This is a genomic window from Rubrivivax benzoatilyticus JA2 = ATCC BAA-35, from assembly GCF_000190375.1.
GTDB classification, from domain to species: domain Bacteria; phylum Pseudomonadota; class Gammaproteobacteria; order Burkholderiales; family Burkholderiaceae_C; genus Rubrivivax; species Rubrivivax benzoatilyticus.
Genome location: NZ_AEWG01000042.1, coordinates 1 through 44,363 on the forward strand (window position 1 = coordinate 1; position 44,363 = coordinate 44,363).

At 71.3% G+C, this 44,363-nt stretch carries 40 protein-coding genes; 34 read left to right on the forward strand and 6 right to left on the reverse strand.

The window, feature by feature from the left end:
• From RBXJA2T_RS04300 to RBXJA2T_RS04340, 9 genes are all read left to right on the forward strand, one after another.
• On the forward strand, nt 1–996 hold a 996-nt coding region (locus tag RBXJA2T_RS04300), incomplete at its 5' end, for a response regulator (RefSeq protein ID WP_009856097.1).
• A 124-nt stretch (nt 997–1,120) separates the two neighbouring features.
• Complete coding sequence (gene nifE, locus RBXJA2T_RS04305; protein WP_009856098.1) at nt 1,121–2,527, forward strand: nitrogenase iron-molybdenum cofactor biosynthesis protein NifE; 1,407 nt, start codon at nt 1,121–1,123, stop codon at nt 2,525–2,527.
• 13 nt (nt 2,528–2,540) lie between these two features.
• A complete protein-coding gene (nifN, locus tag RBXJA2T_RS04310; protein ID WP_009856099.1) occupies nt 2,541–3,983 on the forward strand; it encodes a nitrogenase iron-molybdenum cofactor biosynthesis protein NifN in 1,443 nt (480 codons plus the stop codon).
• Nucleotides 3,980–4,393: a nitrogen fixation protein NifX gene (gene nifX / locus RBXJA2T_RS04315; protein WP_009856100.1), complete on the forward strand. Its 414-nt coding sequence runs from the start codon at nt 3,980–3,982 to the stop codon at nt 4,391–4,393. The genes nifN and nifX overlap by 4 nt, the downstream gene beginning before the upstream one ends.
• Nucleotides 4,390–4,869, forward strand: coding sequence for a NifX-associated nitrogen fixation protein (locus tag RBXJA2T_RS04320; RefSeq protein WP_009856101.1), 480 nt, complete (start codon nt 4,390–4,392; stop codon nt 4,867–4,869). Before nifX ends, RBXJA2T_RS04320 begins: the two co-directional genes overlap by 4 nt.
• Nucleotide 4,870: 1 nt before the next feature.
• Complete coding sequence (locus RBXJA2T_RS04325; protein ID WP_009856102.1) at nt 4,871–5,071, forward strand: CCE_0567 family metalloprotein; 201 nt, start codon at nt 4,871–4,873, stop codon at nt 5,069–5,071.
• Between the two features lie 11 nt (nt 5,072–5,082).
• Nucleotides 5,083–5,388, forward strand: a complete 306-nt coding sequence (fdxB, locus tag RBXJA2T_RS04330) for a ferredoxin III, nif-specific (RefSeq protein WP_009856103.1) — start codon at nt 5,083–5,085, stop codon at nt 5,386–5,388.
• Complete coding sequence (locus RBXJA2T_RS04335) at nt 5,358–5,792, forward strand: nitrogen fixation protein NifQ (protein WP_237704853.1); 435 nt, start codon at nt 5,358–5,360, stop codon at nt 5,790–5,792. Before fdxB ends, RBXJA2T_RS04335 begins: the two co-directional genes overlap by 31 nt.
• Before the next feature lie 13 nt (nt 5,793–5,805).
• Entirely contained in the window at nt 5,806–6,159 is a 354-nt protein-coding gene (locus tag RBXJA2T_RS04340) for a hypothetical protein (protein ID WP_009856105.1), read from the forward strand.
• 19 nt (nt 6,160–6,178) lie between these two features.
• On the opposite strand, the gene RBXJA2T_RS04345 is transcribed toward RBXJA2T_RS04340, so the two are convergent.
• Entirely contained in the window at nt 6,179–6,667 is a 489-nt protein-coding gene (locus RBXJA2T_RS04345) for a hypothetical protein (RefSeq protein WP_009856106.1), read from the reverse strand.
• 238 nt (nt 6,668–6,905) lie between these two features.
• Between RBXJA2T_RS04345 and RBXJA2T_RS04350 the strand changes: the two genes are divergently transcribed.
• The 17 genes from RBXJA2T_RS04350 (at nt 6,906) to RBXJA2T_RS04430 (ending at nt 23,662) form a co-directional block, all read left to right on the forward strand.
• Nucleotides 6,906–8,123, forward strand: a complete 1,218-nt coding sequence (locus tag RBXJA2T_RS04350; RefSeq protein WP_009856107.1) for an IscS subfamily cysteine desulfurase — start codon at nt 6,906–6,908, stop codon at nt 8,121–8,123.
• A gap of 25 nt (nt 8,124–8,148) precedes the next feature.
• Nucleotides 8,149–8,604, forward strand: coding sequence for a Fe-S cluster assembly scaffold IscU (gene iscU, locus RBXJA2T_RS04355; protein ID WP_009856108.1), 456 nt, complete (start codon nt 8,149–8,151; stop codon nt 8,602–8,604).
• 29 nt (nt 8,605–8,633) lie between these two features.
• On the forward strand, nt 8,634–9,044 hold the full coding sequence (erpA, locus tag RBXJA2T_RS04360; protein ID WP_009856109.1) for an iron-sulfur cluster insertion protein ErpA: 411 nt from the start codon (nt 8,634–8,636) through the stop codon (nt 9,042–9,044).
• A 4-nt stretch (nt 9,045–9,048) separates the two neighbouring features.
• On the forward strand, nt 9,049–9,372 hold the full coding sequence (locus RBXJA2T_RS04365) for a HesB/IscA family protein (protein WP_009856110.1): 324 nt from the start codon (nt 9,049–9,051) through the stop codon (nt 9,370–9,372).
• 7 nt (nt 9,373–9,379) lie between these two features.
• Nucleotides 9,380–11,281: a Fe-S protein assembly chaperone HscA gene (hscA, locus tag RBXJA2T_RS04370; protein ID WP_009856111.1), complete on the forward strand. Its 1,902-nt coding sequence runs from the start codon at nt 9,380–9,382 to the stop codon at nt 11,279–11,281.
• Nucleotides 11,278–11,628 carry an ISC system 2Fe-2S type ferredoxin gene (fdx, locus tag RBXJA2T_RS04375; protein WP_009856112.1) on the forward strand — a complete coding sequence of 117 codons (351 nt, stop codon included), beginning with the start codon at nt 11,278–11,280 and terminating at the stop codon, nt 11,626–11,628. The genes hscA and fdx overlap by 4 nt, the downstream gene beginning before the upstream one ends.
• Nucleotides 11,629–12,146: 518 nt before the next feature.
• Complete coding sequence (gene nifV / locus RBXJA2T_RS04380) at nt 12,147–13,307, forward strand: homocitrate synthase (protein WP_009856113.1); 1,161 nt, start codon at nt 12,147–12,149, stop codon at nt 13,305–13,307.
• Between the two features lie 19 nt (nt 13,308–13,326).
• The gene (gene nifW, locus RBXJA2T_RS04385) at nt 13,327–13,671 is read left to right on the forward strand and encodes a nitrogenase-stabilizing/protective protein NifW (RefSeq protein WP_009856114.1); all 345 of its coding nucleotides are present in this window, start codon (nt 13,327–13,329) and stop codon (nt 13,669–13,671) included.
• Between the two features lie 20 nt (nt 13,672–13,691).
• Nucleotides 13,692–14,540, forward strand: a complete 849-nt coding sequence (locus tag RBXJA2T_RS04390; RefSeq protein ID WP_009856115.1) for an electron transfer flavoprotein subunit beta/FixA family protein — start codon at nt 13,692–13,694, stop codon at nt 14,538–14,540.
• Nucleotides 14,541–14,550: 10 nt separating this feature from the next.
• Nucleotides 14,551–15,651 (forward strand): electron transfer flavoprotein subunit alpha/FixB family protein, encoded by a 1,101-nt coding sequence (locus RBXJA2T_RS04395; RefSeq protein WP_009856116.1) that lies wholly within the window; start codon nt 14,551–14,553, stop codon nt 15,649–15,651.
• Between the two features lie 11 nt (nt 15,652–15,662).
• Nucleotides 15,663–16,970 (forward strand): FAD-dependent monooxygenase, encoded by a 1,308-nt coding sequence (locus tag RBXJA2T_RS04400; protein WP_009856117.1) that lies wholly within the window; start codon nt 15,663–15,665, stop codon nt 16,968–16,970.
• On the forward strand, nt 16,967–17,266 hold the full coding sequence (locus RBXJA2T_RS04405) for a ferredoxin family protein (protein ID WP_009856118.1): 300 nt from the start codon (nt 16,967–16,969) through the stop codon (nt 17,264–17,266). Before RBXJA2T_RS04400 ends, RBXJA2T_RS04405 begins: the two co-directional genes overlap by 4 nt.
• Nucleotides 17,267–17,273: 7 nt before the next feature.
• On the forward strand, nt 17,274–17,729 hold the full coding sequence (locus RBXJA2T_RS04410) for a ferritin-like domain-containing protein (RefSeq protein ID WP_009856119.1): 456 nt from the start codon (nt 17,274–17,276) through the stop codon (nt 17,727–17,729).
• 210 nt (nt 17,730–17,939) lie between these two features.
• On the forward strand, nt 17,940–19,721 hold the full coding sequence (gene nifA, locus RBXJA2T_RS04415) for a nif-specific transcriptional activator NifA (RefSeq protein ID WP_009856120.1): 1,782 nt from the start codon (nt 17,940–17,942) through the stop codon (nt 19,719–19,721).
• A gap of 242 nt (nt 19,722–19,963) precedes the next feature.
• Nucleotides 19,964–20,254 carry a co-chaperone GroES gene (groES, locus tag RBXJA2T_RS04420; protein ID WP_009856121.1) on the forward strand — a complete coding sequence of 97 codons (291 nt, stop codon included), beginning with the start codon at nt 19,964–19,966 and terminating at the stop codon, nt 20,252–20,254.
• A 32-nt stretch (nt 20,255–20,286) separates the two neighbouring features.
• A complete protein-coding gene (gene groL, locus RBXJA2T_RS04425; RefSeq protein ID WP_029718547.1) occupies nt 20,287–21,933 on the forward strand; it encodes a chaperonin GroEL in 1,647 nt (548 codons plus the stop codon).
• Between the two features lie 127 nt (nt 21,934–22,060).
• A complete protein-coding gene (locus RBXJA2T_RS04430; RefSeq protein WP_009856123.1) occupies nt 22,061–23,662 on the forward strand; it encodes a DUF1631 family protein in 1,602 nt (533 codons plus the stop codon).
• On the opposite strand, the gene yihA is transcribed toward RBXJA2T_RS04430, so the two are convergent.
• Nucleotides 23,659–24,339: a ribosome biogenesis GTP-binding protein YihA/YsxC gene (gene yihA, locus RBXJA2T_RS04435; RefSeq protein ID WP_029718548.1), complete on the reverse strand. Its 681-nt coding sequence runs from the start codon at nt 24,337–24,339 to the stop codon at nt 23,659–23,661. The two genes, RBXJA2T_RS04430 and yihA, sit on opposite strands and share 4 nt — an antisense overlap.
• A 61-nt stretch (nt 24,340–24,400) precedes the next feature.
• Here yihA and RBXJA2T_RS04440 point away from each other — a divergent pair, with 61 nt between their 5' ends.
• The 3 genes from RBXJA2T_RS04440 to msrQ all read left to right on the forward strand — a co-directional run bounded on the left by RBXJA2T_RS04440 (nt 24,401) and on the right by msrQ (nt 26,768).
• Entirely contained in the window at nt 24,401–25,012 is a 612-nt protein-coding gene (locus tag RBXJA2T_RS04440; RefSeq protein ID WP_009856125.1) for a c-type cytochrome, read from the forward strand.
• Nucleotides 25,013–25,167: 155 nt separating this feature from the next.
• Nucleotides 25,168–26,139 (forward strand): protein-methionine-sulfoxide reductase catalytic subunit MsrP, encoded by a 972-nt coding sequence (gene msrP / locus RBXJA2T_RS04445; protein ID WP_009856126.1) that lies wholly within the window; start codon nt 25,168–25,170, stop codon nt 26,137–26,139.
• A gap of 2 nt (nt 26,140–26,141) precedes the next feature.
• Nucleotides 26,142–26,768: a protein-methionine-sulfoxide reductase heme-binding subunit MsrQ gene (msrQ, locus tag RBXJA2T_RS04450; protein WP_009856127.1), complete on the forward strand. Its 627-nt coding sequence runs from the start codon at nt 26,142–26,144 to the stop codon at nt 26,766–26,768.
• On the opposite strand, the gene uvrA is transcribed toward msrQ, so the two are convergent.
• Complete coding sequence (gene uvrA / locus RBXJA2T_RS04455; protein WP_009856128.1) at nt 26,765–32,515, reverse strand: excinuclease ABC subunit UvrA; 5,751 nt, start codon at nt 32,513–32,515, stop codon at nt 26,765–26,767. The two genes, msrQ and uvrA, sit on opposite strands and share 4 nt — an antisense overlap.
• A gap of 242 nt (nt 32,516–32,757) precedes the next feature.
• Between uvrA and RBXJA2T_RS04460 the strand changes: the two genes are divergently transcribed.
• On the forward strand, nt 32,758–33,807 hold the full coding sequence (locus RBXJA2T_RS04460) for an ABC transporter substrate-binding protein (protein WP_009856129.1): 1,050 nt from the start codon (nt 32,758–32,760) through the stop codon (nt 33,805–33,807).
• A 7-nt stretch (nt 33,808–33,814) separates the two neighbouring features.
• Here RBXJA2T_RS04460 and RBXJA2T_RS04465 read toward each other — a convergent pair whose 3' ends face one another.
• The gene (locus RBXJA2T_RS04465) at nt 33,815–35,953 is read right to left on the reverse strand and encodes a D-(-)-3-hydroxybutyrate oligomer hydrolase (RefSeq protein WP_009856130.1); all 2,139 of its coding nucleotides are present in this window, start codon (nt 35,951–35,953) and stop codon (nt 33,815–33,817) included.
• A gap of 229 nt (nt 35,954–36,182) precedes the next feature.
• Here RBXJA2T_RS04465 and RBXJA2T_RS04470 point away from each other — a divergent pair, with 229 nt between their 5' ends.
• From RBXJA2T_RS04470 to RBXJA2T_RS04480, 3 genes are all read left to right on the forward strand, one after another.
• Nucleotides 36,183–37,157 carry a Bug family tripartite tricarboxylate transporter substrate binding protein gene (locus RBXJA2T_RS04470; protein WP_009856131.1) on the forward strand — a complete coding sequence of 325 codons (975 nt, stop codon included), beginning with the start codon at nt 36,183–36,185 and terminating at the stop codon, nt 37,155–37,157.
• A gap of 66 nt (nt 37,158–37,223) precedes the next feature.
• Nucleotides 37,224–38,759, forward strand: a complete 1,536-nt coding sequence (locus RBXJA2T_RS04475) for a malonate--CoA ligase (protein ID WP_009856132.1) — start codon at nt 37,224–37,226, stop codon at nt 38,757–38,759.
• 154 nt (nt 38,760–38,913) lie between these two features.
• Nucleotides 38,914–39,270, forward strand: coding sequence for an iron-sulfur cluster assembly protein (locus tag RBXJA2T_RS04480; RefSeq protein ID WP_009856133.1), 357 nt, complete (start codon nt 38,914–38,916; stop codon nt 39,268–39,270).
• A 95-nt stretch (nt 39,271–39,365) separates the two neighbouring features.
• Here the strand turns inward: RBXJA2T_RS04480 and RBXJA2T_RS04485 are convergent, their stop codons facing one another.
• Nucleotides 39,366–41,063, reverse strand: a complete 1,698-nt coding sequence (locus RBXJA2T_RS04485; RefSeq protein ID WP_009856134.1) for an MFS transporter — start codon at nt 41,061–41,063, stop codon at nt 39,366–39,368.
• Nucleotides 41,064–41,425: 362 nt separating this feature from the next.
• Between RBXJA2T_RS04485 and RBXJA2T_RS04490 the strand changes: the two genes are divergently transcribed.
• Entirely contained in the window at nt 41,426–42,400 is a 975-nt protein-coding gene (locus RBXJA2T_RS04490; protein ID WP_009856135.1) for a fasciclin domain-containing protein, read from the forward strand.
• A 24-nt stretch (nt 42,401–42,424) separates the two neighbouring features.
• Here the strand turns inward: RBXJA2T_RS04490 and RBXJA2T_RS04495 are convergent.
• On the reverse strand, nt 42,425–44,363 hold a 1,939-nt coding region (locus RBXJA2T_RS04495), incomplete at its 5' end, for a 3'-5' exonuclease (RefSeq protein ID WP_009856136.1).

Sequence of the window (44,363 nt, forward strand, 5' to 3'; positions counted from 1 at the left end):
CGGCTGGTGGCGCTGGTGCCCTACGGTGCCGACGACGCCGCGCGCCCGCTGCCGGCGGGCGTCGACACGCTGCTGGCCGCGCCGGTGACGACGGCGACGCTGCTCGCGCTGCTGGAGTCGCTGTTCGGCCGCGATGCGCCGGCCCCCGGCGAGCCGCTGCCGCGGCCGCCGGCGCCGCGCCGCCTCGAAGGCCTGCGCGTGCTGCTCGCCGAGGACAACCCGGTGAACCAGGAGCTGACGCTGGAGCTGCTGCGCCAGGCCGGCGCCAGCACGGCACTGGCCGGCGACGGCCTGGAGGCCCTGGCCTGGCTGGCGCGCGAACGTTTCGACGCCGTGCTGATGGACGTGCAGATGCCGGTGCTCGACGGCCTGGAGGCCACGCGCCGGCTGCGCCGACTGCCCGGGCTGGAGGCGCTGCCGGTGATCGCGATGACCGCGCACGCGATGGCCAGCGACCGCGAGGCCTGCCTGGCCGCCGGCATGAACGACCACCTGGCCAAACCCTTCGAGCCCGACGTGCTGATCGAGCGGCTGCGGCACTGGACCGGCATCGACGCCGCGCCCGCCGTCGCGCCGGCCGCTGCGCCAGCGGCGGCAGGGGCGCACGCCGTGCTGCCGCCCACGCTGCCGGGCCTGGACAGGGCCACCGGCCTGCGTTTTGCCGCCGGCCAGCCCGCGCTGTACCGGCGCGTGCTGGAACTCTTCGCGCAGTCGCGCGCCGGCATGCCGGCGACGATCGTCGAACAGTGTCGCGGCGGCGATCTGGCCGCCGCGGCTTCGGCGCTGCACATGCTGAAGTCGGAGTCGGCGACGATCGGTGCCACCGCGCTGCGCGAGGCCACCCGCACGCTGGAAGCCGCGGTGCGCTCGGGCGAACGCGCCGCGATCGACGCCGCGCTACCGGTCTTCGACGCCGAGCTGCGGCAGGTGCTGGACGGCCTGGCGGCGGCCTTCGGCACGCCGGCGGCCGAAACCCAGGCGTCGCGTTTGTCGTGATCCCGCCAACGCCGGCAACGCCGGCGCAGATCGCCAAGTCCTTGTCGGCGAAGGAGAAAACGCGCGGCGCACGACTGGCACCGATCGTGCAACACGGCATGGGCCGCCCACAGGAGCCCGCCGCATGTCCGCATCGCTCAACGCCAGGATCGCCCAGGTCTTCGACGAGCCCGGCTGCGACGTCAACCAGGCCAAGGGCGAGAAGGCGCGCAAGAAGGGCTGCACCAAGCAGCTGACGCCCGGTGCCGCCGCCGGCGGCTGCGCCTTCGACGGCGCCAAGATCGCGCTGCAGCCGATCGCCGACGTCGCCCACCTCGTGCACGGCCCGATCGCCTGCGAAGGCAACAGCTGGGACAACCGCCACAGCGCGAGTTCCGGCCCGAAGATCTACCGCACCGGCTTCACCACCGACATCGACGAGTTCGACGTCGTCTACGGCGGCGAGAAGCGGCTGTTCAAGGCCATCCGCGAGATCGCCGAGACCGTGCGCCCGCCGGCGATCTTCGTCTACCAGACCTGCGTGCCGGCGATGATCGGCGACGACATCGAGGCCGTCTGCAAACGCGCCAGCGAACGTTTCGGCCTGCCGGTCGTGCCGGTCGACGTGCCGGGTTTCGCCGGCCCGAAGAACCTGGGCAACAAGCTCGGCGCCGAGGCGCTGCTCGACTACGTGATCGGCACCGTCGAGCCCGACGTCAGCACGCCCTACGACATCAACATCATCGGCGAGTACAACCTGTCGGGCGAGCTCTGGCAGGTCAAGCCGCTGCTGGACGCGCTGGGCGTGCGCGTGCTGGCCTGCATCACCGGCGACGGCCGCTACCGCGAGATCGCGTCGGCGCACCGGGCCAAGGCCAACATGATGGTCTGCTCGAAGTCGATGATCAACGTCGCCACGCGCATGCAGCAGCGCTGGGGCATCCCGTACTTCGAAGGCTCGTTCTACGGCATCGCCGACATGAGCCGGACGCTGCGCGACATCGCCCGGCTGCTGGTGCAGACCGGCGCGCCGGCCGACATCGTCGACCGCGCCGAGGCCCTGATCGCCGCCGAGGAGCCGCGCGCCTACGAGCGCCTGCGCGCCTACCGCGAGCGCCTGGCCGGCAAGCGTGTGCTGCTGATCACCGGCGGCGTCAAGAGCTGGTCGGTGGTCTCGGCGCTGCAGGAAGCCGGGCTGGAGATCGTCGGCACCAGCGTCAAGAAGAGCACCAAGGAAGACAAGCAGCGCATCCAGGAGATCATGGGCGACGACGCCCACATGATCGAGGACCTCGCGCCGCGCGAGATGTACCGCATGCTGCGCGAGGCGCGCGCCGACATCATGCTGTCCGGCGGCCGCAGCCAGTTCGTCGCGCTGAAGGCGCGCATGCCCTGGATGGACATCAACCAGGAGCGCCACCACGCCTTCGCCGGCTACGAGGGCATCGTGACCATGGTCGCCGAGATCGACAAGGCGATCTTCAACCCGGTCTGGCAGCAGGTGCGGGCGCCCGCGCCCTGGGAAGCCCCGGCCGTGGCGCTGGCGGCCTGAACGGGAGCAGACGATGGCCCTCGTCACCGAAAGCAAGAAGTCCTGCAGCGTCAACCCGCTGAAGATGAGCGCACCGCTGGGCGCCAGCTTCGCCTTCATGGGGCTGGAGTCCTGCATGCCGCTGATGCACGGCTCGCAGGGCTGCACCTCCTTCGGCCTGGTGCTGCTGGTGCGCCACTTCAAGGAGGCGATCCCGCTGCAGACGACGGCGATGAACGAGGCGACGACCATCATGGGCGGCGACGACAACCTCGTGAAGGCGCTGCTCAACATCCGCCAGCGCGCCCAGCCGAAGATCATCGGCATCTGCTCGACCGGGCTCACCGAGACCAAGGGCGACGACGTCGACGGCACGATCCGCCTCGCGCGCCAGCAGCACCCCGAGCTGGCCGACACGGCCGTCGTCTACGCCTCGACACCCGACTACGTCGGCGCCTTCCAGGACGGCTGGGCGGCCGCCGTCACGGCGCTGGTCTCGACGCTGCCGCGCGTCGGCGAGCCGCGCCGCGACGGCGTCGTCGCGCTGCTGCCCGGCTTCCACCTGACGCCGGCCGACCTGGAGGAGCTGCGCGAGACGATCGAGGCCTTCGGCCTGCAGGCCGTCGTCGTGCCCGACATCTCGGGCTCGCTCGACGGCCACATCCCCGACACCTGGCAGGGCACGACGATCGGCGGCACGCCGCGCGCCGAGATCGAGGCCCTGGGCGGCGTCATCGAGGTGCTGGCCGTCGGCGAGCAGATGCGCCCGGCCGCCGAGGCGCTGCAATCGCGCTGCGGCGTGCCCTACACGCTGTTCGACCGCCTGACCGGCCTGGCCGCCAGCGACGCCTTCGTGCGCCGCCTGGCCGAGCTGTCGGGCCGCGAGGTGCCGGCCAAGCTGCGCCGCCAGCGCAGCCAGCTGGTCGACGCGATGCTCGACGCCCACTTCCACACCGGCAACGCGAAGATCGCGCTCGCCGCCGAGCCCGACCTGCTGTGGGCCGCCGGCAGCTTTCTCGCCGAGATGGGCGCCGAACTCGCGACCTGCGTGACGACGACGCGCTCACCGCTGCTCGAACGCCTGCCGACCAGCGAAGTGCTGATCGGCGACCTGGAGGACTTCGAACGTTCGGCCGAAGCCACCGGCGCCGAGCTGCTGATGACGCATTCGCACGGCCGCCAGGCCGCCGAGCGCCTGGGGCGGCCGCTGTTCCGCCTGGGCATCCCGATGTTCGACCGCATCGGCAACGCCCACGTGCGCATGGTCGGCTACCGCGGCACACGCGACTTCGTCAACGCCGTCGGCAACGCGCTGATCGAGTGCATCGCTCACCACGGCCCTGACGACTGGCCGCTGCCGGCCGCCAGCCTGGCCGCCGTCGAAGCCGTGCCGCCGGCCGTGGCCCACGTCAGCGCCGTCATCCCGCGCCGCCGCCCGGCGGCCACCGATCCCGTCACTTCCCGGAGCGAACCATGAAAGTCGCCTTCGCCACACAGGACCAGCAGCGCGTGGACGCGCACTTCGGCTGGGCCCCGCATCTGGCGGTCTACGACGTCACCCCCGAGGGCTATGCCTTCGTGCAGGACTTCGCCTTCGGCGACGGCCTGGACGAGGACGGCGACGAGGACAAGCTGACACCGAAGCTGGCCGCGATCGGCGACTGCGCCATCGTCTACGTCGCCGCGATCGGCGGCTCGGCGGCGGCGCGTGTCGTCGCCAGCCGCATCCACCCGGTCAAGGTGACGCAGCCCGAACCGATCCTGGACATCCTCGACAAGCTGCAGAACGTGCTGCGCGGCACGCCGCCTCCGTGGCTGCGCAAGGCGCTGATGAAGGGCCAGGAACGCTCCTTCGACTTCGAGGACGATGCCGAGGTGAAGCGATGAGCGCCGCCGTCGAGAGCCCGGCGGCCGACGAGGCCGCGCTGCAGGACGGCTTCGTGCGCGAGCTGATCAAGCAGATCCGCGCCCAGGACACGCACGGCACCTGGGACGGCAAGAGCGACACGACGCTGCTCGAGCCCTTCATCCTGAGCGCCGAGCAGCGCCGCGCGCTGCCGATCATGGGCGACCCCGACCCCGACACGCTGTGGCGGCTGGACCTGTTCCACAACGCCGTCGGCCTGGCGATCGAACGTGCCACCGGGATCATGGTCAGCCCGATGACGAAGATGAGCCACGAAGGTTTCGGCCGCACGGTGCTGACCGCCGGCCGGCTGGTCGTCGTCAACCGCCATCTGCGCGACGTGCACCGCTTCGGCTACCCGAGCCTCGCCAAGCTGGCCGAAGCCGGCAGCAAGCTGGTCGCCGAAGGCGTGTCGATGATCAACGCCCACCGCGACGTCGCCACCTGGGGAGCATGAGATGGCCGACCTCGAAACCCTGAAGGCCGAGATCAAGAAGCTCAACGCCCGCGCGACGCAGGCCAAGATGGACCTGCACGACCTGTCGGAGGAACTGCCGACGAACTGGGAGCGCATCCCCGAGGTCGCCCGGGTCGCCCACGAGGCGCATGCGGCGCTGGTCGCCGCACGCGCGCAGCTCGCCGCGGCCCAGGCCGCCTGACGGAGAACACCGTGTCCGACTTCAGCATCACCCTGCCCTCGGGCGCCACCTGGACGCCCTCCTTCGTGCAGAAGATCGACGAAGGCAAGTGCATCGGCTGCGGCCGCTGCTTCCGTGTCTGCCCGCGCGGCGTGCTCGAACTGATCGGCCTCGACGAGGACGGCGAGCGGGTCTCGCTGGACCCGGACGGCGACGACGACGAGGAGTACGAGAAGAAGGTCATGACGATCGCGCACGGCGAGCTGTGCATCGGCTGCACCGCGTGCTCGAAGATCTGCCCGAAGAAGTGCTACTCGCACGCCCCGGTGGCCGCCTGATGGAGCCGCGGCCGGTGCCCGAGGCGCTGGCGCGGCGCGCGGCGCGTGCCGACGAGGTCGAGGACCTGGTCGCGCTGCTGCTCGACCACGCCGAGGGCCCGCGCGAAGCCGCGGCCGCCATCGCCGAGACGCTGGCCGTCGCCTGCCTGGGCGACAACCACCTCTGGCAGGACCTGCAGCTGGGCTCGCGCGCCGAGCTGTCGGCGCTGATGACCTGGTGGTTCCCGGCGCTGGTGCGCAAGAACAGCGCCGACATGAAGTGGAAGAAGTTCCTCTACAAGCAGCTGTGCGAGCGCGAGCAGCTCTTCGTCTGCAAGGCGCCGAGCTGCGCCGTCTGCTGCGACCACGCGCTGTGTTTCGGCCCCGAGGACGGCGCGCGCCGCGCCGTGGCCGTGGCCGCCTGAGCACGCCGGCACGATGTTCACCGCCGCGCTGCTGGACCTGGTGCAGCAGTCCGGGGACGGTGTGCTGATCCTCGTCGACGGCATCGACGAGTCCGACTTCCGCCATTCGCGGCTGACACGCGCCGAGGTGCGCCGGCTGCTGCTCGTCGTCGCACGCACGCTCGACGCGCTGCCGCCCGAGGCGCGGCGCACGATGCCCGAGATCGACCTCGACGGCTGGCGTGTCATCGGCAGCGCGCTGATCGACGACGGCCCCGGCGCCGACGACGCCGCCTGGTTCGCCGCCAGCTCGCTGCTGCCGGCGACGCTGGGCTGGCTGAAGCTGTACCGGCGCGAGGCGCCGCAACTCTTCGACTACCGGCCCTGAGGCGGGCGCGCCTGACGGATCACTCGTCGGGCGTCGCGCGCAGCAGCGCGCTGACGACCTCGTCGCCCAGGCGCGCGTGCGGGGCCACCCGCTCGATCAGCTCCAGCCGCTCGCGCGCCGTGTCCAGGTCGCCGGCTCGCAAGGCGATGAAGGCCAGCGCCTTGTGCATGAAGAGCCAGAAACGCGCCGGGCCGTCGGCGTTGAAGTCGGGTGCCGGCGCACCGTCGAGTGCACGGCCGTCGTCGTCCAGCCCGGCGGCGCGGCCGGCTTCGAGCAGGCCGCGCGCCGCGGCGCGTTCGGCGAGCTCGAACTCGCGCCGCTGCGCGTGGTGCTTGGCCAGCGCGAAGTACAGCACCAGGGCCTGCGGCGCGATGGCCTGCGCCGTCCACAGCAGCGCGCCCCGTTGCGCGGGGCCGGCCACCGCGGCCTGGCGCAGCAGGCCGTGCACGGCGGCCGGCACCGGGCCGCCGAAGAAGGCGTCGGACGCGACACCGGTGAACAGGTTCATCTGCGCTCCCCTTGTCTGCCCGTGGGCACGGGCCTGCATCCGGGCAAGCACGGCAGGTGCCAGACCGCCCGCGTCGCAATGGCGACAAAAGCGACAGGCCCGGCCGTGCCGACGGCACCACCGACGATCCGGCCGAGGCCAGGCAAGTGTCTGATCCAGATCAGATTTTTCCTGCGGCACGGGTTGGCACGGTCCCTGCGTTATGGGGATGCCTCGCCACTTCCGCCGGAGCCTCGTGATGGATCCCAGCGCCAAGCCGATCTACCTGGACTACGCGGCCACGACGCCGGTCGACCCGCGTGTCGTGCAGGCGATGCTGCCCTATCTGTATGAACAGTTCGGGAACCCCGCGTCGCGCAGCCACGCTTTCGGCTGGGCGGCAGAGGAGGCGGTGGAGATCGCCCGCGAACACGTTGCCGCGCTCGTCGGCGCCGACCCGCGCGAGATCGTCTGGACCTCCGGCGCCACCGAGAGCAACAACCTCGCGATCAAGGGCGCGGCGCAGTTCAACCGCTCGCGCGGCCGCCACCTCGTCACCGTGAAGACCGAGCACAAGGCGGTGCTGGACACGATGCGCGAGCTCGAACGCGCCGGCTGGGAGGTGACCTACCTCGACGTCGGCGCCGACGGCCTCGTCGACCCGGCGGCCTTCGAGGCCGCGCTGCGGCCCGACACCGTGCTCGCCTCGGTGATGCTGGTTAACAACGAGATCGGCGTCGTGCAGGACGTCGTCGCGCTGGGCCGCATCTGCCGCGCCTGCGGCGTGCTGCTGCACGTCGACGCCGCCCAGGCCACCGGCAAGGTGGCGATCGACTTCGCGTCCTGGCCGGTGGACCTGATGAGCCTGTCGGCGCACAAGACCTACGGCCCCAAAGGCATCGGCGCGCTGGTCGTGCGGCGCAAGCCGCGTGTGCGCATCGAGGCCCAGACGCACGGTGGCGGCCACGAGCGCGGCATGCGCTCGGGCACGCTGCCCACGCACCAGATCGTCGGCATGGGCGAGGCCTACCGGCTGGCGCGCGTGTCGATGGCCGCCGAGAACGAACGCATCCGCACGCTGCGCGACCGGCTGCTCGCCGGGCTGTCGGACATCCCCGAGATCCGCGTCAACGGCTCGCTCGACGCACGCGTGCCGCACAACCTCAACGTCAGCTTCCAGTTCGTCGAAGGCGAGTCGCTGCTGATGGGCCTGAAGGGCATCGCCGTCTCGTCGGGCTCGGCCTGCACCTCGGCCAGCCTGGAGCCCAGCTACGTGCTGCGGGCGCTGGGCCTGTCCGACGAGGTCGCGCACAGCTCGATCCGCTTTTCCGTCGGCCGCTTCACGACCGAGGCCGAGATCGACGCCGCCGTCGAGCAGACGCGCCGCACCGTCGAGCGCCTGCGCGAGCTGAGCCCGCTGTGGGACCTGCACTGCGCCGGCGTCGACCTCGCCGCCGTGCAGTGGGCGGCGCACTGATTCCTTTGCACACCCGGAGGCCGACATGGCGTACAGCGAAAAGGTCATCGACCACTACGAGAACCCGCGCAACGTCGGCGGCTTCGCGGCCGGCGACGACACGGTGGCCACCGGCATGGTCGGCGCGCCGGCCTGCGGCGACGTGATGAAGCTGCAGATCAAGGTCGACCCGAGCACCGGCGTCATCGAGGACGCACGCTTCAAGACCTACGGCTGCGGCTCGGCGATCGCGTCGAGCTCGCTGGTCACCGAGTGGGTCAAGGGCAAGACGCTGGAGCAGGCGCTGGCGATCAAGAACACCGCCATCGCCGAGGAGCTGGCGCTGCCGCCGGTGAAGATCCACTGCTCCATCCTCGCCGAGGACGCGATCAAGGCCGCGGTGGCCGACTACCGCCAGCGCCACGCCGGCCCGGGCGGGCTGATCGAGGAGCGCGCCTGCTCGCCCTCGTCGCCCGATCAACAGCACAGCGAAGCGGCCTGAAGCGCCGCGCCGACCACCAGGAGTCCACGATGGCCTGCCAGTCTCAAGGAAACGCCGCCGCGCCCGCCGAACTCGTGCCGCGCGCCGACCCGCCGCTGCTGCCCGAAGGCGAGCAGCCGATCCGCATCAGCGACGCCGTCGTCGCCAAGGTCAGCGAGCTGCTGGCCGAGGAAGGCGACCCCAGCCTGCAGCTGCGCATCTACGTCACTGGCGGCGGCTGCTCGGGCTTCCAGTACGGCTTCGCCTTCGACGACGAGGTCAAGGAAGACGACGTGCGCGTCGCGCGCGAGCCGATCACCGTCGTCGTCGACGCGATGAGCCTGCAGTACCTCGTCGGCGCCGAGATCGACTACGAGGACCGCCTGGACGGTGCGCGCTTCGTCATCCGCAACCCGAACGCGACCAGCACCTGCGGTTGCGGCTCGTCCTTCTCGGTGTGACGCCATGGCCATCAGCGTCACCCCCAAGGCCGCGGCCCAGATCCGCAAGGCGCTGGCCAAACGCGGCAGCGGCGTCGGCCTGCGGCTGGACGTCAAGACCAGCGGCTGCTCGGGCTACGCCTACGCGCTGGAGTTCGCCGACGCCGCCGCGCCCGAGGACCTGGCCTTCGAGTCCGAAGGCGTGCAGCTCTTCGTCGCCGCCAACAGCCTGCCGCTGCTCGACGGCACGCGGCTGGACTGGGTGCGCGAAGGGCTGAACGAAGGCTTCAAGTTCGACAACCCGAACGCCGCCGCCACCTGTGGCTGCGGCGAGTCGTTCGCCGTCTGAGAACGCCATGGCGCTGCTGCAGATCGCCGAACCGGGCCGCGCCGCCGCGCCGCACCAGCACCGGCTGGCCGTCGGCATCGACCTGGGCACGACGAACTCGCTGGTCGCCACGGTGCGCAGCGGCCAGGCCGTCGTGCTGCCCGACGGCGACGGCCGGCGCCTCGTGCCCTCGGTCGTGCACTACGGCGAGGACGGCGTGCTGACCGTCGGCGCCGCGGCCACGGCCTTCGCCGCCGCCGACCCGCAGAACACGATCGCCTCGGCCAAGCGCCTGATCGGCCGCGCGCTGGAAGACATCGCCGCCGGCAGCCTGCCCTATGCGCTGGAGCGCCTGAGCGACAGCGCCGTCGGCGTGCGCACGCGCGCCGGCGTCAAGAGCCCGGTCGACGTCGGCGGCGAGGTGCTGCAGGTGCTGAAGGAACGCGCCGAGGCTTCGCTGGGCGGCGAGCTGGTCGGCGCGGTGATCACCGTGCCGGCCTACTTCGACGACGCCCAGCGCCAGGCGACCAAGGACGCCGCGGCGCTGGCCGGCCTCAACGTGCTGCGCCTGCTGAACGAACCCACCGCTGCGGCCATCGCCTACGGCCTGGAGTCGGCCAGCGAAGGCGTCTACGTCGTCTACGACCTGGGCGGCGGCACCTTCGACGTCAGCATCCTGCGGCTGTCGCGCGGCGTCTTCGAGGTCGTCGCGACCGCCGGCGACGCGGTGCTCGGCGGCGACGACTTCGACCACGCGCTGGCGCAGTGGTTCGCCGGCGAGACCGGCGGCTGGCACCCGGCCGACCTGGCGCGGCTGCACGCCGCGGCGCGCCACGCCAAGGAGACGCTGAGCGGGCTGGACCGCGTCGTCATGCACTGCCTGCGCGCCGACGGCACGCCGGCGACGGCGACGATCACGCGCAGCCAGTTCGAGACGCTGACGCGGCCGCTCGTCGAGCGCACGCTGGGCCCGGTCAAACGCGCGCTGCGCGACGCGAAGCTCAAGCCCGCCGAGGTCGACGGCGTCGTGCTGGTCGGCGGCGCGACGCGCATGCCGGCGGTGCGCGCCGCCGTGGGCGCGCTGTTCGGCCGCGAGCCGTACACCGGCATCGACCCCGACGAGGCGGTGGCGCTGGGCGCGGCGATCCAGGCCGACCAGCTGGCCGGCAACCGCGGCGCAGACGGCCTGCTGCTGCTGGACGTGAACCCGCTGTCGCTGGGCCTGGAGACGATGGGCGGGCTGGTCGAGAAGATCATCCCGCGCAACAGCACCGTGCCGACGGCGCGCGCCCAGGACTTCACGACCTTCAAGGACGGCCAGACGGCGATGGTGCTGCACGTCGTGCAGGGCGAACGCGAGCTGGTCAGCGAGTGCCGCTCGCTGGCGCGCTTCACGCTGCGCGGCATCCCGGCGATGGTCGCCGGCGCGGCGCGCATCCGCGTCACCTTCCAGATCGACGCCGACGGGCTGCTGTCGGTCAGCGCCGTCGAGCAGACCTCGGGCGCGCGCGCCCAGGTCGAGGTCAAGCCGAGCTACGGCCTGGGCACCGAGCAGGTGGCCGGCATGCTGCAGCAGGCGCTGGGCCACGCCGCCGAGGACGCCGCGGCACGCGCGCTGCGCGAAGCCGAGATCGACGCCCGCCGCCTGCTCGACGCCACCGAGGCCGCGCTGCACGAAGACGGCGAGCGCCTGCTGTCCAGCCCCGAGCTGTTCCAGATCCTGCGTGCGATGCAGGACGTCATCGACGCGCTGGCAGAATGCGCCGAGGGTGAAGGCACGACGCCGGAAGCCCACCGGGCGCTGCGAGAGCGCCTGCGTCGTGCGGGCGACGAGCTCAACCGGATCACGACGCCGTTCGCGGCGCGCCGAATGGACGAGCGCGTGCGCAGTGCGCTGTCCGGTCGCACGCTCGAACAGATGGCTGCATGAGCGACGACACCCCCACCCGCATCACCGTCCTGCCGCACGCCCAGCTCTGCCCCGACGGCCTCGTCTTCGAGGCCGGGGCCGGCAACTCGCTGGTCGACGAGCTGCTGATGAACGGCATCGCGATCGAGCACGCCTGCGACAAGGTCGGCGCCTGCGCCACCTGCCACGTCTACGTGCGCCAGGGCGCCGAACACGTGAACCCGGTCGACGACGACGAGGACGAGCAGCTCTCCGACGCCTGGGGGCTGGAAGCCGATTCGCGGCTGTCGTGCTGCGTGAAGGTTGGCGGGCCGGAGCTGGTGATCGAGCTGCCGCGCTACTCCAAGAACCACGCCAGAGAAAGGTGAGCCCCCAAGCTCGCTGGCGCTCGCTACCCCCGAGGGGGCTGAGCACGGACGGAGCCAGTCCGGTGGACTGGCCCCGCCATGCGAAGAGCCGGGCCATTGGCCCGGCGCGGCCTGCAAGGCCGTCCGCCAACGAACCGGCAAAGCCGGCCCGAGGCGGGAAGCTTGATCGCGCCGCACCACTTGTCCGCGATCGCACGCCGCTGAACATCGAGGCGCCCCGGCCCCTGGCCGCGGGCGCTTCGTCGTTTCGGGCGTCGCCGGAAGTCCGGGAAGTCCGGGGTCAGGTCTTGCGCGGAAGTCCGGGGTCAGGTCTCGTGAGACCTGACCCCGCACGCATGACCCCGCACGCAGAGACCTGACCCCGCACGCTGTCACCGGCCACGCGCAACTGTCGCCAACCGCACAAACGGCACAGCCCGAAGCGCAAGCCCAAAACCCTTCAAAAACAGTCACTTGCGCGCGACACACGGGTGGCACGCGGCTTGCGAAACCCTGCTCACAGCAGCAGGAGTCCGCCCGTGTCCCTGGCCTCGTTACCGCACCGACTGACGATCAACGACACGACGCTGCGCGACGGCGAACAGACCGCCGGCGTCGCGTTCACCGACGACGAGAAGCTGGCGATCGCAGGCGCGCTCGACGCCGCCGGCGTGCCGGAGATGGAGATCGGCATCCCGGCGATGGGCGCGCACGAGGTCGAGCTGATCCAGGCGATCACGCGCCGCGTGCGCCAGGCGCGCACGATGGTCTGGGCACGCATGGCCGACAGCGACATCGCAGCCGCGCTGCGCTGCGGCGCCGACATCGTGCACGTCTCGGTGCCGGTGTCCGACGTGCAGATCGAACGCAAGCTGGCACGCGACCGCGCCTGGGTGCTGCAGACCATCCGCCACCACGTCGCGCGGCTGGCCGACGGCGGCGTCTCGGTCAGCGTCGGCTTCGAGGACGCCTCGCGCGCCGACGGCGGCTTCCTCGCCGCCGCCGCCGCGGCGGCCCAGGACAGCGGCGCGCGCCGCGTGCGCTACGCCGACACGCTGGGCCTGCTCGACCCCTTCCAGACGCGCGAGCGCATCGCCGCGCTGCGCGCCGAGGTCGACCTCGAGATCGAGATCCACGCCCACGACGACCTGGGCCTGGCCACCGCCAACACGCTGGCCGCGGCGATGGCCGGCGCCACGCACGCCAGCACCACCGTCAACGGCCTCGGCGAACGTGCCGGCAACGCGGCGATGGAAGAGGTGGTGATGGCGCTGCGCCACGTGCACGGCATCGAGTGCGGCATCCGCACCGAGACGCTGCCGGCGATCAGCGCGCTGGTCGCGCACGCCTCCGGCCGGCCGGTGGCGCCGGGCAAGTCCATCGTCGGCGACGCGGTGTTCAGCCACGAGAGCGGCATCCACGTCGACGGCCTGCTGAAGGACCGCCGCAACTACGAGGCCTTCGCGCCCGAGGAGCTGGGCCGCACGCACCGGCTGGTGCTGGGCAAGCACTCCGGCAGCGCCGCGGTCATCGAACGCTACGCGCGCCTGGGCCTGCCGGTGGCGCCGCGCCAGGTGCCGCGGCTGCTGGCGCGCATCCGCGCCCACGTCGCCGACACCAAGCTCGAACCCAGCGCCGACGACCTGGCGCGCTTCTACCTCGACCTGTGCGAGGACACGCCGGCCCGCGCCCATGCCTGACCGTTCCGAGGAGACGCCGATGACCAGCCTCACCCACCGCCTGCAGGGTCTGTCCAGCGCCGAGGACTTCCTGCGCTTCTTCGGCGTCGCCTACGAGGAGCGCGTCGTGCAGGTCAACCGCCTGCACATCCTCAAGCGCTTCCACCAGTACCTGAACGCCGCGCCCGGGCTCGGAGGGCTCGACGAGGTCGAGACCTTCCGCCGCTACCGCGTGCTGCTGACGCAGGCCTACAACGACTTCGTCGCCTCCAGCGCCCAGCGCGAGAAGGTGTTCAAGGTCTTCCAGGACGCCGAGGGCGTGCGCGCGGTGCCGCTGGCCTCGCTGCGCCAGAGCCTGGCCGAGCGCCGCAACGCCGGCGTCTGAACGTTCACGCGAGGAACCCCATGCACATCGTCGTCTGCATCAAGCAGGTGCCGGACTCGGCGCAGATCCGCGTCCATCCGGTGACCAACACCATCATGCGCCAGGGCGTGCCGGCGATCGTCAACCCGTACGACCTGTTCGCGCTCGAAGAGGCGCTGCGCCTGAAGGACCAGTTCGGCGGCCGCGTCACCGTGCTCTGCATGGGCCCGCCGCAGGCCGAGGACGCGCTGCGCAAGTGCATCAGCTTCGGCGCCACCGACGCGATCCTCGTCACCGACCGATCCTTCGCCGGCGCCGACACGCTGGCCACCAGCTACGCGCTGGCCGCGGCGATCCGCAAGATCGGCCAGGAGCAGGCCGTCGACCTGATCTTCACCGGCAAGCAGACGATCGACGGCGACACCGCGCAGGTCGGCCCCGGCATCGCCAAGCGCCTGGGCGTGAACCTGCTGACCTACGTCAGCCGCATCGTCGAGGTCGACCTCGACGGCCGCCGCATCCGCGTCGAGCGCCGCGCCGAAGGCGGCGTGCAGCTGCTGGAGACGACGCTGCCCTCGCTGATCACGATGCTCGAAGGCACCAACGAGATGCGCTTCGCGACGATGGCCGACATGCTGCGCGCCGGCCGCTGCCCGGTGCGGCGCTGGAACAAGGACGACGCCGGCATCGAGGACGTCTCCAAGATCGGCCTGAAGGGCTCGCCGACCGTCGTCAGCAAGGTCTTCGGCCCGACGCCGCGCGCGACCAAGGCCGAAATGCAGGTCGTCGCCGACTCCAGCGTCAACGACGTCTGCCTGAACCTGCTGCAGAAGATCTTCACCACCCACCCGACTCTGGAAGAAGAGACGGTGGAGCGCCTGAGCGCCTGAAGGAGTCGAGATGAGCGAAGCCGCCAAGCCCGCGCCCGCCAAACCGGCCGGTCGCGCCGGGCGCAACACCGAACTGCCCGAACACCTGAAGGCCTACAAAGGCGTCTGGGTCTTCATCGAGCACGACCGCGGCCACGTGCACAGCGTCAGCTGGGAGCTGATGGGCGAGGCGCGCAAGCTCGCCGACACGCTGGGCGTGACCGTCAGCGGCGTGCTGATGGGCGGCCCGGGCGACGACCTGGATCGCTACGCGAAAGAGGCCTACGCCTACGGCGCCGACCGCTGCTACCTGGTGCGCGACCCGGTGCTGCAGGGCTATCGCAACGAGCCCTTCACCAAGGGCCTGACCGACCTCGTCAACACCTACCAGCCCGAGATCCTGCTGCTGGGCGCGACGACGATGGGCCGCGACCTCGCCGGCAGTGTCGCGACGACGCTGGGCACGGGGCTCACCGCCGACTGCACCGAGCTGCGCATCGACGGCCGCGCTCTGGCCGCGACGCGGCCGACCTTCGGCGGCTCGCTGCTGTGCACGATCATGACGCTGGCCTACCGCCCGCAGATGGCCACCGTGCGCCCGCGCGTGATGGCCATGCCGCGCCGCGACGACACACGCAGCGGCGACATCGTCGAGATGGCGCTGGGCATGGTCGAGACCGACATCGTCACCAAGCTGCTCGACTTCATCCCCGACGCCAGCCGCAACACCGTCAACCTGGCCTACGCCGACATCATCGTCACCGGCGGCAAGGGGCTGAAGACGGCCGAGAACTTCAAGCTCGTCTGGGAGCTGGCGCGCGTGCTCGGCGCCGAGGTCGGCGCCACGCGCGCCGTCACCCAGGCCGGCTGGACCGAGACCGATCGCCAGGTCGGCCAGACCGGCAAGACCGTGCGCCCCAAGCTCTACATCGCCGCCGGCGTCTCCGGCGCGATCCAGCACCGCGTCGGCATGGAGAGCTCGGACTGCATCGTCGCGATCAACACCGACCCCAATGCACCGATCTTCGACTTCGCCCACCACGGCATCGTCGGCAACGCGATGCAGGTGCTGCCGGTGCTGACGCAGACCTTCCGCAACCACCTGGCCAAGCGCGTGCGTATCGCCGCCTGAAGGAGCCCACGATGTCCCACGAGAAGTTCGACGCCATCGTCGTCGGCGCCGGCCCGTCCGGCAACGCGGCCGCGCTGACGATGGCCAAGGCCGGGCTGAAGGTGCTGCAGATCGAGCGCGGCGAGTACCCCGGCAGCAAGAACGTGCAGGGCGCGATCCTCTACGCCGACGCGCTGGAGAAGCTGGTCCCCGACTTCCGCGACGACGCGCCGCTGGAGCGCCACATCATCGAGCAGCGCATGTGGGTGCTCGACGACAACAGCTTCGTCGGCAGCCACTACCGCAGCGACGACTACAACAAGCCGCCCTACAACCGCTACACGATCATCCGCGCGCAGTTCGACAAGTGGTTCAGCTCCAAGGTGCGCGAAGCCGGCGCGCTGGTGATCTGCGAGACCACCGTCGAGGAACTGCTGATGGACGGCGAGCGCTGCGTCGGCGTGCGCTGCGACCGCATCGGCGGCGAGGTCTTCGCCGACGTCGTCGTGCTCGCCGACGGCGTCAACTCGGTGCTGGCGCGCAAGGCCGGGCTGCACGGCGAGATCCAGGCCAAGAACGTCGCGCTGGCGGTCAAGGAGATCCTCTTCATGCCCGAGGAGGTGATCCAGCAGCGCTTCAACGTCAAGGAGGAGGAAGGCGTCGTCATCGAGATGGTCGGCAGCGTCACCGAAGGCATGGTCGGCACCGGCTTCCTCTACACGAACAAGGACTCGCTGACGATCGGCGTCGGCTGCCTGCTGTCGGACTTCAAGGCCAACGAGAAGCGCACCTCGCCGTACGCGCTGCTGGAGAAGCTGAAGAAGCACCCGAGCATCGCGCCGATGCTCGAAGGCGGCGAGATGAAGGAATACGCCGCGCACCTGATCCCCGAAGGCGGGCTGCGCGCCGTGCCGCAGCTCTACGGCCACGGCTGGCTCATCGTCGGCGACTCGGCCGGCTTCGTGAACGCCGTGCACCGCGAGGGCTCCAACCTGGCGATGACCAGCGGCCGCCTCGCCGGCGAGACCGTCGCCGCGGCCAAGGCCGCCGGCAAGGCGATGACGGCGCAGACGCTGGCGGCCTACAAAGCGGCGCTGGACGCCAGCTTCGTGATGAAGGACCTGAAGAAGTACAAGCACCTGCCCGAGGTGCTGGAGCGCAGCCCGCACTTCTTCGACACCTACCCCGCGCTGGTCAACCGCGCCGCCAAGACCTACTTCACGGTCGACGGCGTCGACAAGACGACCAAGCAGCGCGAGATCCTGGGCAGCTTCAAGGCCGCCCGCCGCGTCACCGGGCTGGTCGGCGACGCGTTCAAGCTGTGGAGGGCGATGCGATGAGCACGACGGTCGTCAACGTCGAGGAGAAGCTGTTCCAGAACCGGTACAAGGTCGACCACGGCCGGCCGCACATCCGGATCCGGAAGCCCGAGGTCTGCGCCAACAGCTGCCAGTCGCAGGCCTGCACCTACGTCTGCCCGGCCAGCTGCTACAAGGCCGAAGGCAACGGCACGGTGACGCTGATCACCGACGGCTGCCTGGAATGCGGCAGCTGCCGCGTGATCTGCACCGAGCACGCCAACGTCGAGTGGGACTGGCCGCGCGGCGGCTACGGCATCCTTTTCAAATTCGGCTAGAGCGGCGATGAACGACGTCGAGAAATTCCTCGCCCACGCCGTCGCGCTGGAGCGCGACGCGGCCCGGCGCTACGAAGACCTGGCGGCTTCGATGGCCACCGACGGCAACGCCGAGCTGCGCGCCTTCTTCGCCCGCATGGCGCACTTCTCGCGCCTGCACCTGGCCGAGGCCCAGGCACGCGCCGGCTGGCGCACGCTGCCCGAGTTGTCGGCCGACGAGTTCGAGTGGCCCGACGGCATCCCGCCAGAAACCGCCGAATGGGCCGGCGTCGACCCGATGATGGCCCCCACCGACGCGCTGGCGCTGGCGCTGGACAGCGAGCGCCGCGGCCACGCCTTCTACGCCGCGATCGCGGCGATCAGCCCCGACGCCGAGGTGCGTGCGCTCGCCGGCGAGTTCGCCGCCGAGGAAGCGCAGCACGTCGCCGAGCTCGAGAAGCTCGCCGCCGCCGCGGCCCGCTGACCCGCCCCCCGCGCTCTGCAGGCAGGCCCTTTGCGCTGCCTCAAGCCGCCGTCGGCCTCCCTCGACTGTCGGCGCGATTCGGCGTGCTTCTTGCACTGACACCATAGACCGGCGGCGGCAAGGCGGGCGATGCCCGCCAACGATGCGCCGGGCGCCCCGAGGTGGCCCGCCGCACCGTCTCGCCCGCCGGTCAGACGCAGGAGGTGCGTGATGTCGAGTCGCACGGCGCTGAGCGAGCGCTATCAGGTTCAGCTCAGCACGGTTTACGAGGTCTGCCGCGTTCTGGGAGCGTCGCTCGACATCGAGCGCACCTTCCGCGTGGCCTTGAACACGCTGTCGGCGCAGCTCGGGCTGCAGCGCGCGATGGTCGTGATGCCGGCCGAGGACGGCGGCCATCTGCTGCGCATCCACAGCTGGGTCGGGCTGGACCGCGACCAGGCGGCGCGTGGCCACTGGCGCAGCGGCGAAGGTGTCATCGGCCGGGTCTACGCCAGCGGCATGGCCGCCGTCGTGCCCGACGTGCAGGACTCGCCCGAGTTCCTCGACCGCACCGGCGCCTTCGGCGCGCGCGACGACCGCCGCCTGGCCTTCATCGTCGTGCCGATGAAGACCGAGCGCGCGACGGTCGGCGTGCTCGCCGCGCAGCGCGAGATGGAAGACGGCGCGCGCCTCACCGACGACCAGCGCCTGCTGACGATGGTCGCGACGCTGCTGGCGCAGTCGGCGGCGCTGCACCTGGCGGTGGCCGAGGAGCATTCGCGCCTGCTGCAGGAGACGACGCGGCTGCAGAAGGCGCTGGCGCGCGAGCCGCGCGGCCGGCTGGCGCTGGACAACGTCATCGGCGAATCGCGTGCGATGCAGCAGGTGTTCACCGAGGTGCACCAGGCCGCGCCGTCGCGTGCCACGGTGCTGCTGCGCGGCGAGAGCGGCACCGGCAAGGAGGCGATCGCCCGCGCGATCCACTTCCTGTCGCCGCGCAAGGACGCGCCGTTCATCAAGGTCAACTGCGCGGCGCTGACCGAGTCGCTGCTGGAAAGCGAGCTCTTCGGCCACGAACGCGGCGCCTTCACCGGCGCCGTCGGCGAACGCAAGGGCCGTTTCGAGCTGGCCCACGGCGGCACGCTGTTCCTCGACGAGATCGGCGACGTCTCGCCCGGCTTCCAGGCCAAGCTGCTGCGCGTGCTGCAGGAGCGCGAGTTCGAGCGTGTCGGCGGCAGCAAGCCGGTGAAGGTCGACGTGCGCCTGATCTGCGCCACCAACCGCGACCTCGAGAAGATGGTGCAGCGCGGCGAGTACCGCGCCGACCTGTACTACCGCATCAACGTCGTCTCGATCTTCCTGCCGCCGCTGCGCGAGCGCCGCAGCGACATCCCGCCGCTGGTCACGCACTTCATCGACCGTTTCAACAAGGAGAACCGGCGCCAGCTGAAGGTCACGCCGGAGGCGATGAAGGTGCTGACCGCCTGCTACTGGCCGGGCAACGTGCGCGAGCTGGAGAACTGCATCGAACGCACCGCGACGATGGTCCAGGGCGACCTGATCCGCGACCTCGCCTTCCCCTGCCGCAACAACCGCTGCCTGACGCAGACGCTGCACTTCCTCGACAAGGCCGACGCCGTGGCGGCCGTGGCCGGCGCCCACGGCTTCAACGGCCACGCGGCGCCACCGGCGAACGGCCACGCGCCCTCGCCGGCGGCGGCCGACGCGTCGTCGTGGTCGATGCCGGCCCCCGCGCCGGCCCCGCCGCTGGCCGAGGCCGGCGCGGCGGAGACGGCGGCCGACGGCGTCACGCGCATCGGCCCGACACAGCAGCTGCCGCCGCCGGTCTCGCGCCTGGCCGGCCCGGCGCCCGACGGCGAGCGTGACCGCCTGATCTGGGCCATGGAGCAGTGCGGCTGGGTGCAGGCCAAGGCCGCGCGGCTGCTGCGCATCACGCCGCGCCAGCTCGGCTACGCGCTGCAGAAGCACCGCATCGAGGTGCGCAAGCTCTGAGCCGCACCGCCGCGCCCGGGCCGGCGGCCGGTGCCGCGCCGCGGGCCGCCGGCCACGGCATAGGGAGATGCCCGGCCGGCTCTTGAAGCCCGGGAACCGACCCCTATAATCCGTTTGCTAGCACTCGCCACGGGTGAGTGCTAACGACCGAGGCAGATTCGCTGCCCCCCGGTTGCCGCATGTCAGCGAGCGCTGCCTGCGCGGCGCTCCAGTGCCATAACGTGACTCCCAAGGAGATGTGAATGAAGCTTCGTCCGCTGCACGATCGCGTGATCGTCAAGCGTCTCGAGAACGAGACCAAGACCGCCTCCGGCATCGTCATCCCCGACAACGCGGCCGAGAAGCCCGATCAGGGTGAAGTCCTGGCGGTCGGCCCGGGCAAGCGCAACGACAAGGGCGACTTCGTCGCGCTGAACATCAAGGTCGGCGACCGCGTGCTGTTCGGCAAGTACAGCGGCCAGACCGTCAAGGTCGACGGCGACGAGCTGCTGGTGATGCGCGAAGAAGACCTCTTCGCCGTCGTCGAGAAGTAATCCCCTCCCCCCAGATTTCGAAGAGGTAGCACATGGCTGCTAAGGACGTGGTTTTCGGCGCTGACGCGCGCCACCGCATGGTCGAAGGCGTGAACGTTCTCGCCAACGCCGTCAAGGTCACCCTGGGCCCGAAGGGCCGCAACGTGGTGCTCGAGCGCTCGTTCGGCGCCCCCACCGTCACCAAGGACGGTGTCTCGGTCGCCAAGGAGATCGAGCTCAAGGACAAGCTCCAGAACATGGGCGCGCAGATGGTCAAGGAAGTCGCTTCCAAGACCAGCGACAACGCCGGTGACGGCACCACGACCGCGACCGTGCTGGCGCAGTCGATCGTGCGCGAAGGCATGAAGTTCGTCGCCGCGGGCATGAACCCGATGGACCTGAAGCGCGGCATCGACAAGGCCGTCGCCGCCCTGACGGACGAGCTGAAGAAGGCCTCCAAGCCGACGACGACGAGCAAGGAAATCGGCCAGGTCGGCTCGATCTCCGCCAACAGCGACGAGTCGATCGGCAAGATCATCGCCGACGCGATGGACAAGGTCGGCAAGGAAGGCGTCATCACCGTCGAAGACGGCAAGAGCCTGAACAACGAACTCGACGTCGTCGAGGGCATGCAGTTCGACCGCGGCTACCTGTCGCCGTACTTCATCAACAACCCGGAAAAGCAGGTTGCCGTCCTCGACAACCCGTTCGTGCTGCTGTTCGACAAGAAGATCAGCAACATCCGTGACCTGCTGCCGATCCTCGAGCAAGTCGCCAAGGCGGGCCGCCCGCTGCTGATCATCGCCGAGGAAGTCGAAGGCGAAGCGCTGGCCACCCTGGTGGTCAACACGATCCGCGGCATCCTGAAGGTCGTCGCCGTCAAGGCCCCGGGCTTCGGTGACCGCCGCAAGGCCATGCTCGAGGACATCGCCATCCTGACGGGCGGCAAGGTCATCGCCGAGGAAGTCGGCCTGACGCTCGAGAAGGCCACGCTGGCCGACCTGGGCCAAGCCAAGCGCGTCGAAGTCGCCAAGGAAAACACCACGATCATCGACGGCGCCGGCAAGGCCGCCGACATCGAGGCGCGTGTCAAGCAGATCCGCGTCCAGATCGAGGAAGCGACCTCCGACTACGACCGCGAGAAGCTGCAAGAGCGCGTGGCCAAGCTGGCCGGCGGCGTGGCCGTCATCAAGGTCGGTGCCGCCACCGAAGTCGAGATGAAGGAAAAGAAGGCCCGTGTCGAAGACGCGCTGCACGCCACCCGTGCCGCCGTCGAGGAAGGCATCGTGGCCGGTGGTGGTGTCGCGCTGCTGCGCGCCCGCGCCGCCGTGGCCGCTGGCCTGAAGGGCGACAACCACGACCAGGACGCCGGCATCAAGATCGTGCTGCGCGCCGTCGAGCAGCCGCTGCGCGAGATCGTGGCCAACGCCGGTGGCGAGCCCAGCGTCGTGATCAACAAGGTCCTCGAAGGCGCCGGCAACTTCGGCTACAACGCCGCCAACGACACCTACGGCGACATGATCGAGATGGGCATCCTGGACCCGACCAAGGTGACCCGCACCGCGCTGCAGAACGCCGCCTCCGTCGCCAGCCTGATGCTGACGACCGAGTGCATGGTCGCCGAGGCGCCGAAGGAAGAAGCCCCGATGCCCGCCGGCGGCGGCATGGGTGGCATGGGCGGCATGGGCATGGACATGTAAGTCCGGCCCGGCACGCCTGCCGAGCGAAAACCCGCCTCCGCCGGAGGCGGGTTTTTTCGTTTTGAACCGCATCCCGGGCGCTTTACCGGCCTTCCGCCGGCGCTGCGGCGTCCGATAATCAGTGCTGATGTCCTCCGCCACGACCGTTTCGGCAGCGCTGCGGCAGTTCGTCGACGACGAACTTCTGCGCATGCCCATGCTCGTCGATCAGCTGGTCGACGGCACGGTCGACCGCATGCGCCAGAGCCTGCCGACGCTGGCGCCGCAGCCGCGCGCCTCGGCGGCCGACGTGCTGCATGCGCTCGGCACGCAGCGCGAGCTGATCAGCGACTACTACGTGCGCTCGCTGCGGCGCCAGATCGCCGAACGCGGGCCGGGTGCCCAGGGCGGCGGCCTGCCGACGACGCTGTCGCTGGTCGACGAGGACTCGGTGGCGATCGACGTCGAGATCTCGCACGTCATCGAGCTGATCCGCAGCACCGCCGAGTACGAGCTGCGCGAGCTGCAGACCTTCACCGCGGCGCTGGTCGGCGACATGGACCTGGCGCACGACCACAACCCCTTCGGCCCGGCCCAGCACGCGCGTGCGCTGTGGGCCGCCGCGCAGGCGCTGCCGCTGTCGCGCGGCCACCATCTGCTGTTCACGCGCAACGCCGCACCGGCGCTGGCGAGCGCGCTGCGGCGCGCCTATGCGGCCTCGTCGTCGCGCCTGGAAAGCCAGGGCGTCACGCCGGCGGCCTACCGCACGATGATCCTGCCGTCGGGCGCGCGGCGCACGCGCGGCCCGGAGATCAGCCACGGAGCCGGCCTCGACCTCGTCCGTTCGGCGATCGCCCCGGCCAGCGAACTCGGTTTCAGCCTGGAAGGCAACGACTTCCCGACGCTGGCGATCGAACCCGCCGTGACGCCGACACGTGCCGACGCCGGCGCCTCACCGGCCGACCACCGTGCGGTCGAGCTGCTGACCGGCCTGTTCGACGCGATGCTGTCCGACCGCCGGCTGTCGCAGGACATCGCGCTGATGCTCTCGCGGCTGCAGTCGGTGGCCACGCGGCTGGTGCTGCGTGAACCGCGCACGCTGGAAGACGAGACGCACGCGCTGTGGCGCTTCGTCGACGGCCTGGCTTTCCTCGGCGACGTGCTCCCGCCCCAGGGCGACCCCGAGCGCACGCAGACCCTGCGTTTCGCCCAGGGCCTGGTCGAGCACCTGGCCGCCGACCCGGCGCCGCAGGCGCCGCTGTTCGAGTGGGCGAGCGAGCGCCTGCAGCATCAGGCGCAGCACCGCTTCGCGCACCGCTGCACCGAGGCTGCGGCGCAGATCGCCGAGCTGCAGCGGCTGGAGGAGCGGCTGTGCTCGTCGATGGCGCCGCCGTCGACGCTGGGCGGCACCCTGGACATCGCCCAGCTCGATACCGTGCCCGCCGAGCTGATGCCGGCCGACGGCCCCGGCGAGCCGCAGGACGCGCAAGCCTGGCTGCTGGCGCGCCGCCCAGGCGAGTGGCTCAACATCTTTCTGCAGGGGCGCTGGGTCAAGGCCCAGATCCTGTGGCCCGGCGAACTGGGCGAGCTCTGGCTGCTCGGCGACGCCGGCAGCAGCGAGACCTGGGCCGTGCGCCGGCGCGCGATGCAGACGCTGCATGCCGAGCGCCTGCTCGGCACGCTGAAGCCGCGATCACTGGTGCGCTCGGCCGCCAAGCGCGTGATGCGCCGGACGATCAACCTCGGCTAGGCCGCAGGCGCGATCCAGCCGCGCAGCGTCGTCGCGACATCGCCCAGGCCGCGACGCGACAGCGCCGAGAACTGCGCGACGCCGATCTCGGCGCTCTCGGTGGCGATCTCGGCCAGCACCTGCTGCGCCCCGGCGAGCGCGGCGTCGGCCTCGCGCCGGTTCAGCTTGTCGCACTTGGTCAGCACCGCCAGCAGCCGCACCTCGCCGTTGGCCACCCGCGGCGCGATCAGCGCCAGCAGCCGGCGGTCGAGGTCGGTGAAGCCCAGCCGCGAGTCGATCATCAGCACCACGCCGTGCAGCGCACGCCGCAGTTCGAGGTACTGCGCCATCACCTCCTGCCAACGCAGCTTGGCGCTGCGCTCGACGGCGGCGTAGCCGTAGCCGGGCAGGTCGGCGAACAAGGCATCCGGCGCGTCCTTCGGCCCGACCTCGAAGAGGTTGATGTGCTGCGTGCGCCCCGGCGTTCGCGACGCGAAGGCCAGGCGCCGTTGCTGCGCGAGCGTGTTGATCGCCGTGGACTTGCCGGCATTGCTGCGTCCGACGAAGGCGATCTCCGGCAGTTCGCCCTGCGGCAACTGGTCCAGGCGGCTCGCCGTCGTGAGGAATCGCGCCGTGTGCGCCCAGGCCAAAGCCGACTTTTCGGCATCGCTGGGCACATCTCGAAAGGTAGACGTCATGGGGCATTGTAAAATCCTGCGGTTTGACACCCGAACACCTGCCGACCGAGGCCCCCGCCGCATGAAGTTCGCCGTCGCCCTGACCATCGCCGCGCTCGCTGCCGGCACCGCCTTCGCCCAGGAAGCGAAGCCCGCCAAGCCGGATCTCGCCAAGGGCCAGATCACGGCGGCCACCTGCATGGCCTGCCACTCGGCAGACGGCACGCGCGGGATCCCGATCTACCCGATCCTGCAGGGCCAGCACCAGGCCTACATCGTCAAGCAGCTCACCGAGTTCAAGGCCGGCAAGCGCATGAACCCGATCATGATGGGCATGGCCGCGCCGCTGAGCCCGGAAGACATGGTCAACGTCGCCGCGTTCTTCGCCTCGAAGCCGCCGGTCAAGGGTGAAGCGACCTCCAAGGAGACGATCGCCCTGGGTCAGGCCATCTTCCGCGGCGGCATCGCCTCGAAGAAGGTCCCGGCCTGCTCGGGCTGCCACAGCCCGAACGGCGCCGGCATCCCGGCGCAGTACCCGCGCCTGGGCGGCCAGCACGTCGAGTACACGACGGCGCAGCTCAACACCTTCCGTTCCGGCGAACGCAACAACAGCGCCCAGATGACGGCCATCGCCGCCAAGCTGAGCGACGCCGAGATCAAGGCCGTGGCCGACTACATCGCCGGCCTGCACTGACCGCACGCAGCACCCATCACGACGGGCCGGCCATTCGCCGGCCCGTTTTGTTTGGTGTGCGCCATGCCCCACGGCAGACCCGTGATCTGCGGGCACGGCCGACGCGCCGAAGCGCTTTGCGCTACCTTGCGCCGTCGTCTTTCCCCGAGTTCCCGATGCTGTACCTGAAGGACCGCGGCCACGTGCACCCGCTGGCCAGCGAGATCACCCCGCGCGAAGTCTGGCGCCAGCGGCGCACGCTGATCCAGGGCCTGGCCGCAGGTGCGGCGGCCGCGGCGCTGCCGGCGCTGGCCGCGACCGCGCGGCCGGGCCAACGCGACGCGCTGCCCGGCGCACGCAGCGCGGTGCCGGGCGCGGCGACGATGGAAGCGCCGACGGCCTACGGCGACGTCACGAGCTACAACAACTTCTACGAGTTCGGCACCGACAAGGCCGACCCGGCGCTGCGCGCGCAGAAGCTGCAGACCCGGCCCTGGACCGTCGTCGTCGACGGCCTCGTGAAGAAACCCGGCCGCTGGGACCTGGACACGCTGCTGAAGCTCGCGCCGATGGAAGAGCGCATCTACCGCCTGCGCTGCGTCGAAGGCTGGTCGATGGTCATCCCCTGGGTCGGCTATTCGCTGGTCGAGCTGATCCGCCGCGTCGAGCCGCTGGGCAGCGCACGCTACGTGCAGTTCGAAACGCTGGCGGACGCGAGACAGATGCCCGGGCTGCGTTCGAACATCATCCCCTGGCCCTACGTCGAGGGGCTGCGCCTGGACGAGGCGATGCACCCGCTCGCGTTGCTCGCCTTCGGCCTCTACGGCGAGCTGCTGCCGCCGCAGAACGGCGCGCCGCTGCGCCTGGTCGTGCCCTGGAAGTACGGCTTCAAGTCGGCCAAGAGCCTGGTCGCGATCCGCTTCGTCGAGCAGCCGCCGCGCAGCGCCTGGCAGCGCACGGCGCCGCAGGAGTACGGCTTCTACGCCAACGTCAACCCGACGGTTGACCATCCGCGCTGGAGCCAGGCCACGGAACGCCGCATCGGCGAAGGCCTGTTCGCCAAGCGCCGGCCGACGCTGATGTTCAACGGCTACGAGCCGCAGGTCGGCCAGCTCTACGCCGGGCTGGACCTGAAGAAGAACTACTGAGCGTGTCCGCGCCGAACCAGCTGCTGGCCTCGCCGGCAGCCAAGCCGATCGTCTTCGTGCTCGCGCTGCTGCCGGCGGCGTGGCTGGTCTGGGGCGCCGTCGCGAACACGCTGGGCGCCAACCCGGCCGAGGCGCTGATCCGCGCCACAGGCGACTGGACACTGCGTTTCCTGTGCCTGACGCTGGCCGTGACGCCGCTGCGCCAGGCCACCGGCTGGCACGCGCTGGCGCGGCTGCGGCGTTTGCTGGGGCTCTTCACCTTCTTCTACGGCGTCGTGCACTTCCTGTGCTTCGCCTGGCTGGACATGGGCCTCGACGTCGGCGCCATCGTGCAGGACATCGCCAAACGCCCGTTCATCCTCGTCGGCACGGCGGCGCTGCTGACGATGCTGCCACTGGCCGCGACCTCGTTCAATGCGGCGATCAAGGCGCTGGGCGGGCGGCGCTGGCAGTTGCTGCACCGCGCCGTCTACGCGACCGCCGGGCTGGCGTTGCTGCACTTCTTCTGGATGCGCTCGGGCAAACACGATTACGCCGAGGTCGCGGTTTATGCCGCGATCCTCGGCGTGCTGCTCGGCTGGCGTGTCTGGCGCCGGCTGCGGCCGGCGCCGCGCCCGGCGCTGCCTTAGCGCGCCAGCACCGGCGCCAGCGCGCGCCCGGTGTGCGTGCCGGCGGCCACCACCTGCTCCGGCGTGCCGGCGGCCACCACGCGGCCGCCCTCGCCGCCGCCTTCGGGGCCGAGGTCGAGGATCCAGTCGGCCTCGGCGATGACGTCGAGGTCGTGCTCGATGACGACGACGCTGTGGCCGGCGTCGACCAGCCGGTGCAGCACACGCGCCAGGCGTTCGACGTCGGCCATGTGCAGGCCGACCGTCGGCTCGTCGAGCACGTACAGCGTGTGCGGCAATCGGTTGCCGCGCCGCGTGACGTCGTCACGCACCTTGGACAGCTCGGTGACGAGCTTGATGCGCTGCGCCTCGCCGCCGGACAGCGTCGGGCTCGGCTGGCCCAGCGTCAGATAGCCCAGGCCGACGTCCTTCAGCAGCTGCAGCGGGTGCGCGATCGCCGGCATGCTGGCGAAGAAGCCGACGGCCTCGTCGACCTCCATGCGCAGCACGTCGCCGATGCTCTTGCCGCGCCAGGTGACGGCCAGCGTCTCGGCGTTGAAGCGGGCGCCGTGGCAGACGTCGCAGGGCACCTTCACGTCGGGCAGGAAGCTCATCTCGATCGTGCGCATGCCCTGGCCTTCGCAGGCCGGGCAGCGCCCGTCGCCGGTGTTGAAGCTGAAGCGGTTGGCGGCGTAGCCGCGCGCCTTGGCTTCCAGCGTCTCGGCGAAGAGCTTGCGGATCGCGTCCCAGAAGCCGATGTAGGTCGCCGGGCAGGAGCGCGGCGTCTTGCCGATCGGCGTCTGGTCGACCTCGAGCACGCGGTCGACCGGCTCGAAACCGGTCAGCCCGCTGCAGCCGACGAGGCCGTGGAAGCCATTGGCCAGCATCGCGTCGCGCCCGGCCTTGGTCGACTTCTGCGTCACCGCGGCCTGCACGCTGGCCAGCAGCACGTCGCGCGCCAGCGTGCTCTTGCCCGAGCCGCTGACGCCGGTGACGGCGACCAGACGCTTCAGCGGCACCGTGACGTCGACGTTCTTCAGGTTGTGCAGCGACGCGCCGGTGAGCCGCAGCGCCGGGGCGTCGGCCTCGACCGGGCGGCGCGGCTGCAGCGGATGCTTCGGCGGCGTGGCGAGGAAACGCCCGGTCAGCGAATCGGGCGCCGCCGACAGGTCGGCCACCGAGCCCTGGGCGACGAGGCGGCCGCCGCGCACGCCGGCGCTCGGGCCGATGTCGATGATGTGCTCGGCGCGCCGGATCGTGTCCTCGTCGTGCTCGACGACGACCAGCGTGTTGCCCTGGTCGCCGAGCTTGTGCAGCGCGTCGAGCAGGATGCGGTTGTCGCGCGGGTGCAGGCCGATCGTCGGCTCGTCGAGCACGTAGCAGACGCCCTGCAGGTTGCTGCCGAGCTGCGCCGCCAGGCGGATGCGCTGCGCCTCGCCGCCCGACAGCGTCGGCGCCGCACGGTCCAGCGTCAGGTAGCCCAGGCCGACGTCCTCGAGGAACTGCAGCCGGCTGCGGATCTCGGTGACGATGTCGCGCGCGATCTCGGCGTCGCGGCCGGTGAGATCCAGCGCCTCGACCCAGGCGCGCGTCTCGCGCACCGACAGCCGGGCGATGGCGCCGATCGACTCGTCGTCGAAGGTCACCGCCAGCGCCGCCGGGTTCAGGCGCGCGCCGTGGCATTCCGGGCAGGGCTGGTCGGCCAGGCCCTCGACCTCGGGCTCCTCGGACGGGAAACTCTGCTCGCGGCCCTTGTCGCTGTCGTCGCGCACCGAGTCGTCGAAGGCCTTGCGCTGCTCGCGTGTCAGCGCCAGGCCGGTGCCGACGCAGCGCGTGCACCAGCCGTGCTTGCTGTTGTAGCTGAACATGCGCGGGTCCAGCTCGGGGTAGCTGGTGCCGCAGACCGGGCAGGCGCGTTTGGTCGAGAAGACCTTCAGCTCGCCGATGCCGCGGCCATTGCCGCCGCCGTCCATCGCCGCGGCCAGGCCATCCAGCGGGTGCAGCAGGTGCAGCACGCCCTTGCCCAGCTCCAGCGCCTTGGCCAGCAGCGTGCGCAGCTCGGCTTCGCCGGCCGGGTCGACGACCAGATCGCCGACCGGCAGCTCGATCGTGTGCTCCTTGAAGCGGTCCAGGCGCGGGAACGGCGACACCGGCACGAACTCGCCGTCGACACGCAGATGCGTGTGGCCACGCGCCGAGGCCCACTTCGCGAGGTCGGTGTAGAGGCCCTTGCGGTTGACGACCAGCGGCGCCAGCAGCCCGACGTGCTGGCCGCGGTGGTCGCGCAGCAGCTGCGCGGCGATGCTCTCGGTGCTCTGCGCGCGCACCGGCGCGCCGTCCTTGACGCAGTGCTGCAGCCCCAGCTTCACCCACAGCAGGCGCAGGAAGTGCCACAGCTCGGTGGTCGTCGCCACCGTGCTCTTGCGGCCGCCGCGCGACAGGCGCTGCTCGATGGCCACCGTCGGCGGGATGCCCCAGACGGCGTCGACCTCGGGCCGTCCGGCCGGCTGCACGATGCTGCGCGCGTAGGCATTCAGGCTCTCCAGGTAACGCCGCTGGCCTTCGTTGAACAGGATGTCGAAGGCCAGCGTGCTCTTGCCCGAGCCGCTGACGCCGGTGACGACGTTGAACTTGCCGCGCGGGATGTCCACCGACAGGTTCTTGAGGTTGTGCTCCTTGGCGTTGACGATGCGGATCGTGTCGTCCTCGGCCTGGCGCTCGCGGCGGCGGGCGCGCACCAGCGTCTGCAGCGGCGTGCCGTCCGGGCCCTCGGCCGTGCGTTCGGCGGCCCGCGCGACACCCAGGCCCAGCGCGGCCTCGTACTCGCGCAGCGCGACGCCGGTGTGCGAGCGCGGGTGCGCCTTCAGGTCCTCGGGCGTGCCGGCGCAGACCAGCTCGCCGCCGGCTTCGCCGCCGTCGGGGCCGAGGTCGACGATCCAGTCGGCGGCGCGGATGACGTCGAGGTTGTGCTCGATGACGAGCAGCGAGTGCCCCGCCTCCAGCAGCTTGCGCATCGCGCGCATCAGCTTGGCGATGTCGTCGAAGTGCAGGCCGGTGGTCGGCTCGTCGAACAGGAACAGCGTGCCGCGGCGCAGCGCCAGGCGGGTGTCGCGGTCGGCGAAGGCACCGGCCCAGGCCGCGCTGCCGCCGCCGGCCGGCACCGCCGGGCGCTTGCCGGCCGCGGCCTCGGCGAGGAAACCGGCGAGCTTGAGCCGCTGCGCCTCGCCGCCCGACAGCGTCGGCACCGGCTGGCCCAGGCGCACGTAGTCCAGGCCGACGTCGACGATGGGCTGCAGGCGCTGCACCACGTCGCGGTCCTGCTGGAACCAGTGCACGGCCTCGGCGACGGTCAGGTCCAGCACGTCGGCGATCGACAGCTGCATGGGCCCGCGCACCAGCTTCACGTCGAGGATCTCGGCGCGGTAGCGGCGGCCGTCGCAGTCGGGGCAGCGCAGGTAGACGTCGGACAGGAACTGCATCTCGACGTGCTCGAAACCCGAGCCGCCGCAGGTCGGGCAGCGGCCGTCGCCGGCGTTGAAGCTGAAGGTGCCGGCGGTGTAGCCGCGCTCGCGCGCCAGCGGTGCGTCGGCGAACAGCTTGCGCAGCTCGTCGAAGGCGCCGACGTAGCTCGCCGGGTTGCTGCGCGCGGTCTTGCCGATCGGGCTCTGGTCGACGAACACGGCGTCGCTGAGCCAGTCGGCGCCGAGCAGCCGGTCGTGCTCGCCGGGGGCCTCGGTGGCCTTGCCGAAGTGGCGCGCCAGCGCCGGGTGCAGCACGTCCTGGATCAGCGTGCTCTTGCCCGAGCCGCTGACGCCGGTGACGACGACCAGGCGCTGCAGCGGCAGCTCGACGCTGACGTTCTTCAGGTTGTGCTGGCGCGCGCCTTCGAGGATCAGCTTCGGCGTGCTGGCGCCGACCGCACGCCGGATGCCCATGCCGACCTGTCGCCGGCCGCCGAGGTAGGCGCCGGTCAGCGTGTCGGCCTCGCGCGCGGCGTCGGGCGTGCCGTCGAAGACGATGCGGCCGCCACGTTCGCCGGGGCCGGGCCCCATGTCGATCAGGCGGTCGGCGGCCAGCATCACCGCCGGGTCGTGCTCGACGACGACCAGCGTGTTGCCGGCGTCGCGCAAACGGTGCATCGCGGTGACGATGCGCCCCATGTCGCGGGGGTGCAGGCCGATCGACGGCTCGTCGAGCACGAACATCGTGTTGACCAGCGAGGTGCCCAGCGCCGTCGTCAGGTTGATGCGCTGGACTTCGCCGCCCGACAGCGTGCGGCTCTGGCGGTCCAGCGTCAGATAACCCAGGCCGACGTCGACGAGGTACTTGAGCCGCGTGCGCACCTCGTCGAGCAGCAGCTTCAGCGCCTCGTCGAGCATCGTGCCGGGCAGCGTCAGGCCGTCGAAGAAACGCCGCAGACGCTCGATCGACAGCTGCATCAGGTCGTGCAGGCCCAGGCCCGGCAGCGCTTCGAGCTGCTCGCGGCTCCAGCCGACGCCGACGGGCAGGTAACGCTGCGACGGCGGCAGCACCGCGTCGGCGTCGGCCTTCGTGCCCAGGCGCCACAGCAGCGGCTCGAGCTTCAGCCGCGCGCCGCCGCAGGCCGTGCACGGCGTGTAGCTGCGGTACTTGGACAAGAGCACGCGGATGTGCATCTTGTACGCCTTGCTCTCCAGGTAGCCGAAGAAGCGGCGGATGCCGTACCACTGCTTGTTCCAGTTGCCGGTCCAGTGCGGCGAGCCTTCGATGACCCAGTCGCGCTGCGCCGGGGTCAGCTGGTTCCAGGCGGTGTCGCGCGGGATGCCGGCCTCGCCGGCGTACTGGATCAGGTCGTCCTGGCACTCGGCCCAGGCCGGCGTCTGCAGCGGCTTGATGGCGCCGTTGCGCAGCGTCTTGCGCCCGTCGGGGATGACGAGGCCGAAGTCGACGCCGATGACACGGCCGAAACCGCGGCAGGTGTCGCAGGCGCCGTAAGCCGAGTTGAAGCTGAACATCGCCGGCTGCGGCTCGGCGTAGCGGATGTCGCTCTCGGGGCAGTGCAGCCCGGTGCTGTACTTCCAGGTCGTGCCGTCGTCACCGACGTGCACCGTGAGCCGGCCGCCGCCGCGCTTGAGCGCGAGCTCGATGGCCTCCATCACGCGCGCCCGTTCGGCGCCGGCGAAACGGAAGCGGTCGGCGACGACGTCGAGGATCTTGCGGTCGCCCGCGACCCGTTCGCCCTGAACGCGCGTGAAGCCGGCCGCCGACAGCCACTGCTCCTGCTGCTCGGGCGTCGTGTCGGCCGGCAGCTCGACCGGGAAGCTGAACACGAGGCGCGGGTCGCCGGCGGCGGCGGCGCGCGCGGCGAGGTCGTCGTGGATGGTCTCCGGCGTGTCGTGGCGCACCGGCAGCGCGGTCTGGCGGTCGAAGAGCTGGGCCGCGCGTGCGTACAGCAGCTTCAGGTGGTCGTTCAGCTCGGTCATCGTGCCGACCGTGCTGCGGCTGGTGCGCACCGGGTTGGTCTGGTCGATGGCGATCGCCGGCGGCACGCCGTCGACGCGGTCGACCGCCGGGCGGTCCATGCGGTCCAGGAACTGGCGCGCGTAGGCGCTGAAGGTCTCGACGTAGCGGCGCTGGCCTTCGGCGTACAGCGTGTCGAAGACCAGGCTGGACTTGCCCGAGCCGCTGGGGCCGGTCACCACCGTCAACTCGCCGGTGTGGATGTCCAGGTCGAGGTTCTGGAGGTTGTGCTGGCGGGCGCCGCGGATGCGGATGGAGCCGGACGACATCTTGGAGGGCTCGGCGGAAAGGCGAACCGGTCATTCTAGGAGTCGACCGCGACGCCTGCCGGACACCCCCGCCTTGCACGAGAGCGCGCCGGGTGTGAACTGTTGGGGCCGCGGCGCCCCCCTAGAACGAAGACGCTTCGCTATCCTCGACGGCTTCGCAACCTCCAGCGCCGTCCGTCATGCGTGAACTCCGGCGACTCGCCGCCGTCCTCTGCCTCGGCATCGTGACGAGCACCGCCGCCATGGCGCAGATCGTGGTGGGGCAGACGACCGGCCTCACCGGCCCGGCCGCCGCCGGCTCGAACGAGAACATGGTCGGCGCCCGGCTCTGGTTCGACCGCGTCAACGCCACCGGCGGCATCGGCGGCAAGCGCATCGAGCTGGTCACGCTGGACGACCGCTTCGAGCCCGCCCGCGCGGCCGAGAACGCGCTGCGGCTGATCATGGTGCGCCAGGTGATGGCGCTGTTCATGACCCGCGGCACGCCGCACACCGAGGCGCTGCGCCACATGCTGGCGCAGTACGAGGTGCCGCTGGTCGCGCCGTCGACCGGCGCGATGCTGCTGCACAAGCCGGTGGACCCGTGGATCTTCAACGTGCGCGCGCCCTATCAGCGCGAGGCCGAGAAGCTGGTGCAGCACCTGGCGACGATCGGCATGCGCCGCATCGGCCTCGTGCACGTCGCCGACTCGTTCGGCGAGGACGGCGCCGCCGGCGCGCTGCGCGGCTTCGAGAACACGAAGATCAAGCCGCTGTTCGTCGAGAGCTACGACCGCGCCAAGCCGGTGTTCACCTCGGTCGTGCAGAAGGCCAAGGCGGGCGACGCGCAGGCGGTGGTCTTCATCGGCACCGCCGACGCCGTCGTCGAGGGCACCCAGGCGCTGCGCGCCGCCGGCTCGCTGGCGCAGATCGGCACGCTGTCGAACAACGCCTCCAGCGGCTTCATCAAGGCGCTGGGCGAACACGCCAACGGCACGATCGTGACCCAGGTCTTCCCCAGCGAGCGGGCGCTGTCGACGACGCTGGTGCGCGAGGCCAGCGAGCTGGCGCGCGCCGCCGGCATCGCCGAGCTGACGCCGGCGATGATCGAGGGCTTCGCCGGCGCCAAGGTGCTGGTCGAGGGCCTGCGCCGCGCCGGGCCGAACCCGACGCGCCAGACGCTGCGCCAGGCCCTGGAGGGCCTGCGCAACGTCGATCTCGGCGGCCTGGAGCTGAGCTACGGCCCGAACGACCACTCGGGGCTGAACTTCACCGAGCTGTCGATCATCAGCGGCGGCTACTACCGCCGCTGAGGCCGGTTCAGCGCGGCACCACCAGCGTGCCGTCGCCGAAGACGATGCGGTCGCCCGCGGCCGGCTCGGTCAGGATCGGCGGCACGTTGCCCGCCGCCAGCGCCGGCGCGGCGCCGGGGCTGCCGCCGCGCGGCAGCGTGCGCACCACCTGGCTGGGCGGCAGCGGCGCGCCCTGCATCAGGTGGGCCCACATCAGGTCCATCGCGCGGTTGAAGTAGACGTGCAGCGGGACGAAGCGCGTGTCGTAGCCGAGCAAGGCGCCGAGCGCGATGAAACCGTCGAAGTGCTGCGCGTTCGTCACCTCGACGTAGCGCACGCCGTCGGCGCCGCCGTGGGCCTGGGTGCGCGCGTAGTAGGCCCGCGCGGTGTGGTTGACCGGCAGCAGCGCGTCGCTGCGGCCGGCGACGATCAGCACCGGCTTGCCGCGCAGGCGGCCGTCCAGCCGCACCTCGGCGACGCCGCGGCGCACACGCTGCGAGGCCTCGCGCATCGCGCCGCCGAGCAGCCGGCCGGCGGTGTCGCGGCCGGTGAGCAGCGAACGCTGGCACAGCGCACCGTCGAGCGCGAAATCGGCCAGCCCGCTGCCCGGCGACACGGCGAGGAAGTCCAGCTTCGCACCGCCCGACGAGGCGTCGTAGACGATGTTGACGCCGGTCGTCGGCGGCACGCCGTTGCCGGTCGAGAAGATCGACGCGACGCCGGCGGCCGAGGGCGCGGCCGGCGCACCGGTGGCGTCGGTGTTGGCGAACGTGAAGCCGCAGAGGCGGTCCTCGACGCCGAAGCGGCCGTAGGCGTTGGTGTAGGTCGTCGCGATCGAGTTGGTGGCGAAGCGGTAGTGCGACTGGTGCAGGAAGTCGGCCTCCGCCGTCCAGCCGTAGGCCCGCAGCCGGGCGAGTGCGTCGGCGGCCTGCTCGGCGATCGTCGCGCCGGCGACCAGGCCCCGGGCGGCCAGCGCGGTGCAGCGGTTCTGCGCCGCCGCGGTGAAGGCCGCGGGCCAGAAGGCCGGCGCCACCGCGGTGCCGCCGCCGGCGGCCGGCGCCAGCAGCGCGCAGGGCTGGTAGAGGTTGGCGAACGTGAAGTAGTCGGCCAGCGGCCGGCCGATCGTCGCCACCGGCGTGTCGCCTTCGCGGATCGACAGACCGTGCATCCAGCGCGGCTGGGCATTGGGCTCGCTGACCGCGACGCCGTCGATCAGGCCCTCGCGGTCCTGCTCGGCGGCGGCGAGCGCGGCGCCGCCGCCATTGGAGACGCTGCTGGCGATGACGAGGGTGTTGCGGGCGTTCAGCGTCGCCTCGCGGCGGCCGTCCCGGCCGAGCTTGCCGTAACGCTCGTTGAGCACCCAGAACGCGAAACGCACCGCCTGCAGCGTGTGCCGGCCCCAGTCGGCCTCGGGGTTCTGCCCCGAATGCGCGTGCTTGTAGGCCACGCGGTGCGGCGCCTGGGCCAGCAGGGCCTGGCGCTCGGTGTCGGCCAGCGGCGCGCGGAACAGCGCCTCGGCGCCGGCGGCGGCGGCATCGACGACACGGCCGTCGCGCAGCGTCACCCGGTCGGCACCCAGCTCGTGCAGGCCGTTGCCGCTGCCCTTGTCGGTGTAGGCGACGGCGCAGCCGCGCTTGAGCCCCCACTCGCCGGCGGTGCCGATGGCGCCGTAGATGCCGCGCGAGCCCGAGGAGGTGGCGGTGACGATGCACGGCCGCGCCGGGTCGAAACGCTCGGGCACCTGCACCATCAGCGTGACGTTCTCGCGGCCGCTGCCGTCGTCGAGCCAGGCGAAGGTCTCGCGCCCGGCGACCTTGCCTTCGCCCAGCGTGTCGCGGCCGTCGGCGTCGATGTTGGGGCCGTAGAACACGCCCATGCCGCCGGCGGCGGTGTAGTCGACCAGCGCGCGATAGTTCACGTAGATCGCGTTGCGGCGCAGTTCGGCGGGTGTCGGCGCCAGCGGGTCGGCGAAGGCCGGCGTCGCGCCCATCAGCCCGGTCTTGCCGAGGCCGGCGGTCAGCAGGTCGTCGGCGACACCGTCGTAGACGGCCTCGGTGACCGGCCCGCGCACGCCGGCCGGCAGGGTGTTGGCCGGGGCGGCCCAGGCGGCGGCGCCGGACAGCAGGCAGGCGGCCGCGGCGGCCGTCCAGGTCGGGGTGTGCTTCACGGTCGGTTCTCCTGACGGGGGAGCGGGCCGTCGCCTCGCCCGGCGCTGGAGGCGCCGGCGCGCAGGATGCCCCGTGGCCGGCAGCCGGCGGCAGCGGGCAAACCCGCCGCCCGGAACGCGGGGGGCTCCGCTGCGGGTATGCCCCCGGGCTTCACCCGGGCGTCATCGGCACCGGCCGATGGCAGCATGGCCCGGCCCGCAGTCCGCGGGACACATGAGGAGGAGACAGATGCCGCCTTGGTCCCGCCGCCGGCTGCTGGCCGCCGGTTCCGTCCTGCTCGCGCCGGCCTGGGCGCGTGCGCAGTCCGCGGGCACCCGCCCGGTGACCATCGTCGTGCCCTTCCCGCCCGGCGGCGGCACCGACGCCTTCGCCCGCCCGCTGTTCGGCGCGATGACCCGCGCCGCCGGCCGCCAGTACCTGATCGACAACCGCGGCGGCGCCGGCGGCAATCTCGGCGCCGGCCTCGCCGCCAAGGCCGCGCCGGACGGCAGCAACTTCTTCATGGGCGCGGTGCACCACGCGATCGCGCCGGCGATGTACCCCAAGCTGGACTACAGCCTGGAGGGCGACTTCGTGCCGGTGACGCTGGTGGCCAGCGTGCCGCAGGTCATCGTCGTCAACCCGCAGCGTGTCGCGGCGCGCACGCTGCCGCAGCTGCTGGCGCTGCTGCGCGCCAAACCCGGCGGGCTGAACTACGGCTCGGCCGGCAACGGCACCTCGCACCACCTGGCCGGCGAGCTGTTCAAGCAGCAGTCCGGGACCTTCATCACCCACATCCCCTACCGGGGCGCGGGGCCGGCGCTGCAGGACCTGATCGCCGGCCAGGTCGACCTGATGTTCGACGGCCTGGCCTCGTCGGCGGCGCACATCAAGTCGGGCAAGCTGCACCCGATCGCCGTCGCCGGCACACGCCGCGCACCCGGTTTCCCCGACGTGCCGACGGCACGCGAGCAGGGCCTGCCCGACTACGTGGTCTCGACCTGGTACGCGTTGTTCGCGCCCAAGGCGACACCGCGTGACGCGGTCGAGCGTTTCGGCGCCGACGTCAGGCGCGCCATCGCCAGCGACGAGCTGCGCACCACCTGGACCGGGCTGGGCGCCGAGCCGCCGGACCTGCAGGGCGAGGCGCTGGGCAAGTTCGTCGCCGCCGAGACGCGGCGCTGGGCCGAGGTCGTCAAGCGTTCCGGCGCCAAGCTCGACTGAACACGCTGGGAACGTCGGCCCGGAAAGCCTAGGATCGGCGAGCCCTCCGCTCCCGACTGGATGACGATGTCCGACCAGAACCTGTTCGCCGCGCTGCGCGCCGCGTTCCCCGACGACCTGGACTCGATCGCGATCGACTGCGGCGACAGCCCGCAGCCGCTGGCCTACACCTGGCGCGACCTGGACCGCGGCACCGCGATGCTGGCCAACCTGCTGGCCTCGCTGGACCTGCCGCCGGCCTCGCGCGTGCTGATGCACGTCGACAAGAGCGTCGAGGCGCTGATGCTGTACCTGGCGATCCTGCGCGCCGGCCACGTCGTCGTGCCGCTGAACATCGCCTACCAGGCCGCCGAGATCGAGTACTTCATCGGCGACGCCGAGCCGGCGGTCGTCGTCTGCGCGCCGCGCAACTTCGGCTGGACCAGCCGCATCGCCTTCCAGGCGGGCACGAAACACGTCTACACGCTGGGCGACGACCGCAGCGGCACGCTGCTGGACCGCGCCGCGTTCCAGCCCGACGTGCACGAGACGGTGGCACGCGCCGCCAGCGATCTGGCGGCCATCGTCTACACCAGCGGCACCACCGGGCGCAGCAAGGGCGCGATGCTCTCGCACGGCAACCTGCTGAGCAACGCGCGCGTGCTGCACGAGGCCTGGGCCTGGCAGCGCGACGACGTGCTGATCCATGCGCTGCCGATCTTCCACGTGCACGGGCTGTTCGTCGCCTCGCACGGTGCGCTGCTGGCCGGGGCGCGCATGATCTGGTTCTCGCGTTTCGACGCCCGAGCCGTCGTCGAGCGCCTGCCCGAGGCCACGGTCTTCATGGGCGTGCCGACGCTGTACGTGCGCATGCTGGCCGAGCCGGCGCTGGACCGCGAACGCTGCGCGGGCATGCGCCTCTTCGTCAGCGGCTCGGCGCCGCTGCTCGTCGACACCTTCCGCGCCTGGCGCAACCGCACCGGCCACGTCATCCTCGAGCGCTACGGCATGAGCGAGACCGTCATGCTGACCTCCAACCCCTACCGCCCCGAGGATGCGCGCCGCGCCGGCACCGTGGGCCCGGCGCTGCCGGGTGTCGGGCTGCGGGCGCGCGGCGAGGACGGCGAGCTGGTGCCGCCGGGCGAGATCGGCGGCATCGAGGTGCGCGGGCCCAACGTCTTCTCGGGCTACTGGCGTTTGCCGGAGAAGACCGCCGAGGAGTTCAGCGCCGACGGCTGGTTCAAGACCGGCGACGTCGGCCGCGTCGACGCCGACGGCTGGGTGACGATCGTCGGGCGCAACAAGGACCTGGTCATCACCGGCGGCTTCAACGTCTACCCGGCCGAGGTCGAGGCGCTGATCGACGACCTGCCGGGCGTCGTCGAGTCGGCGGTCGTCGGCGTGCCGCACCCGGACTTCGGCGAGGCCGTCGTCGCCGCCGTCGTCGCGCAGCCGGGCGCGACGCTGGACGGCGAGGCGCTGATCGCGGCGCTGAAGGACCGCATCGCGCACTTCAAGGTGCCCAAGCGGGTCTTCGTCGTCGCGGAGCTGCCGCGCAACACGATGGGCAAGGTGCAGAAGAACCTGCTGCGCCAGACATTCCAGCGCAGCTTCACCGGCTGAGACGCCGCATCGGCGGCCTCAGAGCGCCACGATGCGGGATCACGCCGCACACGACGGGAATCCGGGATCGCCCGGCTTTGTCCATGACAAAGCCGAGAGCAAATTTCCGAGTGTCCTGGTTGATTGGGGTCATGTCCCCGCCATAATCACGGAAATGAACAAGACACAGCCGATCCGTCTGTTGCCTGAACCGGGCTGTGGCGGCTGCATGCCCAGCCATGCCGGCTGCGGCGGCGGCTTCGGCCGCCCGTGTCCCGCGCCCGAACTGCGTGGCAACCCGGCGCTGGTGCACGGCGTGCTGGAGTCGCTGCGCGGCGTCGTCGCCGCCGACGGCGGCAACATCGTCGACCGCCAGCTCGTCAAGGCGCTGCACATCGGCGCCGACGAGGCCGAGCTGACCGTCAGCTTCCCGCCGAGCTGCGGCATCGGCCGCGACCTCGCCGAAGGCGCCTTCCAGGCCCTGCGCCGCGCGCTGCCCGACACCGACGTCTACGTCCGCCACGCGGTCTGAGGTTTCCGCTCCCCCAGACAAAAGCCGGGCATCGCCCGGCTTTTTGCATTCCATCCGGCGGCCCGTGCGGGCCGCCGGCGCGACGGAGGTAGTCGTCAGTCCGCGGCGTAGATGTCGCGGTCCTTGGTCTCGCGGATGAACAGCAGGCCGATGACGAAGCACACCGACGCGATGACGATCGGGTACCAGAGGCCGTGGTACATGTTGCCGTTGGCCGCCACCATCGCGAAGGTGATCGACGGCAGCAGGCCGCCGAACCAGCCGTTGCCGATGTGGTACGGCAGGCTCATCGAGGTGTAGCGGATGCGCGTCGGGAACAGCTCGACCAGCATCGCCGCGATCGGGCCGTAGACCATCGTCACGTAGATCACGAGGATGGTCAGGATGCCGACGATGGTCCACCACTGGCCGCCCATGAACTCGATCGGCTTGGCCTTGGCCGGGTAGCCGGCCTCGTTCAGCGTGTCACCCAGCGACTTCTTGAAGTCGGCGATGGCCTTGGTCGATTCCTCCGAGAACTTGTGGCCACCGGCGATCGTCGTCGCCGTCGGCGGCGTGATCGGCGTCTGGCCGATCATCACCACGGTCGGCGAGCCGGCCGGCAGGGCCTCGTTGACGTAGCTGGCCGAACGTTGCGTCAGCGCGCGCTTGGCGATGTCGCAGGCCGAGGTGAAGTCGACCTCGCGCGCGATCGGGCTGCCCTGGAACGAACAGGTGGCCGGGTCGGCCCGCACGACGATCTCCGAGCGTGCCTGCGCGGCGGCCAGTTCCGGGTTGGCGGTGTTGGTCAGCGCCTTGAACAGCGGGAAGTAGGTCAGCACCGCCAGCGCCATGCCGGCCAGGATGATCGGCTTGCGGCCGATCTTGTCCGACAGCGTGCCGAAGACGACGAAGAACGGCGTGCCGATCAGCAGCGAGGCGGCGATCATGATGTTCGCCGTCGCCGGGTCGACCTTCAGCGAGCTGGTCAGGAAGAACAGCGCGTAGAACTGGCCCGAGTACCCGACCACGCCCTGGCCCATCACCAGGCCGAACAGCGCCAGCAGCACGATCTTCAGGTTCTTCCACTGGCCGAAGCTCTCGGTCAGCGGCGCCTTCGAGGTCTTGCCCTCTTCCTTCATCTTGCGGAACGCGGGCGACTCGTTCATCGACAGGCGGATCCAGACGCTGATCGCCAGCAGCAGGATCGAGACGATGAACGGGATGCGCCAGCCCCAGGCGGCGAAGGCCTCCTCGCCCATCAGCGTGCGCGTGCCGAGGATGACCAGCAGGCTCATGAACAGGCCCATCGTCGCCGTGGTCTGGATCCACGACGTGTAGGCGCCACGCTTGCCTTGCGGCGCGTGCTCGGCGACGTAGGTCGCGGCACCGCCGTACTCGCCGCCCAGCGCCAGGCCCTGCAGGATGCGCAGCAGGATCAGGATGATCGGCGCGGCGATGCCGATCGAGGCGTAGGTGGGCAGGATGCCGACGATGAAGGTCGACAGGCCCATGATCAGGATCGTCACCAGGAAGGTGTACTTGCGGCCGATCATGTCGCCCAGGCGGCCGAAGACCAGCGCTCCGAAGGGCCGCACGATGAAGCCGGCGGCGAACGCCAGCAGCGAGGCGATGAACTGCGCCGTGGGGTCCAGCGCGGCGAAGAAGTGCTTGCCGATGAAGACGGCGAGCGAGCCGTACAGGTAGAAGTCGTACCACTCGAAGACCGTGCCCAGCGAGGAGGCGAAGATGACTTTCTTCTCCTCGCGGGTCATCGGCGCTTTCGACGGCATCGCGGCGGTCGTGGCTGCCATGGGGGGTTGTCTCCTGTTGATTTCACGGTGCCGCACGCCCGACGGCGGCACGTGCGGCGCAATGTCGAATCGACCTCTGACCGCTTTCTGACGCCAAACTGAACGTTCGCTGACGATTTCCGGCCTTACCCGCAGCTTTCTTTTCGCATTGCAGAATTTCGGCCGCGGATTCGGGAAATTCCCCAGCGTTTTGCAGCGGTATCAAGAGGCAGTGGATTCCCTCGGTTTTGCACTCCAGCCACGCCCGCGAGGGCCGGAGATCCCGCACCAACCAAACGGTCACTTTGCGACCGTTAAGTAGTTCACGAAAACCTTTCGGTAACTTCCGGCCGCGAGCGATTGAGCTCGATCAAGGAGCACCGATGACCCGCTGGCTGAAGACCCTCATCGCCACGTCCTCCGTCGCCTTGCTCGCCGCCTGTGGCGGCGACGGCGGCGACGACCATCCCGGCACCATCGCCGAGGTCGCGACCGAACGGAACCTGAGCGCGCTCGTCGCCGCGGCCGACAAGGCCGGGCTGGTCGACGAGCTGAGCGCCGAAGACGCGGCGCTGACCGTCTTCGCGCCGACCGACGCGGCCTTCGACGCGCTGGCCACGACACTCGGCTTCGCCGACGCCGGCGCGATGGTCGCCGCGCTCGACGCCGAGACCCTGGGCCGCATCCTCGCCTACCACGTGCTGCCGGCGCGCCGCACCGCCGCCGAGCTCGCCTCAGGCGACGAGCCGACGCTGTACGAGTTCGAAGGCGCGCCGGCGACGCTGGACGTGGCGACCGCCGACGGCGTGACGCTCGGCGACGAGGTGCTGACCCGGGCCCGCGTGACGACGGCCGACGTCGCGGCGCGCAACGGCGTCGTTCACGTCATCGACAAGGTGCTGGTGCCGCCGGGCGTGCTCGACCTCGTGCAGATGGCCAGGCTGAACCCGGCGTTCTCGACGCTGGTGGCGGCGGTCGCCGCCGCCGGGCTGGACGACGACCTGGCCGGCACCGGCCCGTTCACGGTCTTCGCGCCGACCGACGACGCCTTCTCGGCGCTGCTCACGCGCACCGGCCTGAGCGCCGAGCAGCTGCTCGCCTCGCCCGGCCTCGCCGACACGCTGCTCTACCACGTCGTCGCCGGCGACGTGCGCGCCGCCGACGTGCTGGCGCTGCCGAACCCGGCCTTCGTCGACACCCTGCTCGCCGGCAACGACCTGGAGCTGCGCAACGACACGCTGACGCTGGTCGACGACGACGTCGACAGCCCCGACGCGACGATCGCCGCGACCGACGTCATCGCGCGCAACGGCGTCATCCACGTCATCACGCAGGTGCTGATCCCGGCGCCGAACTGAGCGCCGGCGCCGCCGCCCAGTGCGCTAGTAGGCGAGCCGGGCGAGCGCGCTGCGCCGCGAGGCCTCGAGCGCCTCGCCCAGCGTGCGGATGCCCGCGACCTGCAGCAGCGGGATCATCTTCAGGAAGACCTCGGCGGTGACGATCGCGTCGCCGAGCGCCGTGTGCCGGCCGAGCACCGGCACGCCCAGGCGTTCGGCGATGGCCTCCAGCGAGTGCCGCTCCTGGTTCGGGTGCAGCACCTGCGACAGCAGCAGCGTGTCGAGCACCGGCATGTCGAAACGCACGCCGGCGGCACGCTCCTTCAGCTCGAGGAAACGCAGGTCGAAGGCGGCGTTGTGGGCGACGAGCACGGTGTCGTGGGCGAAGGCGTGCAGCGCCGGCAGCACCTCGCGGATCGTCGGCTGGCCGGCGACCATCGCCGGCGTGATGCCGTGGATCGCGACGGTGCGTTCGGGGATCGCGCGCTGCGGGTCGACGAGCTGCTCGAAGCTCTCGTGGCGGCGCAGCTTGCCGGCGACGATGCGTGTCGCGCCGATCTGGATGATCTCGTCGCCGGCCGAGGGCTCCAGCCCGGTGGTCTCGGTGTCGAACACCGTGTAGGCGAGTTCGGCCAGCGTGCGGTCGGCCAGTTCCAGCGCCATCTCGCGGGTCTGGAACAGGTCGAAGTCGTAGAACTCCGGCCGGCTCTCGCGGCGCGCCAGCAGCCCGCTGTCCAGCGGCTCGGCGGCGTCGGCCAGCGGCAGCAGGAAACGGAAGAACGCCTCGGCACGCACCCGCTCGCGCTCGAACCAGAACGTGCCGCCGTGGCGCTGCACGACGTCGCGCACGGTCAGCGCGCTGGCTTCGCCGCCGACACGCATCGCCTCGGTCTCCCAGGCGACCGCGGTCTCGGTGCTGACGCCGGGGCCGATCCAGGCCAGGTCGAGCTGGGCGCGCGTGCCGGCACGCTGCAGCCGGATCTGCACGACCTTGACGCCGTATTCCTCGACGACGCGCCCGGCGAGGAAGACCAGCGCCTGGATCAGCGAGAAGCTGTCGAGCTTGAGCCACAGCGACGGGTCGACCTCGGTGCCGGCGGTGCGGCAGCGGTGCTCGGCCTCGATGCGGCGCAGCGCCGCGGTGACGAAGTCGGCGCCCTGCATGTCCTCCAGCGGCCAGCGCGTGCGCATCGTCTCGGTCGTGTAGTGCGCCAGCTCGCCGATGCGGTGGCCCAGCGCACGCACCTCGTCGCGGATCACGCCCTGCAGCCGCGCCGCGGTGGCCGCGTCCAGCGCCGGATCGTCGATCAGCTCGACGGCCGCCTGCAGGTTGGCCAGCGACGCGCGCCCGGCCTCGGTGTGCTCGTGCAGCCGGCGGTCGCGTTCGGACTCCTCGGCGAAGTCGCGCGTGATGTTGTCCAGCATCAGCACGAAGCCGGCGAGCGGGCCGCCGTCGTGCTCGCGCACCGGCGCCAGCTGCACACGCAGCAGCTGGCCGCCGCGTGTCGCGGTGACGAACTGCGCCGACGGGTGCGCGACACCGCGCTGCAGCCGCTGCTGCACCATCTCCAGCGCATGGGCGACGAGCGCGCGGTCGAAGACGGCGTAGATCGAGCGGCCGATGCCCAGGTACTCGGCGCCGCCGATCGCCGGCGCCGGCGACAGCGCGCGGAACTGCAGCCGCGCGCGGCCGTTGTAGAGCAGGATGCGGCCGTCGAGGTTGCAGACGACGACGCTCTGCGCCAGCTCGGACATCAGCGCCGCCAGCCGGCTCTTCTCCTGCTCGACCTGGCGGCTGGCCTCGCGCACCCGCGCCTCGACGTCGGCGCGCCAGGCGGCGCGCTCGCGCAGCAGGCGGTTGACGGTGTCGACCAGCGCGCGGCTGCCGGCGCTGCCGCGCGGCTCCAGCTCGCGCCCCGGCGCACCGGCCAGCAGCACCTGCAGCAGCTCGGCGATGCGCCCCGGCGCGGCGCCGAAGTGGTGC

Excerpts from the sequence above, each read along its gene's own strand:
- nifE (WP_009856098.1), top strand. The coding sequence starts at position 1,121 with ATGTCCGCATCGCTCAACGCCAGGATCGCCCAGGTCTTCGACGAGCCC.
- nifN (WP_009856099.1), top strand. The coding sequence starts at position 2,541 with ATGGCCCTCGTCACCGAAAGCAAGAAGTCCTGCAGCGTCAACCCGCTG.
- nifX (WP_009856100.1), top strand. The coding sequence starts at position 3,980 with ATGAAAGTCGCCTTCGCCACACAGGACCAGCAGCGCGTGGACGCGCAC.
- RBXJA2T_RS04320 (WP_009856101.1), top strand. The coding sequence starts at position 4,390 with ATGAGCGCCGCCGTCGAGAGCCCGGCGGCCGACGAGGCCGCGCTGCAG.
- RBXJA2T_RS04325 (WP_009856102.1), top strand. The coding sequence starts at position 4,871 with ATGGCCGACCTCGAAACCCTGAAGGCCGAGATCAAGAAGCTCAACGCC.
- RBXJA2T_RS04340 (WP_009856105.1), top strand. The coding sequence starts at position 5,806 with ATGTTCACCGCCGCGCTGCTGGACCTGGTGCAGCAGTCCGGGGACGGT.
- RBXJA2T_RS04345 (WP_009856106.1), bottom strand. The coding sequence starts at position 6,667 with ATGAACCTGTTCACCGGTGTCGCGTCCGACGCCTTCTTCGGCGGCCCG.
- RBXJA2T_RS04350 (WP_009856107.1), top strand. The coding sequence starts at position 6,906 with ATGGATCCCAGCGCCAAGCCGATCTACCTGGACTACGCGGCCACGACG.
- iscU (WP_009856108.1), top strand. The coding sequence starts at position 8,149 with ATGGCGTACAGCGAAAAGGTCATCGACCACTACGAGAACCCGCGCAAC.
- erpA (WP_009856109.1), top strand. The coding sequence starts at position 8,634 with ATGGCCTGCCAGTCTCAAGGAAACGCCGCCGCGCCCGCCGAACTCGTG.
- RBXJA2T_RS04365 (WP_009856110.1), top strand. The coding sequence starts at position 9,049 with ATGGCCATCAGCGTCACCCCCAAGGCCGCGGCCCAGATCCGCAAGGCG.
- hscA (WP_009856111.1), top strand. The coding sequence starts at position 9,380 with ATGGCGCTGCTGCAGATCGCCGAACCGGGCCGCGCCGCCGCGCCGCAC.
- fdx (WP_009856112.1), top strand. The coding sequence starts at position 11,278 with ATGAGCGACGACACCCCCACCCGCATCACCGTCCTGCCGCACGCCCAG.
- nifW (WP_009856114.1), top strand. The coding sequence starts at position 13,327 with ATGACCAGCCTCACCCACCGCCTGCAGGGTCTGTCCAGCGCCGAGGAC.
- RBXJA2T_RS04390 (WP_009856115.1), top strand. The coding sequence starts at position 13,692 with ATGCACATCGTCGTCTGCATCAAGCAGGTGCCGGACTCGGCGCAGATC.
- RBXJA2T_RS04395 (WP_009856116.1), top strand. The coding sequence starts at position 14,551 with ATGAGCGAAGCCGCCAAGCCCGCGCCCGCCAAACCGGCCGGTCGCGCC.
- RBXJA2T_RS04400 (WP_009856117.1), top strand. The coding sequence starts at position 15,663 with ATGTCCCACGAGAAGTTCGACGCCATCGTCGTCGGCGCCGGCCCGTCC.
- RBXJA2T_RS04405 (WP_009856118.1), top strand. The coding sequence starts at position 16,967 with ATGAGCACGACGGTCGTCAACGTCGAGGAGAAGCTGTTCCAGAACCGG.
- RBXJA2T_RS04410 (WP_009856119.1), top strand. The coding sequence starts at position 17,274 with ATGAACGACGTCGAGAAATTCCTCGCCCACGCCGTCGCGCTGGAGCGC.
- nifA (WP_009856120.1), top strand. The coding sequence starts at position 17,940 with ATGTCGAGTCGCACGGCGCTGAGCGAGCGCTATCAGGTTCAGCTCAGC.
- groES (WP_009856121.1), top strand. The coding sequence starts at position 19,964 with ATGAAGCTTCGTCCGCTGCACGATCGCGTGATCGTCAAGCGTCTCGAG.
- groL (WP_029718547.1), top strand. The coding sequence starts at position 20,287 with ATGGCTGCTAAGGACGTGGTTTTCGGCGCTGACGCGCGCCACCGCATG.
- RBXJA2T_RS04430 (WP_009856123.1), top strand. The coding sequence starts at position 22,061 with ATGTCCTCCGCCACGACCGTTTCGGCAGCGCTGCGGCAGTTCGTCGAC.
- yihA (WP_029718548.1), bottom strand. The coding sequence starts at position 24,339 with ATGACGTCTACCTTTCGAGATGTGCCCAGCGATGCCGAAAAGTCGGCT.
- RBXJA2T_RS04440 (WP_009856125.1), top strand. The coding sequence starts at position 24,401 with ATGAAGTTCGCCGTCGCCCTGACCATCGCCGCGCTCGCTGCCGGCACC.
- msrP (WP_009856126.1), top strand. The coding sequence starts at position 25,168 with ATGCTGTACCTGAAGGACCGCGGCCACGTGCACCCGCTGGCCAGCGAG.
- uvrA (WP_009856128.1), bottom strand. The coding sequence starts at position 32,515 with ATGTCGTCCGGCTCCATCCGCATCCGCGGCGCCCGCCAGCACAACCTC.
- RBXJA2T_RS04460 (WP_009856129.1), top strand. The coding sequence starts at position 32,758 with ATGGCGCAGATCGTGGTGGGGCAGACGACCGGCCTCACCGGCCCGGCC.
- RBXJA2T_RS04470 (WP_009856131.1), top strand. The coding sequence starts at position 36,183 with ATGCCGCCTTGGTCCCGCCGCCGGCTGCTGGCCGCCGGTTCCGTCCTG.
- RBXJA2T_RS04475 (WP_009856132.1), top strand. The coding sequence starts at position 37,224 with ATGTCCGACCAGAACCTGTTCGCCGCGCTGCGCGCCGCGTTCCCCGAC.
- RBXJA2T_RS04480 (WP_009856133.1), top strand. The coding sequence starts at position 38,914 with ATGAACAAGACACAGCCGATCCGTCTGTTGCCTGAACCGGGCTGTGGC.
- RBXJA2T_RS04485 (WP_009856134.1), bottom strand. The coding sequence starts at position 41,063 with ATGGCAGCCACGACCGCCGCGATGCCGTCGAAAGCGCCGATGACCCGC.
- RBXJA2T_RS04490 (WP_009856135.1), top strand. The coding sequence starts at position 41,426 with ATGACCCGCTGGCTGAAGACCCTCATCGCCACGTCCTCCGTCGCCTTG.